This is a genomic window from Rothia sp. HMSC061E04 (genome assembly GCF_001813685.1).
Classification (GTDB): Bacteria; Actinomycetota; Actinomycetes; order Actinomycetales; family Micrococcaceae; genus Rothia; species Rothia mucilaginosa.
Window position 1 is genome coordinate 39034 of sequence record NZ_KV813691.1, and the last position, 55236, is coordinate 94269.

A 55236-nucleotide genomic window follows, 5' to 3' on the forward strand; every position below is an offset into this window, starting at 1 on the left:
CTACGCAGGGGCACCCGTCACCCGGACGCTCCGCTTTCTCCTTGCTTCGCTACGGAGAGCGGCCGGGCTGACACCCTGAGGGCGCTTGGCGGAAAACACGGCGCGCCACCTCATCTATCCCAGATTCATCTATCCCAGACAAACCCCACCCAAGCCAGCAGCCCCTCCGGAAAGCGGGGGAGGGCGCCTTCACAGGCTAAGCGAGTATCCTAGAAGCTTCGTATCCCCGAACCGAAACGAGAAAAAGCGTGGAAATCCTGCTGTACGCTGTGGGCATTATCCTCATGGCAATCGCTATTGCCGTCTCGATTGCCCTGCACGAGGTGGGGCATCTGGTGCCCGCGAAGCTGTTCAATGTGCGCGTCCCACAGTACATGATTGGCTTCGGTAAGACCGTGTTCTCTTTCCGCCGCGGCGAGACTGAGTACGGTTTCAAGGCGATCCCGTTGGGCGGTTACATCTCGATGATTGGCATGTACCCGCCGAGCCCTGCTGAGGTGAAGGAACACCATGAGGAGGGCCATTCGGGCAGTACCAGCCCGTTTGCCTCCATGGCTGAGGAGGCGCGTGCGGCGGATGCTGAGCGCCTGAAGCCCGGTGATGAGGACCGCCTGTTCTATAAGTTGCCGGTGCTCAAGCGCATGGTGATTATGCTGGGTGGCCCGACCATGAACCTGCTGATTGGTGTGGTCTGCACGGCTATTTTGGTGTGCGGTTTCGGTACGGCGCAGGTGACGAATAAGGTGTCAGCGGTGTCTGAATGCGTGCCGAGCGTGAACGTCACTCATGATTCGATTAGCTATGGCGAGTGTACGGATAAGTCCACCCCGTCGCCTGCGAAGGCTGCTGGTGTGCAGGTGGGTGACCGTGTGGTTGCTGTGAATGGTGCGTCGACGGGTTCGTGGGAGGCTGTGTCTTCGGCGATTCGTGCGGCGGGTTCTCACCCGAGCACTTTGACGGTGGAGCGTAATGGTCAGCGTCTGGATTTGTCGGTGACTCCGGTTGAGATGATTCGCCCGGTTTCTGATGGTAAGGGCCAGTATGCGCGTGCTGCGGATGGTTCGATTGCGACGACTCGCGGCGGTTTTGTGGGTGTTTCGCCGTCGAGTGAGTTGGTGCCGGGTTCTATTACTGAGGTGCCTGCGATGGTGGGCGATACGCTCTCTCGTGTGGGTTCGTCGATGCTTTCGTTGCCGCAGCGTGTGTGGGAGTTGACGGTGACTTTGGTGACTGGTGGTGAGCGTAGCGCCGAGTCGCCGGTGTCTGTGGTTGGTGTGAGTCGTATTGCCGGTGAGGTGACGGCTACTGACCGTATTGATATGAAGGCGAAGGCTGCGATGTTGGTCTCGCTGGTGGCGAATATGAATTTGATGCTTTTTGCGTTTAATCTGATTCCGCTTCTGCCTCTGGATGGCGGCCACGTGTTGGGTGCGCTCTGGGAGGGTGTGCGTCGTTTCTGTGCACGTTTGACTGGGCGTAAGGATCCGGGTCCGTTTGATCCGGTGAAGTTGTTGCCGTTGACGTATGTGGTGGCGGGCGCGTTCATTGTGATGTCTGTCATTCTGATTGTGGCGGATATTGTTAAGCCCATCACCCTGTTTTAATGTGTTGTTGCGCGCGGTAAGGGTACCCGTATTAGTGCTTTCTTTCGCGTCAGTGGCACAATAAAAAGTTGAACGAAGGATGCGTCGTACGTCCTTCATAACCCATGTATGGAGGAAAACCTTGTCGGTCAGCCTTGGTATGCCGAAGCCCGCTCCCGCGGTTCTGTCCCCGCGTCGTAAGACTCGCCAGTTTAAGGTGGGGTCTGTCGGTGTTGGTTCTGAATCTCCGATTTCGGTGCAGTCGATGACGACCACTAAGACCCACGACATTGGTGCGACTCTGCAGCAGATTGCTGAGTTGACCGCTGCCGGTTGCGATATTGTGCGTGTGGCGTGCCCGACCGATAAGGATGCGGAGGCTCTGCCCATTATTGCGAAGCAGTCCCGTATTCCGGTGATCGCTGATATTCACTTCCAGCCGAAGTACGTGTATGCGGCTATTCAGGCTGGTTGCGGTGCTGTGCGTGTGAACCCGGGTAATATCCGTAAGTTCGACGACCAGGTGAAGGAAATCGCTCAGATGGCTTCGGACCACGGCGTTTCTCTGCGTATTGGTGTGAACGCTGGTTCGCTGGATAAGCGTCTGTTGGAGAAGTACGGTAAGGCTACTCCGGAGGCTCTGGTTGAGTCTGCTGTGTGGGAGGCTTCGCTCTTTGAGGAGCACGGTTTCCGCGATTTCAAGATTTCTGTGAAGCATAATGACCCTGTGGTGATGGTGGAGGGGTACCGTCAGCTGGCTGAGCGCGGTGACTGGCCCCTGCACTTGGGTGTGACTGAGGCTGGTCCGGCGTTCCAGGGCACTATTAAGAGCTCGGTGGCGTTCGGTACTCTGCTGTCTCAGGGTATTGGCGATACTATTCGCGTGTCGCTGTCTGCTCCTCCGGTTGAGGAGGTGAAGGTGGGAACTAAGATCCTGGAGTCGCTGAACCTTCGCCCCCGTAAGCTGGATATTGTGTCTTGCCCGTCGTGTGGTCGTGCGCAGGTGAATGTGTGGGAGCTTGCTGAGAACGTGACTAAGGGCCTGGAGCACATGAAGGTTCCGCTGCGTGTTGCCGTGATGGGTTGCGTGGTGAACGGTCCGGGTGAGGCTCGTGAGGCTGACCTGGGTGTGGCGTCCGGTAACGGTAAGGGCCAGATTTTTGTGAAGGGTGAGGTCATTAAGACTGTGCCTGAGGATCAGATTGTTGAGACTCTGATTGAAGAGGCGACCCGTATTGCTGCTGAGATGGAGGCTTCGGGCGAGTATGTTCCCGAGGGTTCCCCGGCTGTTTCGGTGAGCTAGTTAGCTTTTGTGTGCGGAGGCGTCCTGGTGAGGGGCGCCTCCGCGCTTTTCCGGTTATGTCCGGTTATGGTGGTGGCAGGCTTGGTGCTTGCCGCTGCCGGTTGTGGCCACATGATCCGGCTACCTTTTCGGGGTTACATGTCCCCGTGTTTTCACTCAATTTTTATCGCTCATTCTCTATCACTCAACACGTCATGTTCACTCTTTTTTCTCGCCGCTGTAAGGCTAATCGTGCCCGGTGTGCTGCTATTTCGTCGATGGATTCTTCCCCTATGCCTAATCGCGTGAAGGAACACGTTTTTGCTTTGGATACTCGGTGGTGTGATGAATTGGAGGAGGTCCTGTTCAGTGACCCGGTCCCGAATCTGTACTCCATTGAGCATTATTTGGCGTGCCCTCTTCCGGTGAGGGCCCCGCGTATTCCGATGCACTACTATCAGGGTTTTGTGGGGTGTGAGCGCGATGGGCAGTTGTGCTGTGTGTTGCTGTTGGGTTCGAATGTGGTGCCGGTGCGATTGTGTGGTGCCGCAGTTGAACATGCTGAACACGATGCGGATTCTCATGGCGCTGAATCGCCGGATGCCTCCTCCCTGGATGCGACGGCGCTCGCGCATCGTGACGCGCTGGCTCAGCTGCTGCTGCAGGTGGGTTCTCGCCTGGATTCTATGTTCGGTGAGAGCGCCTTCGTGATGCCCCTGTGGACGCGTATGCAGGAGCTGTGCGAGCAGAGCCGAGGCGGTAAGAGCCCGCTACTGCAGATGCAGCAGCCGAGCCTGCGTGACGGTTGCGATCATCGTGCGCGGGTTCTGTCGGAGCGCCCCAATCAGCCGTTGCTGTATTTGCCGCCGGAGAAGGACCTCGCCCGCTTCTACGCCGTGGAGCTTCCTGAGCTGCCGGCGCACCTGCCCGCGCCCCTCAATCCGGGGGAGAGCCCCGCCGCTGCTTTCCAACTCAGCGGTGAGACTGCCGGGTATGCGCGCCTTGCCACCTCCGCGGACCTGGAGGAGCTTCTGCCCGCCGCAGCCGCCATGTTCACCGAGGAGGTCGGCTTTGACCCGATTGCCCGCTACGGGGAGGGCTACGCGGCGCGCCTGCGCACGCTCATCGCCGGTCAGCGCAGCGCCATTGTCACCGATGTGAATGGGCGCGTCATCTTCAAGGCGGATGCGGGCATCGTGAACCTGGACGCCGCGCAGGTGCAGGGCGTGTGGCTGCACCCGGACTACCGCGGCTACGGTCTGGCTAAGCCGTTCTTCACTGCCGCCGCGCAGATTCTACAGCACCGCTACCCGCACTTGAGCCTGTACGTGAACGACTACAACGCCCGCGCTCTTGCCATGTACCGGGGGACCGGTTGGGAGCAGATCGGGCAGTTCTCGACCATCATTTTTGAGCGCTAAACACGCCGAACCCTAAAACGCTATAAAATTAAAGACGACTGTGCCTTTTTCGCGGCTTACCCGGTGAGCCGTGGGCACCCTATTTAAACCTATCGACCTTTCAAGGAGAATCGTGGTACTTCGCCTTTCCAACCTCTTTGTGCGCACTTTGCGCGAGGACCCCGTAGACGCTGAGGTCGCCAGCCACAAGCTGCTGGTCCGTGCCGGTTACATCCGCCGCGCAGCCCCCGGCGTGTACACCTGGCTGCCCCTGGGCCTGAAGGTACTGCGCAAGGTCGAGAACATCGTCCGCGAAGAGATGGACGCCATTGGCGCGCAGGAAGTCCACTTCCCCGCGCTGCTGCCCCGCGAACCCTACGAGGCAACCAACCGCTGGGATGAGTACGGCGATAACCTCTTCCGCCTCAAAGACCGTAAGGGTGCAGACATGCTGCTGGCACCCACCCACGAGGAAATGTTCACCCTGCTGGTGAAGGACCTGTACTCCTCCTACAAGGACCTGCCGCTGTCCCTGTACCAGATTCAGACCAAGTACCGCGATGAGGCACGCCCCCGCGCGGGTCTGCTACGCGGCCGCGAGTTCGTCATGAAGGACTCCTACTCCTTCAACATTGACGACGAGGGCCTGAACGAGGCGTACATGGCGCACCGTGCCGCCTACCAGCGCATCTTCGAGCGCCTGGGTCTGGAGATTGTCATTGTGACCGCACAGTCCGGCGCGATGGGTGGCTCCCGCAGTGAAGAGTTCCTGCACCCGACCCCCATCGGCGAGGACACCTTCGTGCGTTCCGCGGGCGGCTACGCGGCAAACGTTGAGGCCGTCACCACCGTGGTTCCCGAGGAAATCGAAATCACCGAGGACACCCCGGTAGCAATCGTTGTGGACACCCCCGACTCCGCCACCATTGAGTCCCTGGTGGAGCGCATGAACGAACTGCACTCCGAGGTAACCGGTGGCACCCTGGAAGCTTCGCAGACCCTCAAGTGCTTCCTGGGCACCGTCATCACCCCCTCCGGCGAGCGTAAGGTCTTCGCCGTGGGCGTTCCCGGCGACCGTGCCGTGGACCTGGGCCGCGTTGAGGTCAACATCGGCGCCCTGCTGGGAATCGGCGGCGAGGTTGAGGTTGAGGCAGCCAGCGAAGAGGACCTGAAGGCATACCCGCAGCTGGTCAAGGGCTACATTGGCCCCGGCCTGAGCCTGGACGCGCCCCTGCTCGGCGCGCACACCGAGGCCGAGGATGCGGTGGCTTCCGCAACCGGCATTCCCTTCTTCGTTGACCCCCGCGTGGTGCGCGGTACCCGCTGGGTGACCGGCGCAAACGAAGAGGGCAAGCACGTGGCGAACCTGGTCTTCGGCCGCGACTTCACCGCCGACGGCGTGATTGAGGCGTGCGAGGTGCGCGAAGGCGACCCGGCACCGGACGGCTCCGGCGAGCTGGTGGCAGCCCGCGGCATCGAGATGGGCCACATCTTCGCCCTGGGCCGCAAGTACGCTGAGGCACTGGGCCTGAAGGTCTTGGACCAGAACGGCAAGCTACAGACCGTGACCATGGGCTCCTACGGCGTGGGTGTGACCCGCGCACTGGCTGCTATCGCCGAGGGCAACCACGACGAGAAGGGCCTGATCTGGCCGCGTAACCTGGCACCGGCAGACGTGCACATCGTCATCACCGGCAAGGACGCAGCATCCCACGAGTACGCTGAAGAGCTCAGCGCATCCCTGGAATCCGCCGGCCTGCAGGTCATGCTGGACGACCGCCCGAAGACCAGCCCCGGCGTGAAGTTCGGCGACGCCGAGCTGCTGGGTGTGCCCACCATCCTGGTGATTGGTCGCGGCTTCAAGGACGGCGTGCTGGAACTGAAGGACCGCCGCAGCGGTGAGGCTCGCGAGGTGTCCGTCGAGAACGCGGTGGCTGAGGTCATCGCTGAGGTGCGCGGCGCCTAAGGCACGCCACTAGCCCGCAGAGACGTAAAACCGTCGCCACCTGCCCTGCCTCCCAAGAGGTGGGGCGGGGTAGCGGCGGAAGAATGAAAGAAGAGAACTATGGCATATAAGCCGAAGCGTTCTGGCTCTAAGAAGAGCGCCCCGAATGCGCGCGCTCGCCGTGCCGCATCCCGCGTGGCGAATGGTGTGAACGCTCCCCACACTCGCGCTGAGAGCGAGCCCGTGGTGGAGGCACCGGTGCGCGTGGGTACCCGCGCGATTCGTGAGGAAGAGGTTGCCGAGGCGATTGCCCCGGTTATCTCCGAGTTCTCGCTGGTGCTGGAGGGTCTGAAGATTTCGGGCCCGGCGGCGAACCGCACCGTGAAGATTACGGTGGACTACACCGCTGAGCGTACCGATTCGCTGTCGCTGGATTCCCTCGCGGAGATTTCCGGTGCGATTTCGAGCGCCCTGGACCGTGCGGATGAAAACGACGAGTTCTTCCCCTACGAGCTGGAGGTGTCCTCGCCCGGCGCTACCCGCGCCCTGACCGAGCGCCGCCACTGGGAACGTGCCCGTACCCGCCTGATCGCGGTCACCGCACCCGACGGTACCGAGTACCTGGCGCGTCTGCACGAGGTGCAGGATGAAGGTCCGGTGCTGGCTCGTAAGAAGAACACGAAGAAGGGTCAGAAGGAGTCGTACCACGAGCCGAGCTTGCTCCCGTGGGAAAATATTGCTTCTGCTCACGTCGAGATTGACTTCAATTCGCCCGCTGAGCCGGTAGAATAGAGTTATTAAAGCTTCAGGCACGGGGTGTTCCGTGCCAGGTATATACCGTTCGGGAGCCGGGGCGCATTGAGCGTCCCGGCGCCGTGCTAACTGGGAAAGGCTGAAAAGCGTGGAGGATATTAAAACTATTGACCTGGGCGCACTGCGCGCATTGGCGAAGCAGCGCTCTCTCGTCATGGAGGAGCTCTTCACCCTGGTTGAGAACGCCCTGCTGCTTGCGTACATGAAGCAGCCCGGCGCTATTAAGGGCTCTCGTGCCGTCATCGACCACACCACCGGCGAGTTCGTCATTCTGGCTCCTGAGCTTGATGAGGACAACCAGAAGATTGACGAGTTCGACGATACCCCGAACAACTTTGGCCGTATCGCTGCCGCAACCGTCCGTCAGGTGCTTTCGCAGCGTCTGCGTGACGCTGAGGACGCATCCGTTCTGGGCGAGTTCAAGGACCGTGAGGGCACCCTGGTGTCCGGCGTGATTCAGCAGGGCAACAACCCGCGTATGGTTCAGGTTGACCTGGGCACCGTTGAAGCCGTTCTGCCCAGCAATGAGCAGGTTCCGGGCGAGAAGTACCCGCACGGCTCCCGCCTGCGCGCCTACCTGGTTGAGGCTCGCCGCGGCCCCAAGGGTCCCTCGATTGTGGTTTCTCGTTCGCACCCGAACCTGGTTCTGCGCCTGTTCGAGCACGAGGTTCCCGAAATCTCTGAGGGCCTGGTTTCCATTAACTCCATCGCACGTGAAGCTGGTCACCGCTCCAAGATTGCTGTGTCCGCGAAGAACCCGACCATTAACGCTAAGGGTGCGTGTATCGGCGATATGGGTGCCCGCGTGCGTGCGGTTGCTGCCGAGCTGAACGACGAGAAGATTGACATTGTCGACTACTCGACCGATCCGGCAACCTTCATCGCTGCGGCGCTGTCCCCGGCGAAGGTCACCGAGGTCATTATCGCGAACCCGCGTGAGTACTCCGCTCGTGCTGTGGTCCCGGATGATCAGCTGTCCCTGGCTATCGGCCGTGAGGGCCAGAATGCACGTCTGGCAGCGAAGCTGACCGGCTGGCGTATCGATATTCTCTCCGAGTCCAAGTACGCTCAGGTTCGTGCCGAGGAAGAGGTAGCAGCACGCGTGGCTCGTAGCCTGGCTGAAGAAGCAGCAGAAGAGTCCGCACAGGACGCTGAATAAGCATTAGCCCCGGTGAGGGGCGTATCCCTTTGATGCAGGCGCAGGATATTGGGCAGTAACGTGCCCGGTATTCTTGCGCCTGCGTCACAGTTTTGCCCATGATTCTTAAAAACGGGATACACTATTAAGATGTGCCGGTGTGTAACCGGGCGCTTTATCGTGCCCTCACACGCACCGGATAGAGCATCACGAATGTACTGCGAACGCGGTTCTACACACGCTAGAGAGGGGAGAGGACCATGAACGATCACGACCTCACCGCAACCTCCGAAGCATTTGAAGGACCGGTCCGCACCTGCATCGGATGCCGTGCCCGCGATGAACAGCGCAACCTGCTGCGCATCGCCCGCACACCCGTCACGTCTGCTACCGAGCAGGCGGACACCCCGCCCTATCAGCCCGATATGGCGGGAACTATGCCCGGACGAGGCGCTTGGATCCATCCGAGCGAAAAGTGCGTAGACGCTCTGCAGAAAAAGAACGGTCTGGCGCGCGCCTTCAAAAAAGCGATCCCTGTAGCCCAGCTGCAGGCGTGCTGTGAGCAGATTCGAGCCGTTATTGCGGACTCGACCCCCTCATAGACGCTTTTCGGGTATATGCCCTCTGTAAGTCAACGAGTTTGACGACTTCTTATCTGAAAGCGAGTCAGAAAACTGATGGATATCTAATGAGTGCCGCGAAATGAGTACCCTTTCGTGCTCACCCACCGGCAATTTCACGAATTGGCGCGCCTTCGGGCGTGCACCCCGTAAACATTAGTGTTCGCACCATTCCCGGTGCGGACCGGGAATGGAGAAAATTTGGCTCAGCCTCGAGTACACGAGTTTGCTAAAGAAGTAGGCGTACCTTCTAAGGAAGTTATCGCTAAGCTCAAGGATATGGGCGAGTTCGTTAAGAGCTCCTCTTCCACCCTGAACCCCATGGTTCTGAAGAAGCTGCGCGCGGAATTCCCCGCCGCAGCCGCTAAGCCTGCCGCAAAGGCAGCACCCGCGGAGTCGGCAGCTAAGTCGGCACCCAAGCCCGCAGCGGCTAAGCCCGCCGCTAAGCCTGCGGCAGCTCCCAAACCGGCAACGGCAAAGCCTGCCGCTAAGCCGGCACCCAAGCCTGCAGCTAAGCCCGCAGTAGCTGAGAGCGCAGCTCCCAAGCCTGCAGCTAAGCCCGCCGCAAAGCCTGCAGCAGCAGCACCCAAGCCCGGCGGTCCCCGCCCGGGTAACAACCCCTTCGCAACCCAGCAGGGCATGGCACGCCCCGAGGCTGCACCGAAGTCGGCAGCGCCCAAGCCTGCCGCTCCGAAGCCCGGCCCCAAGCCCGGTCCTCGCCCCGGTAATAACCCCTTCGCATCCCAGCAGGGTATGAAGCGTGGCGGCGGCGACTCCCAGCGTTCCGGCGGTCCCCGTCCGGCACGTAACGGTCGTCCCGGTGGCAACGGCGGCAACGGTGGCGCACGCCCCGGCGGTAACGGCGGTCCCCGCCCCGCAGGTGGCGCACGCCCCGGCGGTAACGGCGGTCCCCGCCCCGCAGGTGGCGCACGTCCCGCAGGTAACGGTGGCCCCCGTCCGGCAGCTGGCGCACGTCCCGGTGCACCCCGTCCGGCTGGTGGCGGCGGTGCACGCCCGAACCCCTCGATGATGCCCAAGGTTTCCAACGTTGGTGGCGGCGCGTCCGGCTCCAACAACGGCGGCGGTAACGGTGGCGGCGGCGCACGTCGCGGCGGCGGTTCCGGCGGCGGCTTCAACCGCGGTCCGGGTCGTCCCGGCCCCGGCGGTCGCGGCAACGCACAGGGCGCATTCGGTCGCGGTGGCTCCAAGCGTAAGGGCCGCAAGTCCAAGGCAGCTCGCCGCCATGAGCAGGAGCAGCTGAACGCACCGGCACCCGGTGGCGTGGTTGTTCCTCGCGGCGACGGCTCGACCGAGATTCGTCTGCGCCGCGGCGCGTCCATCATGGACTTCGCTGAGAAGATTGGCGCAAACCCGGCATCGCTGATTACGGTTCTCTTCCACCTGGGTGAGATGGCTACCCAGACTCAGTCCCTGGACGAGGAGACCTTCGAGCTGCTGGGTGCCGAACTGGGTTACTCGATCAAGATTGTTTCCCCGGAGGATGAGGAGCGCGAGCTGCTCGAGTCCTTCGACATCGACCTCGAAGCCGAAGCAGAAGCTGAGGGCGAGGATGTCCTGGAGGTTCGTCCCCCGGTCGTCACCGTCATGGGTCACGTTGACCACGGTAAGACCCGCCTGCTGGACGCTATCCGTAACACCAACGTCATTGAGGGTGAGGCCGGCGGCATTACCCAGCACATTGGTGCATACCAGGTCCACACCACCGTTGAGGGTGAAGACCGCGCGATTACCTTCATCGATACCCCCGGTCACGAGGCGTTCACCGCTATGCGTGCCCGTGGTGCGAAGGTCACCGACGTGGCAATCCTCGTGGTCGCGGCGGATGACGGCGTTATGCCCCAGACCGTTGAGGCACTGAACCACGCACAGGCCGCTAACGTGCCGATCGTGGTTGCTGTGAACAAGATCGATAAGGAAGGCGCGTCCCCGGAGAAGATCCGTGGCCAGCTCACCGAGTACGGTCTGATCCCCGAAGAGTACGGTGGCGACACCATGTTCGTGGACGTCTCCGCTCGCAACGGCACCAACATCGACGAGCTGCTTGAGGCTGTCACCCTGACCGCTGACGTGCTCGAACTGACCGCTAACCCGAACAAGGAAGCACGCGGCGTTGCTATTGAAGCAAACCTGGACAAGGGCCGCGGTGCGGTTTCCACCGTCCTGGTTCAGTCCGGTACCCTGCACGTCGGTGACGCTATCGTTGCCGGTGTTGCTCACGGTCGCGTTCGTGCAATGTTCGATGAGAACGGTCAGGCTGTGAAGGAAGCTGGCCCGTCCCGCCCCGTTCAGGTGCTGGGTCTGTCCACCGTTCCTCGTGCAGGCGATACCTTCCTCTCCACCGAGGAAGAGCGTACCGCTCGTCAGATTGCTGAGAAGCGTGAGGCTGCTGATCGTAACGCTCAGCTGGCTAAGCGTCGTAAGCGCGTGACCCTCGAGTCCTTCGATGCCGCTGTGGCTGAGGGCAAGATGGACACCCTGAACCTGATCATTAAGGGTGACGTCTCCGGTGCTGTTGAAGCACTGGAAGAGTCCCTGATGAAGATCGACGCCGGTGGCGACGAGGTTCAGCTGCGCGTCATCCACCGCGGTGTGGGTGCTATTACCCAGAACGACGTGAACCTGGCAACCGTGGACAACGCGGTCATCATCGGCTTCAACGTCCGCCCGGCAGAGCGCGTGGCAGAACTTGCCGACCGCGAAGGCGTCGAGATGAAGTTCTACTCGGTCATCTACCGTGCGATTGAGGAAATTGAGCAGGCCGTCAAGGGTATGCTCAAGCCCGAGTACGAGGAAGTGGAGCTCGGCTCCGCAGAGATCCGCGAGGTCTTCCGCTCCTCCAAGTGGGGCAACATCGCAGGTTCGATCGTCAAGAACGGCATCATCAAGCGCAACGCCAAGGCACGCCTGGTGCGCGACGGTTCCGTGGTGGCTGACAACCTCACCATCGAGTCGCTGCGTCGTTTCAAGGACGACGCTACCGAGGTTCGCGAAGGTTTCGAGTGTGGTATTGGCCTCGGCTCCTTCAACGACATCAAGGAAGGCGACATTATCGAGACTTGGGAGATGCGCGAAAAGCCGCGTGTCTAAGACTCACACGCTGATGCGCCCGTCACCCGCTAGTGTTCTCGCACCCGCAGGCTTCTAAAACTGGAGCCTGCGGGGCGGGTGCTGGCGGGGCGGGCGCTTCCGCATTACCTGGAACGCCTCCAAAGCACCCCGAGTGTTCGCGGAAGGCGCCACGATATTTCACCACGACATTTCAAGGAGAAACACATGGCTGATGCAGCCCGCGCGGCACGACTTGCCGACCGCATCAAGGTAATTGTGGCGAAGGCGCTGGAGCGTCGTGTTAAGGATCCCCGCCTCGGTTTTGTGACCATTACCGATGCCCGCGTGACCAACGACCTGCAGCACGCAACCCTGTACTACACCGTGTTCGGCTCCGAAGAGGACGCCGCAAACACCAAGAAGGCGCTGGAATCTGCTAAGGGTATTCTGCGCGCCGAGGTGGGTAAGAACATCACTGCCCGCCTGACCCCCACCCTGACTTTCGTCGCTGACGAGGTTCCCGAGAACGCCTTCCACATTGAGGCGCTTCTGCGTGAGACTCGCGAGCGCGACGCCGCCCTGGCTGCTGCAGCTGAGGGTGCCGAGTACGCTGGTGAGGCTGACCCCTACAAGAAGGACGAGCCTGCCGAGGGTGAGGACGCCTAAGTGGCGAAGAAACAACCTCAGGGCCCGTCCGGCCTGATGGTCATTGATAAGCCCGCCGGGATGAGCAGCCACGACGCAGTCTCTCAGATGCGTCGTATTGCTGGCACCCGGCGGGTTGGTCACGCCGGTACGCTGGATCCTGCCGCGACCGGCGTGCTGATTTTGGGCATCAATAAGGCGACGAAGCTGCTGACCTACCTGGTCGGTCAGGATAAAACCTATGATGCGACGATTCGCCTGGGCATTGAGACTCTGACTGAGGACGCCGAGGGTGAGCACACTGCCGCGCATCCGGATGCCGTTGAGGCGCTGACCGGTATGGACACTGAGCAGATACGTGCGCGCATCCTGGAGGCTGTGGCGCAGCTGAGCGGCGACATTCTGCAGGTTCCTTCTGCGGTGTCTGCTATCAAGATCAACGGTGTTCGCTCGTACGCGCGTGTGCGTAGCGGCGAGCAGGTTGAGTTGGCGGCGCGTCCGGTGACGATTAGCGAGTTCACGGTGCATTCTGTGGCTGCCGGTTTTGCCGAGTACGTGATTGAGGACCCCGAGAACGAGGGCGAGCACACGGCAACCTCGGTTCCCGTGATTGACTGTGACGTGACGGTTTCGTGCTCTTCGGGCACCTACATTCGTGCTCTGGCGCGTGATCTGGGCAAGATTCTGGGCACCGGTGGCCATCTGACGGCTCTTCGTCGTACCCGTGTGGGTGCTGTGGTGCTTGAGGACGCCGCCGATTTGGCGCAGTTGAAGCAGCGCCGTGAAGAATCGGAAGCACCGCTGGAAGATTTGCCGCTGCTTCCCCTGGAGGAAGCGGCACGCCGCATCTTTGGTGCGCGTGAGCTCTCTGCCGTGGAGGCGAGCGATATTTCTTACGGTCGTCGTATTAGCCCCAGCGGTGATGGTTCCGTAGTGAAGCGTTCCGTGCACGCGAGCGCGGATGAGTCCGGCGCGGTGCAGCATGCCAGCGTTGAGGGTATTGTGGCGGGCTTCGCCCCGGACGGTACCTTGGTTGCCCTCCTGGAGAATAAGAAGCAGCGCGGGAAGGTGCAGGCCGCCCCGGTGCTGGTTTTTGAGGCGAATCGTTCCTTCAACTAGGCGTTGAAGGCTTATGATGGGCGAAGAGGGTTCGGTGTTTGCGCCTACCCAAAGCTGATTCCTCAAGCCTGATTGATTCAGCACCTGTTGAACGTGCGCCCTATTCATTCAACACGCTAACGTAAACATCCCTGAACACACATGACTACTCGTGCGGGTGCCGCCCGGCCCTGCTGAAGGAGAGAATATGAGCGAGAACCAGAGCTCCGCTAAGAAGGCGAGTGAGCCTCGTACCGCGCCGGTACCCCGCGTGGAGTCTGCACAGGCTGAAGCTACCGTAACCGGGGCTGCTGCGACCGGAGCTGCTACTCAGGGCGGTGCCGCGAAGGCTGCCGGTGCTAAGAGCGCTGAGCCTATTTCAGCGGCGAAGGCACCCGAGGGTGTTCGTGTAGCCGCACCGGCGTCCGGCGATAAGGCGTCGCAGAAGGCCGATAAGAAGGCTGAGAAGAAGGCAACCCGCGAGGCGTTTGCCCGCCCCAAGAGCATTGAGGAGGCGGCTAAGCCTCAGAACCGTGCGGCGTTCCGCGCGGCGGTGGCGCTGTACGGTCTGTTCATGATTGCGTACGGTGTGTGGCAGGTTCTGGGCGGTATCCGCGTCATTCCGGATGCGCCTGCAGATTTTGCGAACCCCTCGGTGCAGTCGAACTACGTGTTCTTCGCGGCAACCTATGTGGGTGTGGGCCTATCCTTCGTGTTCATTGCCGTGAAGTTCAAGTGGGTGAACATGCTCGCGTTCTCCTGCCTGGTGGTTTTCCTGGGCGGCGTGGGTCGTATCCTGTCGTGGGCGTTCTTCGGCACCCCGCACTGGTCGCTGATCGTGCTGATGGTGACTGAGCTTGTGATTCCTCCGTGCCTGCTGGTGTGGTACAGCTGGATTAACAAGTCCAATAAGATTCGCGAGGAGATGCTGAAGGCTTCTCGTAACCAGGCTCGTAAGTAGTCGTAACGCCCGGGAAGGTTCCTGCCGCACGGTGGGGTGCCTGCCCGGGCTTTCTTATGGGTGGGTTTTCTGCGGGCGGGGCTTGGCTTGTGGGTGGGGTTCTGCCGCTGCCAGTCAGATACCCGCCACCTCCGCCGCATCCACAAAGCTAGGGGAGAGGGCACCGCCTGCGAGGGGCGCCGTTCCATTCCCTGTTGATTCCCGTTTTGAATTCTGCATCCTGCCGCCTGTGGTCTAGGATGGTTAGGTACATTTATCTTTTTCAGGAGAGCCCGTGACCCTCTACACCGCTTTGAGCGAGGTCCCCGCCGGCTACGGCCCCTCGGTCGTGACCATCGGCAATTTTGACGGCGTGCACCGTGGACATGCCCGCGTGATTTCGCGCGTGGTCTCCCTTGCTGAAGAGCACGGTTTGAGCTCTATCGCGGTCTCTTTTGACCCGCACCCGATGCAGGTGCACCGTCCCGAGGTCGCCCACCACGACATTATGGGTCAGGGCTCGCGACGCTACTTCATGTGCCTGCTGGGTCTGAACGACTACCTGCTGCTGAACTACAACCTGGAGTTCGCTGCGCAGACCCCCGAGGAGTTCGTGAAGTCCACCTTTGTGGATGCGCTGAATGCGCGTTTCGTGGTCATCGGTGACGACGTGCGCTTTGGTAAGAACAACTCCGGCGACCTGAACACCATGCGTGAGCTGGGGGAGAAGTACGGCTTTGAGGTGGTTGTCGTTGAGGATCTGATGGTGGATGAGAACACCCGTTGCTCCTCGACCCGCATCCGCCAGCTGCTGCTGGAGGGCGATATGCCCGCCGCAACCGAGCTGCTGGGCCGCCACCACATGATGGCTGGTGAGGTCGTACACGGTCTGGCGCGCGGCCGCGAGTTGGGCTTCCCGACCGCGAATCTTGAGCTTGAGGCGCGCGGCCTGATTCCCGCCGACGGTGTGTACGCCGGCTGGCTCGTGGACGAGTCCGGTAACCGTCACCCCTCCGCTATTTCGGTGGGTACGAACCCGACCTTTGACGGTATTGAGCACCGCCAGGTTGAGGCGCACGTGATTGACCGCCCGGAAGAGCGCGTGGAGGATTTCAACCTGTACGGTCAGCGTGTGCTGATTGAGTTCGTGAAGCGTCTGCGCCCCATGGTGGCGTACACCGGTGTTGAGGCGCTGATTGAGCAGATTAACGATGACGTGGTGCAGACACGCGCGGTGCTGGCTGAAGACGCGAAGAACTACTGCCCGCCGGAGTGCCCGGTGCAGGCGGAAGTGAAGTAGCCCCACTTCTCATCTATGAGCGGCGTCCTGCGCTCATGCCCCTGCGATAACTGCTTGTAGCCCGGGCGGTAGATTTTCGGATCTGCACCCGGGGCTTTTACGTACCCGACCGGATGTGCCGTAGCTGCCACCTTCTTCGCGCCTGACCTGCTGCGCCGCTCATGAAACATCCTGCGTTGTCAGCCTTTACATCCTGCGTCGCCCGCGAGGTGCCCCTGTTTTAGTCGCCCCGGTTTTAAGAGAAGATAGAGTCATGGAAAAATTGAACGTCGAATCCTTCAACCTCGACCACCGCGCCGTAGCAGCACCCTACGTGCGTATCGCAGACCGCAAGGTCCTGCCCGGTGGCGACACCCTCATCAAGTACGATATCCGATTCACCCAGCCGAACACCGCGCACCTGGAAATGCCGACCGTGCACTCCATCGAGCACCTGAGCGCTGAGCACATGCGCAACCACACCGACCGTCTGATTGACTTCTCCCCGATGGGCTGCCAGACCGGTTTCTACGCGCTGACCCTGGGCCTGGAGCCCGAGGATTTCTTCCCCATCCTGGAAGCAACCCTAAACGACATCCTCAACGCGACCGAGGTTCCGGCAGCGAACGAGGTGCAGTGCGGTTGGGGCGCCAACCACACCCTCGAAGGTGCGCAGGCTGCGGCTCGTGAGTTCCTCGCGGCACGCGATGAGTGGGCGCAGGTGATGGCGTAATGAGCGCACAGATTCCTGACGCTTTCGCATCCGCCTTCAACCCGGTGGACTTTGACCCGAACGCTTTCGACCCGGCTGAGGCGTTCAACAGCATGTTTGAGCTGATGGACGGCATGTCCAACGCCATCATCATTCAGGTGGCTATGGATGAAGAGCTTGCACCCTTCCTGAAGGTGACCGAGGAGCTGCAGCCCTCCTTCACCGAGGGTACGGCGGTATTCCACCCGCGTTACCTGCAGGTGGGTGAGGACCAGGTTCCGCTGCTGCTGGTTCGCTCCAAGATCGGTCTGGTGAACGCGGCGAGCGCCGTCACCGAGGCGATCAGCTACTCCTCGAACTGCCTGGGCGTCATCAGCGCAGGTACCGCCGGCGGTTTGGCTCGCGGCATTAACGTGGGCGACGTGCTGATTGGCGCGAACTACACCTACACTGACGCCGACGCGACCGCGTTCGGTTACGCGCGCGGCCAGGTTCCGGGCATGCCCGAAAGCTACGACGGTCAGGCGGACGAGTGGCAGGACGCGCTGGAGCATGCGCTAGCCGCACTGGAGCCTGTGCGTGAGCAGGCTGAGAGCCCGTGGGAGGTGCGCCGCGGCCAGATGCTGGCGGGTAACTCCTTCGTGACCGCCCACAACGTGAAGGACACCCGCGAGGCATTCGAGGGCGCCATCAGCACCGACATGGAGACCACCGCTATTGCGCAGGTCTGCCACAACTACGAGATTCCGTTTATCGGGGTGCGTTGCGTGTCTGATCTGTGCGGCCCGGAGGCTGACCAGGACTTCCACCTCTCCGTGGACGTAGTGGCTCCTCGTTCGGCTCGTTACGCTCTGCAGCTGGCTGCTGAGCTGTGGACCGAAGCACAGCTGGAGGCGCTGGACCTGGCTCTCTAAAGCTCTAGAACTAACGATCTAGAGCATGCGGCACGATGTGAGCTCGCATGCGCCAAGTGCCGGGGCGTGAACCTGACGGGTTTGCGCCCCGCTCTTTGCGCCCCGGTATTTTTATACCGGTCTTTTTGTACTGGTTTTTGTACCCCAGTCTTTTTCTGATCAGGCACTTTGATGTACCCGGTCCGTAAGAAACGCAGAAATATTAACCGCGGTGAATATACATTCTGTGTGTCGTGGAGTACTATGAATGAGGAAACTGTCCGATCTCACAGAGGAGTACGTCGTGAAGTTCTGCCCGACTCTCGCCTCCGTCACCGGTCTGCTCGGTGGCTACAAGGTTGCATCTAGCACCGGCATCCGCCCGCTCGGTGGCGCTATCCTGGCACTGTGCGGTGCCGTGGCTTACAAGAATTGGAAGCGTAAGGCTGGCGCAGGCCGTGCCACCTTCCTCACCGCTGTCTACCTCGGCGCGTTCGGCGCCGCTCATCCGCTCGCCAAGAAGCTTGGCGCGTGGCCTGCAGTCTACACCGTGACTGCTGCAACCGCTCTGTGCTCTATCGTCATTGGACGTAAGCGACAGAAGTAGTCTTTGACGAAAAGACGGCGGAAAGGCAACGTTGCCTTCCCGCCGTCTTTTGCGTTCCCTCCCACCGTACCGGTTGGGTGGGGATGCGATGGGGCGACGCGCGAAGGCAACACCTTCCGCGCAACGCCCCATCACTCGATGGGGAGTGAATCAACCGGTACCGCTCTCAGCCGCCTGCTGAGCTGCGGCACCACCCGATAAGTTTCCCCGCCACCGGCGGGTACACCCCACGAGGTAAAGGAAAAGAAGAAGATGAATACCACTCCGGACTCATCCCCGGTACAGCAGGGAGCAGTAGCCTCCGAGAGCCCGCAGCTAGCGCGTGGACTCTCCCTGCGCCACATCATGTTCATCGCCCTCGGCTCCGCCATCGGCACCGGCCTGTTCTACGGTTCGGCATCCGCCATTCAGCTGGCGGGCCCCTCCGTGCTGCTTGCCTACGTTATTGGCGGCGCGGCTGTGTTCATGGTGATGCGCGCAATGGGCGAACTCGCCCTGGCGCACCCGGTCTCCGGAGCGTTCTCCGAATACGCCACCCGCTACCTCGGACGCTGGGCTGGTTTTGTGACCGGCTGGACCTACGCCCTGGAGATGGCGCTGGTCGCCATTGCGGACGTCACCGCCTTTGCCGTGTACATGAAGTTCTGGTTCCCGAACAGCCCCTCCTGGATTTGGATTGTCTCGGTCCTGCTGATTCTGCTCGCTATTAACCTGGCGAAGGTCAATGCGTTTGGTGAGACCGAATTCTGGTTCACGCTCGTGAAGGTCAGCGCCATTATCGCCATGATTGTTGGCGGTATCGCCCTGCTCTTCGTGGGTGTGCAGGCACACGACTCCGTGGCGCCCTCCGTCACGAACCTCTGGGCTCTTGAGGGTGGCTTCTTCGCGAACGGTTTTACCGGCTTCCTCGCCTGCTTTACCGTGGTGATGTTTGCGTTCGGCGGTATTGAGAACATCGGTATTGCCGCCGGTGAGGCGAAGGACCCGCGCACCTCGATTCCCAAGGCGATTCGCACGGTGCCGTTCCGCATCCTCATCTTCTACATTCTGACCCTGTCGGTCATCATGTCCCTGTACCCCTGGTACTCGGTGACCAAGGCGAACTCGCCGTTCGTGCAGATCTTTGAAGGTCTGGGCATTCCGGCTGCTGCTTCAATTCTGAACGTGGTCATCATTACCGCCGCCATCTCTGCGCTGAACGCGGACGTGTACGGTGCCGGCCGCATGATGTACGGCCTGGCGAAGCAGAACCTGGCGCCGGCTTCCTTTGCGAAGGTTACCAAGAACGGTGCGCCCTGGATGACCACCCTCATCATGGTGCTGGTCATGGCGGTCGGCGTGATCGTGAACGTGCTCTTCGAGAACGCGTTCGAGGTGGTCGCCTCCCTGGCAACCTTCGCGACCGTATTCGTGTGGGTCATGATTCTGCTGGCGCACATCGCGTTCAAGCGCAGTGGCGCCGATACCGAGGCGCAGCCGGTACGCCAGCCCCTGTGGCTGAGCTACCTGGCGTTGGCGTTCATGATCTTTATCGTGGTGCTCTTCGGCTGCTTCGCCGACACCCAGCTGGCGCTGGTGATGGGCGCAATCTGGTGCCTGTTCCTGCTGGGCTACTACCGCCTCGTGGTGGTGCGCGCTCGTACTGAAGTAGCAGAAGCATAGGGAGCAGAAGCACAGACACCGAATAAACGTAGAGCCCGGTGCGAGGACTCGGCGTGAGAACCCTGCGTGAGAACCCGGCTGTGAAGCCCGGCGACCGGTAGTGTGATGAGCTACCTGTCGTCGGGGTTCTGCTCACCCTTCCACGAAAGCGCCCCGGTAGCGTAGAATGGGAAGAACGCGTCTGCAGTCCGCAGTAGACGACGTGTATTACAGGGCGTAAGCCCACCACCCGGCGGCAACCGTCCGTACGGGACGTATGCGGTACTAACTCTAGGAGTTAAAAGTGGCACTGGATCCCGCTGTCAAGCAGGCAATCATCAAGGAATACGCAACCCACGAGGGCGACACCGGTTCGCCCGAGGTTCAGATTGCAGTTCTGTCTCGTCGTATCGCCGACCTGACCGAGCACCTGAAGTTCCACAAGCACGATCACCACTCCCGTCGTGGCCTGATGATCCTCGTTGGTCGTCGCCGCAACATGCTCGGCTACCTGAAGAGCGTCGACATCGAGCGTTACCGTTCGCTGATCGAGCGCCTGGGTCTGCGCCGATAAAACAGGAGCGTCTTGACGCTTTTGTGGTGATTAATCGCCTTTAGGCGGTGTGTGCGGACGTGCTGTCAGCACTACCAACCCTCCAACACGGAGGCGGGTAGCGCCAGCGCGTCCGTACTGCCGCGTTGAGGGGCGCATCTTCCGCTCGCTAGATTCCAACGCGAGATTCACAGCGAGAAATCGGTAGAAGACGCCGCCCCACCTGAAAGAAAGAACAGAAGGCCGTGCCGGCACACACGCCGCGGTCCTCGGTAGCGAATTACGGAACAACACCACCCCCACAACCGTGCCGACACACGTCGAGCACACGAAAAGGCGGGGGAGAGGTGCCGTGGTTTCCTATCGAAGGCCGACTCGTGCGCCGTACGGCCTGCCAAGAAGAAAGAAGGAACCGTGGAAGGTCCCGAAATCAAGTTTGCTGAAGTCGAAATCGACAACGGCATTCACGGTAAGCGCCACGTGCGCTTTGAAACCGGCCGCCTCGCAAAGCAGGCTGCTGGCTCCGTCCTCGTCACCATCGATGACGAGACCACCCTGCTCTCCGCAACCGCAATCGGCAAGTCTCCCCGTGAGGGCTTCGACTTCTTCCCGCTGACCGTGGACGTGGAAGAGCGCATGTACGCAGGCGGCAAGATCCCCGCATCGTACTTCCGCCGCGAAGGCCGCCCCAGCACCGAAGCAATCCTGGCTGCACGCCTGATTGACCGCCCGCTGCGCCCCGCCTTCACCAAGGGCATCCGCAACGAGGTGCAGGTCGTTGTGACCGTCCTGACCTACGAGCCGGACGAAATCTACAACACCTTCGCAATCAACGCTGCATCCGCATCGACTTCCCTGTCCGGTGCGCCGTTCAACGGCCCCATCGGTGGCGTGCGCATGGCACTGATTGACGGCCAGTGGGTTTGCTTCCCCAAGTACTCCCAGCTGGAAAATGCTGTGTTCGACATGGCTGTTGCAGGTCGTATCGTCACTAAGGCTGACGGTACCGAAGACGTCGCCATCATGATGGTTGAGGCAGAAGCAACCGACAACTCCTGGAAGCTCATCAAGGAAGACGGCCAGACCGCCCCCACCGAAGAGATCGTCGCAGAGGGCCTGGAAGCAGCTAAGCCCTTCATCGCAGCACTGTGCAAGGCGCAGGCTGACCTGGTGGCTCGCGCAGGCAAGCCCGCCCTGGAACTGCCCTTCTTCGGCGGCCACGGCGAAGACGTCGACGCAGCAGTTGAAGCATTCGCAGCAGACCGCCTGGCAGAGGTGTACTCCATCGCTGGCAAGCAGGAACGCGAAGCAGCAGCAGCCGAGCTGCAGGAAGAGCTCATGGAAGCTCTCACCGGCGAAGGTAAGGAATTCGAAGAGCGCTCCAACGAGGTTTCCGTAGCATTCGCTGCCCTGACCAAGCACGTGGTGCGCCAGCGCATCCTCACCGATCAGGTCCGTATCGACGGCCGCGGCCTGACCGACATCCGCCAGCTCACCGCTGAGGTCGAAATCCTGCCCCGCGTTCACGGCTCCTCGCTCTTCGAGCGCGGCGAAACCCAGATCATGGGTATCACCACCCTGAACATGCTCAAGATGGAGCAGCAGCTGGACTCCCTGCACCCGGTCAAGTCCAAGCGCTACATCCACCACTACAACTTCCCGCCGTACTCCACCGGTGAGACCGGCCGCGTGGGTTCGCCCAAGCGCCGCGAAATCGGCCACGGTGCACTCGCAGAGCGTGCAATCACCCCGGTGCTGCCCTCCCGCGAAGAGTTCCCCTACGCAATCCGTCAGGTCTCTGAGGCTCTGGGCTCCAACGGCTCGACCTCCATGGGTTCGGTCTGCGCATCGACCCTGTCCCTGCTGAACGCCGGTGTGCCGCTGCGCGCACCCGTTGCAGGTATCGCAATGGGCCTGGTCTCTGACGAGGTTGACGGCGAGACCCGCTACGCAGCCCTGACCGACATCCTCGGCGCGGAAGACGCACTGGGCGATATGGACTTCAAGGTTGCAGGTACCTCCGAGTTCGTGACCGCTATCCAGCTGGACACCAAGCTCGACGGTATCCCCGCATCCGTGCTCGCTGGCGCGCTGACCCAGGCACGTGAGGCTCGCCTGCACATCCTCGAGGTGCTCGTCAGCGCGATTGACGCACCGGATGAGATGAGCGAGTTCGCACCGCGCATTATTTCCGTGAAGATCCCGGTTGCCAAGATCGGTGAGGTCATCGGCCCCAAGGGTAAGATGATCAACCAGATCCAGGAAGACACCGGCGCAGACATCTCGATTGAGGACGACGGCACCGTGTACATCGGCGCAGCTGACGGCCCCTCCGCCGAGGCTGCACGTTCGGCAGTGAACGCTATCGCTAACCCGCAGGTTCCCGAGGTGGGCGAACGCTACCTGGGTACCGTGGTGAAGGTGACCGACTTCGGTGCGTTCATCTCGCTGACCCCCGGTAAGGACGGCCTGCTGCACATCTCCGAGATGCGTAAGCTCAACGGCGGCAAGCGCGTTGTTGACGCTGAGGACGTTGTCTCCGTGGGCCAGAAGGTCCAGGTGGAGATCACCAAGATTGATGACCGCGGCAAGCTCTCGCTGGCACCGGTCGTTGAGGGTGGCGACGACGAGTAGTCGTAACCCCCGCTAAGTGATGAGGGGCGTTCGGCGCACCCGGTGCGGTTCATTCCCCGCCGGATGCACCGGGCGCCCCTCATTTTTTTATGAGGATAGAGAACAACAGAATGCAGACTGCTGTTTTCGCTATGAAAGGAATATCGGAATTGTCGACTCGACGAGATACGACGATTGACGTTGCCAAGGGCCTCGCGATTATCGCGATCGTCTTTGGTCATATTCATCGAGGAATGTGGGCGTCAGGGTTGGGCACCGAGGCCCTGCGTCCCTACAAGTTCATGCTGGATTACGGGGTTTACTTCTGGCACCTGGTAGTTTTTGCCTTCCTGAGCGGCCTGTTCGTGTCGCGAGGAGCGTTGAAGACTACTCCCTCCTCGTACCTGACGAAACGTCTGGTTCTCTTCGGATACCTGTATGTCATTTGGCAGGTTCTACAGGTGGGTATGAAGCTTGTACTTCCGTCTAATTCTTCCGATAAGACGACTGTGATGAGCCTGCTGGAGCTGTGGAAGCCTGAGGGGCAGCTTTGGTTCTTCCCCTGGCTCATGATTGTCACCGTCATCGCTGTGCTGGGGCGCGTCTGGCAGAAGGACGTCAAGGCCTACGTTATTGTGGCGGTATGCGCAATCCTTGCCGTTGCGTTCTGGGGCTACAGCGGTGACTACGTGGGAACGCAGGGTATCTCCCTGGCGGTCTTCTTCATGCTTGGCGTGGCTCTTGGCCACGAGAAGTTCCAGGCTATGATGGAGTCTGTATCGCTGGCGATTCATGCCGTTATCGCGGTCGTTGGTCTGGTTGTCTACACCGTCATCCTGGTGAATGTGCAGGCCGCTCCGCCGACCGTCGTGCCGTACTTTGCGAACAACCCGGCAGCTATTGCTGTCGGTATTGTCGCCTCCCTGCTGTCGTCGCTGGCGGTGCTCTCGATCTCCTACCTGCTGGCACGGATTCCGTGGAGCGGCTGGCTCGCCTACCTGGGACGCCACTCCCTGGAAATCTTTATCGCGCACATCGTGTGCGGTGCCGCTTTCCGTTTCGTACTGACGAAGTCTGGTCTTTTCTCGGTACCTCTGTTCCTGGTGGGCGGTACGATCTTTGCGATCCTCGCCTCGCTGCTGCTGGGGTACTGCGCACGAAAGCTCCGGATTCCGCTCTTTACCCTGCCGCGTCCCATCGAACAAAAGATTAGCTAACCGAACTCACATCGAAGGACACTGAATGTCTATTTCCCTGCCCGTCGAGCTTGACGCCATTGCCGAGGAGCTCGACTACGAGCGTGGCCGCCTCATCTACGAGGGCGCGGGCGGCAACGAGGTGCGCCGCTCCATCCTGCCCGGTGGCGTGCGCGTCATTACCGAAAAGATGCCCGGTACCCGCGGCGTGTCTATCGGTTTCTGGGTGGGCGTGGGCTCGCGTGACGAGGCCCCCGGCATGCTCGGCTCCACCCACTTCCTGGAGCACCTGCTGTTCAAGGGCACCGGCACCCGCACCGCCCTGGACATCGCATCCTCCTTCGACGCGGTAGGCGGCGAATCCAACGCCCTGACCGCTAAGGAGCACACCTGCTACTACGCGCGTGTGCTCGACGATGACGCGCCCATGGCGGTGGACGTCATCACCGACATGGTCACCAACGCCCTGCTGGACCCGGCTCACCTGGAACAGGAACGCGGCGTGATCCTCGAAGAGATCGCCATGGACCAGGACGACCCGACCGACGTCGCTTTCGAAAACTTCGTGGAGCAGCTCATGGGTGAGAACCCGCTGGGCCGACCCATCGGCGGTACCCCGCAGGAGATTACTGAGGTGCCGCGTGACGCCGTGTGGGAGCACTACAAGCGCTACTACACCCCGGACCGCCTGGTCATCTCTGCCGCCGGTTCGCTGGAGCACAGCACCATGGTCCGCCTCGTGCTGGAGGCGCTGACCCGCTACGGCTGGAACCTGCAGGAGGGCGTGGCACCGGCACCGCGTCGCGTACGCACCGACAGCGGCATTGTTCCGCTGAGTGAGCTGCGTGAGGTGGAGAAGGGCTTCGAACAGACCAACATTGTGATGGGCTGCCCGAGCATTATCGCCGGTGACGACCGCCGCTACGCGATGAGCGTGCTGACCAGCGCGTTCGGTGCGGGCATGTCCTCGCGCCTGTTCCAGGAGATTCGTGAGAAGCGCGGTCTCGCCTACAGCACGTTCGCGTTCTCCGGCGCGTACTCGGATGCCGGCTACTTCGGCATGTACGCGGGCTGCCTGCCCGCTAAGACCGAGCAAGTGCGCGAGGTTATGGGCTACGAGTTCGATAAGCTCGCCACCGCCGGTATTACCGAGGAGGAGCTGACGAAGGTCCGCGGCCAGCTGGCTGGCTCCACCGTGCTCGGTAGCGAGGATTCGGGCTCGCGCATGTCCCGCCTGGGCCGCGCCGAGCTGGACTCTGGACTGTTCACCAGCACCGATGAGCTGCTGGAGAAGATCCGCGCGGTCTCCCTGGAGGAGGTTCGTGACCTGGCGGCGTACCTGGGGCAGCAGCAGATGATTACCACCATCGTGCGCTAACCCTCAACGCGAATAAGGTACAGAATGCCCGTTCCCACACCCCACTAAATCGGGGGAGGGAACGGGCATTTTGTATGTATCGGCACCTATCAAAGAGATGCCTCCAAGAAGTGCTTCCGGGCGCTCTGCCGCCCATGCTCTTGACGCTCAGCATGAGCGGCAGAACCGAAAAAGCTACCTCTGAGAGCTACTGCTCAGGGCTACTTCTGTGCCTTGGCAATAGCTTCCATCAGCACCTGGGCATAGAGCTCCTGACCGGCAGCCTCCGGGTGAACACCGTCAGAGGCCAGCAGACCGCTCTGAGTCTGCAGAGCCTGGCGGATCGTAGAGTTCCAATCCGCAATAATCACACGATCAGAATGCTGAGCCGCAAACTCACGAATCTTACCGTTCGAGTAGTCAATCCAGGTCAGGTTGCGCGGGCCGTAACCGGTGACCAGCACCAGCTTAGAATCGGCAGGCATAGCCGCCAGAACCTCGTCGAGCTGACCGTCCAGAATGGTCGAGTTCGCGGTCACCGACAGCACGAAGGTTTTACGAATTTGGCCGTTGGCACCCATGGACTTAATAATCGGCAGGGCCTTGGCGATGGTGCGTGCCTCAGCCGCATCGATGGACGCTTCGGGCATCTTGTCGTACAGCTCGGGGGATACCGCCACCACAATGGAGTCACCCACAATGGTCACCTGCGAAGAGTTTACGGAACCGGTTGCAGCCTTCGACGCCGAGGGGCTTGCCGAAGCCTTCGCGTCCTTACCCGCAGCGCTCGGGCTTGCCGATGCGCTCGCAGCCTGCGCCTCCTGACGAGCCTTCAGGCGTTCAGCGGCGGCACGCTTGCCGTCCTCAACGGACTGCTGGGCGGTAGTCATCGCCGGAGCGGTGTGCACCGCCAGGCCGGTCGAAGCAGCAGCCACAACAACGGCAAGAGCCACCGAAACCGGCAGGAGCCTAGTGCGTGAAGACTGGAAAGCCGCCACCACACGGTTAGCGCTACCGCGGAAACCGTAGCGGCGAATCGGGGTCTCAACCCAGCGGTACGACATCTCCGCAATCGCGAAGGTCGCCACCAAAACGCCCACATTTACCAGCGGGGAGCGGTCCGCACCCATCAGGTAGTGCATGACCACGGCGAGCGGCCAGTGCCACAGGTACAGGCCGTAGGAACGTTCGCCCACCCAGCGCAGGGGCGCGAAGTTCAGCAGGCGGCGCAGCATCTCGGAGGCACCAGCGAGCATGTCGGGCAGCATACCCTGAATCACGCCCAGCGCCAGCAGGGAGGCGCCGAACAGACCCCAGGGAATCGCACCGGGTGCCGACTCGGGAACCAGAATTGCGTAGGGAATCAGCGCGAACAGGGACAGCCAGCTAATCATGACGCGGGCGAACGCGACCAGGCCGAAGGGCTGAGCCACACGGTACAGCACGGACTGCTGCAGCGGCGGGTACAGCGACCAGGGGCGCGCGAACGCCAGCAGGGCGCCGAGCAGCAGGCCGTACAGGTGCGTGTCGGTACCGTAGTAGACGCGGCTAATGGGTGCGCCAGACATCAGAAGAGCGGTGGCGGTGCTCAGCGACGCAATAATACCCAGCACCATGACCACGCTAAAACGACGCCAGCGGCGGCGCAGCAACAGACCAGCCGCAACAATCAGCAGCGGCCACACCACGTAGAACTGTTCTTCCACCGCCAGGGACCAGAAGTTCGTGAAGAGCTCCGGGGAGGTCTGCGCGAAGTAGTCATTACCGGCAAAAATGGAAATCCAGTTGGACGAGAAGGTCGCCGCACCGGCGAGCTGTCGGCCGAGGTTCACCTGAATATCGCCGCCAATGAGCAGGCTGACCGGTCCCATGACCAGAATCAGCAGGGTAATGGCGGGAAGCAATCGGCGGGCACGGCGAATCCAGAAGTTGCCCAGGGCAATTTTGCCGGTGAGAGCACCTTCACGCAGAAGCAGGGAGGTAATCAGGAAACCGGAGATGACGAAGAAAATATCCACGCCGATCATGCCGCCGGGTAGTACGGTGGGCCAGAAATGGTACACCATCACGAGGAGCACAGCGATTGCTCGCAGACCGTCCAGACCCGGCAGAATATAACGCCGGTTAGCCTCATCTGGACGCACGGAGGAGGTAAAGAGGGACTTCATACTGTCAAGGCACTCCGTAGGATGGAAATTATAGAAATACTTCCTAATTATATGGTTGCTAACTTTAGATAACGTATTAAACGGCTTGTATGACGGTTAGATTACTTCGCTTTTTATGCCGCTGAGGTTCCGCAGGGCATCTCACCCAGCGTGTGCGATGGCGTGCACCGCGCTCACACGGGGATAATAGAGGCTGTACGTCACAGCGTCTGCCCCATCGTCGGGGTGCTCATAAGTTACGGAGGAGAGAAGATGGCCCGCGAGGGTAACGAAAAAATCTGGAAGGTTGCGGTACTCGGTGCCGCAGGCCGTATGGGTTCTGAGGCGGTGCGCGCCGTCAACACCTCCGCAGACATGGACCTGGTGGCGGCACTGGGCCGCGGCGACGACCTGCAGGAGCTGGTCGATGCCGGTGCAGAGATTGTTATTGACCTGACCGTTCCCGATTCCAGCGAGGCGAATGTGCGCTTCGCGGTGGAGCACGGTATGCACGCGGTGGTTGGTACGACCGGTTGGACCCCCGAGCGTCTGAACTCCCTGCGCGAACTGCTGGCTGAGCACCCCGAGGTGGGTGTGCTCATCGCCCCGAACTTTGCGATTGGTTCGATTCTCGCCACCGAGTTCGCGGCGAAGGCGGCACGCTACTTCGAGTCTGTAGAGATTATCGAGATTCACCACCCAAATAAGGTGGACGCCCCCTCCGGTACCGCTGTGCACACCGCCCGTAAGGTGGCTGCCGCCCGCGCGGAGGCTGGCGTGGGTGCAAGCCCGGACGCCACCACCTCCGATCCTTTGGGTTCGCGCGGTGCCGTGGTCGACGATATTCACGTACATGCGGTACGTCTGCGTGGTATGGTGGCGCATCAGGAGATTCTGCTGGGCGATCCCGGTCAGCAGCTGGTGATTCGTCATGATTCTTTTGACCGTACCTCCTTTATGCCTGGCGTGCTGTTGGGTGTGCGTGAGGTGGCGGCGCATCCCGGTTTGAGCGTGGGCTTGGACGCCTACATGGATTTGTCCTAGGAGAGAGTATTGTCTGAACAGACTTCGCGTGAGGTTTCATCGAGCCCGTCGGAGGCACAAGCCCGCGGTCCCTGGTGGACTTCGCTACGCCTGTGGAGCATCTGTGCCTGCGTGCTGATGGTGCTGACCGTGCTGATTCTGCCGCTGCCGCTGACGGTGCGTGCCTCTATTATGGGCGTGCTGATTTTTAGCGCCGTCTTCGTAGCGGTGGATGCCGGCGGTTGGGGTAAGACCTTCGCGGCGCTGACTTGCGCGCTGCTGACCCTATACCTGGTGCATATTGCCCAGCAGGGGTTCGTGATGCTCACCTCCGGTTCGGTGGCTGGCATTGTTCTTGGCGCGGGTATGATTTTGCTGCCGATTCTGGGTGCGTGGGCGCTGGTGCGTGAGGTGCTTTTCGGTGCTCGTATTCAGCGTATGGCTCAGGAGCTGGCTGCTTCGGGTGAGCTGGCGGAAGATACCCTGCCGCGCACCCCCTCCGGTCGTGTAGACCGTGAGGCTGCGGCGGTGGAGTTTGAGAGCTTTGCTGCGGCGGTGGAGCAGGAGCCGAATAACTGGAAGGCATGGTTCAACCTGGCGTGTATGTACGATGCCGGTGGTGAACGCAAGCGTGCCCGTGCGGCGATGCGTAACGCGTGGGCGTTGCGTTCGGGCGGTCAGGCCAAGGGTATGCGTTAGGCGGTAGCCCCGATTACGTATGGTCGATGCCGCATGTATTTTCGGCATGAGGTTGATAACGCCGAGGCTGTGTGCCCGGTTTCATAGGCTCTCGCGGAAGTACCGCGGGTTTGAAAGAGTCCGAATAGTAGAACACGTATGAAAACTTATGCGTCCTGTAGCAAAAATCTGCATTTCGGGCGTACTCTGGACATATGTCTGAGAACCTTTCGAACCCCGGTACTTTTGTTGAGCCTGTCTTCGGTCGCCTCCTGACCGCAATGGTGACCCCCTTCGCGAAGGACGGCTCCGTCGATGAAAAGCAGGTTGCAGACCTGGCGAACTACCTTGTGGAGAACGGCCACGACGGCCTGGTGGTCTGCGGTACCACCGGCGAATACTCCACCATGACCGATGACGAGAACGAGCGCGTCTTCCAGATTGTGAAGGACACCGTTGGCTCTCGCGCGAAGATTATTGCCGGTGTTGGTTCAAACGATACGGCGCATACTATTGAGCTGGCGCACCGTGCCGAAAAGATTGGTGTGGACGGCCTGCTGGTTGTGACCCCGTACTACAACAAGCCGACTCAGCCGGGTGTCTACGCCCATTTTGCGACCGTTGCTCAAGCAACTGAGACCCCCGTCATGCTTTACGATATTCCGGGTCGTGCGGGCATCCCCATCGCACCCGAAACCTACCGTCGCCTTGCAGAAATTGATAGTATTGTAGCGGTGAAAGACGCCAAGGCAGACTTCGGTGCCGCAACCGAAGTCATGACAACCACCGACCTGCACTACTACAGCGGTGACGACGGACTGACCCTTCCCTGGATGGCAATGGGCGCTGTCGGCCTCGTTTCGGTGACCGCACACGTGGCACCTGCACTCTTCCGTGCCCTGATTGATGCTGTCGTCGCACAGGATTTGGTGGAGGCGCAGCGTCTTCACCTGGAACTGACTCCGATTGTCCGAGCAACTATGGGTCGCGCCCCAGGTTGCGTTGCTGCCAAGGAAATTCTTTCCTGGCAGGGTGTGCTGGATGAGCCCGTCGTCCGCCTGCCGCACGTACTCTCCGAACCGGAGGTTGCCCAGGCTATGCGAGCTGACCTGCTCTCCTCGAGCATCGCTCACACCCTGAAGAACTCCTAAACTTTGACGCCTACCCGACGCACGCAATAGTGCAGGGAGCGTATATATAGAGGATTTCGGCTACCGTCACACCCCGACTTCGGGGCACATGATGTAGCCAACGGACGCGGACTCCACACCTAACACTAGGTGAGGGGTCCGCTCTGGCGTATTGCCGCGGTTTACCGTCGATGATTCGGCCCACCCACTCAGACAGGGACCCAGCTTAGGTAGAGGCATCCGAGCAATACGCCCCCAATACTTTTGAATACTTTCGGTGATTTGGACGCACCGGTAGCACCTCCGCAGCCTCGGCACGTGAGAGCCGAACCGGCGGGAGCGCTTGCGGTACGAAGCGTCGCCTACGAATCACAGACATCACAAGAAAACATAGAAGAAAGAGGAGACACACGATGAGCGTCTTTGAAGCGAATCTTCCCCTCCCTCCCCGCCTGAAGAAGGACACCCTGCGCGTGGTGCCCCTGGGCGGCCTGGGCGAAGTCGGTCGTAACATGACCGTGTACGAAATCAACGGCAAGCTGCTGATTGTTGACTGCGGCGTGCTCTTCCCCGAAGAGTCCCAGCCCGGCGTGGACCTGATCCTGCCCGACTTCAGCTACATTGTCGACCGTCTGGACGACGTGGTTGCCATGGTGCTGACCCACGGTCATGAAGACCACATCGGCGCGGTTCCCTACCTGCTGCGCCGCCGTCCCGACATCCCCCTGGTCGGTTCCGAACTGACCCTGGCACTGGTCGAGGCGAAGCTCGCCGAGCACCGCATCAAGCCCTACACCCTCGCGGTGAAGGAGCACCAGGTGGAGCGTTTCGGTCCGTTCGAGTGTGAGTTCGTTGCTGTGAACCACTCGATTCCGGATGCGCTGGCTGTCTACATCCGCACCAAGGCAGGCAAGGTTCTGCACACCGGTGACTTCAAGATGGATCAGCTGCCGCTGGATGGCCGTATCACCGACCTGCGCCACTTCGCTCGCCTGGGCGAGGAGGGCGTGGACCTGTTCCTGCCGGACTCCACCAACGCTGAGGTTCCCGGCTTCACCCCGACCGAGAAGCACATCGGTCCGGTGCTGTCGAACGTTTTCCGTGACGCAAGCGGCCGCATCATTGTGGCGTCCTTCTCCTCGCACGTTCACCGTGTGCAGCAGGTGCTGGACGCAGCCGCTGAGCGTGGCCGCAAGGTAGTGCTCGTGGGCCGCTCCATGGTGCGTAACATGACCATTGCCGAGAAGCTGGGCTACCTGAAGGTCCCCGCCAACGTGCTGGTGGACCTGAAGAAGGTTGACGACTACCGCCCCGACCAGATTGTGATGATGTGCACCGGTTCGCAGGGCGAGCCGATGGCGGCACTGTCGCGCATGGCGAACGGTGACCACAAGATTCAGATTGAGCCCGGCGACACCGTGGTGCTCGCCTCCTCGCTGATTCCCGGTAACGAGACCAGCGTCTTCCGCATCATTAACGCCCTCATGAAGCTGGGCGCTAACGTGGTGCACAAGGGCAACGCGAAGGTTCACGTTTCCGGTCACGCTGCCGCGGGCGAGCTGCTGTACTGCTACAACATTCTCAAGCCGAAGAACGTTATGCCGGTTCACGGCGAGGTTCGCCATCTGATTGCTAGCGGTGACCTGGCGATGGAGACCGGCGTTCCGAAGAAGAACGTGCTGCTCTGCGAGTCCGGCACCGTTGTGGATCTGCGCGATGGTGTGGCGTCCGTGGTGGGCGAGGTTCCCTGCGAGTACCTGTACGTTGACGGCCGATCCGTCGGTGAGGTCACCGAGAGCGACCTGAAGGACCGCCGCATCCTGGGTGAAGAGGGCTTCGTGTCCATCGTGACCGTCATTGACCGCGCAACTAAGCGCGTGGTGACCGGCCCGGATATTCACGCTCGCGGTATCGCTGAGGACGACTCGGTCTTTGACGAGATTGTTCCGAAGATTACCGCCGCTCTGGAGGATGCTCTGCACCGCGCACCCGAGAAGGTACACACCGTGCAGCAGCTGCAGCAGATTGTGCGCCGCACCATCGGTGCCTGGATTTCTCGCCGTCTGCGCCGCAAGCCCATGATTGTTCCCGTGGTTGTTGAGAACACCTCGAAGGCTGCGAAGAACTAACACTCTGCTCGAGGCTAGATGCTTCTCATAGCGAAAAGGCGGGGTCGATACGTTGTGTCGGCCCCGCCTGCTGTGTATCTGCAGAACGTATGCGCGAAAGCTGCGCGAAAGCGAACGCAATGGGGGAGAAGCACCTCATCAGTGCCCTATCAATGCCCGCGTAGGCACCGGGCGGGGCACACTTTTTAGCTCACTGATAACGAAAGAATCGGTACATTAACGGGAAGGTTGATACCCTAAAAGGTATGGCTCCACGGACCACGAAGGGTCGTAACACGACCTCTACTAAAGCAAACACTAAGAAGACCACCCGCAAGCGCACCACCTCCCGAGGCGGTGCCCAGCGCGGTGCCAACGCGGCGAACCCTGTAGCGGGCGCTATCTCCTCCGTTTGGCTGAGCATCGCTCACGCTATCGGTGGGCTATTCCGCTCCATTGGCGCGGTGCGCACCGACCTTGCGCCCGAAGACCGTCGTGACGGCGGCGCGCTCACCATCCTGCTGTTCGGCCTGATTAGCGCCGGAGTGGAGTGGTACAACTGGCGTGCTCACACCTCCCTCGGTTTGTTGCGAGCGCCCCTGGACGCCTGGCACACCATGCTGGGCGGTATTTTCGGTCAGGGCGCCCTGCTGATTCCGGTGTTCTGCCTCATTATGGCGTGGTGTGTTTTCCGTGGGCCCGACCTGATTAAACGTAATAACCGCGTGGCGTTGGGATCCTTCATCATCCTGGTGGCGACCTCCCTGTTCTTTGCTCGCCATGCGGGTCACCCGACCTTCGCGGATGGTTTTGACGCCGTCTGGGCTGGTGGTGGTGTGGCTGGCGTGCTGCTGGGCACTCCCATTGTGCGTGTGAGCGGCGGTATTGCGTTCGTTGAGATTCTGATTCACCTGCTGCTGGGTATTGCCGGTCTGATGGTTCTGACGAACACTCCGATTCGTCAGGTGGTGCCGCGTACTTTGCACCTGGTCGGTCTGGCGTTGGGCGAGAAGCCGAACGGCACGACTCGAACCTCCGCGAAGGACAGCCCTTCGGATGCGACTCAGACCGTGGACCTGAACGCTGAGGAGCACGACCGCAGCTACCTGTACGGTGACGATGAGAAGCCGGCGCGCTCGGCTCAGAAGTCTGGTGGCCTGTTCGCTCGTCTGCGCGGCTGGTTGGGTATTGCTCCCGCTGCGTCGACCGATTCTTCCCTGGACGAGTACGCCGGTGATGAAGCATTCGTGAGCGCCGTGGTGGATGAGACCCACCCGGAGACCACGCAGATGCCGGTACAGCCGGAGGACTCTGCACAGGATTCTGCGCAGGGATCCGCTCAGCAGAAGCGCCCGGCGGCTAAGCCGAACCGCCTGTCCCGTCTGCCCGGTCGCCTCAACCAGGCACCGGCCGCACAGGGTACGTCCGCCCAGGGAACTTCTGCGCAGAACAGCGCTTATTCGAGCAGCCCTGACCTCTTCGACGTTGAGGCATCGGATGCGCCCGCAGCCCGCCTGGATCAGGTGCAGCGCGCCGCCGTGGCGAACGGCCGTGTGAACCGTATTCCTGGCGAGGAGCCTCTCTTTGACGTTGAGGCATACGACGGATTCGGCGCTTCTGAGGAAGCTGCACCGCAGACCAAGCCGCACCAGGTGGTGAACCCTGCGCAGTCTGCTACCTCGGCTTCTGCATCCCAGGCTCCTGCCGCACCCGCGGCTCAGCCTCCGATTCCGACCCGCATGCACTCGCCGGGTGCGCACCCGAAGAACGCGGCTCCCGCGGCTTCGCGAGCGCCCGAGGCTGGCGCATCCCGCCCGCTGCAGAACAATACTCAGGTGGCAACCACCGAGCGGGCGCGCGGCGAGCAGGTTGTTCAGTCGTCCCGCGGTACCTATGTGCTGCCCTCGGAGGAGATGCTGGTTGCTGGTCCTCCCGCCAAGGAGTCTTCCGAGGTGAACCAGCACATGGTTGAGGCTCTGACGAATGTGCTGGAGCAGTTCAAGGTGGATGCGCAGGTCACCGGCTTCTCGCGCGGCCCGACCGTGACCCGTTATGAGATTGAGCTGGGTCCCGCCACGAAGGTGGAGCGTGTGACGGCGCTGAGCAAGAACATTGCGTACGCTGTGGCGAGCCCGGATGTTCGTATTCTGTCCCCGATTCCGGGTAAGTCCGCGATTGGTATTGAGATTCCGAATACGGACCGTGAGACCGTTGCCCTGGGTGATGTGCTGCGTTCCCCGCAGGCTCACGCGAACCAGCACCCGATGGTCATGGGTGTGGGCAAGGACGTTGAGGGCGGCTTCGTGCTGGCGAACCTTGCGAAGATGCCGCATATGCTGGTCGCTGGTGCGACCGGTGCCGGTAAGTCTTCGTTCGTGAACTCGATGATTACCTCGATTCTGATGCGTGCAACCCCGGACCAGGTGCGCCTGGTAATGGTTGACCCGAAGCGTGTGGAGCTGACCGCCTATGAGGGTATTCCGCACCTGATTACGCCCATCATTACGAACCCGAAGAAGGCCGCCGAGGCCCTGCAGTGGGTGGTTCGTGAGATGGACGCCCGCTATGACGACCTCGCCCACTACGGCTACAAGCACGTGGACGACTTCAACAAGGCGGTGCGTGAGGGTAAGGTTCAGCCCGATCCCGGTAGTAAGCGCACGGTGCACGAGTACCCGTACCTGCTGGTGATTGTTGACGAGCTCGCCGACCTGATGATGGTCGCTCCGCGTGACGTGGAAGAAGCGATTGTTCGTATTACCCAGCTGGCGCGTGCTGCGGGTATTCACCTGGTGCTGGCGACCCAGCGTCCGTCGGTGGATGTGGTGACCGGTCTGATTAAGGCGAACGTTCCGTCACGTATGGCGTTTGCGACCTCCTCGGTCACTGACTCTCGCGTGGTGCTGGATCAGCCCGGCGCGGAGAAGCTGATCGGTCAGGGTGATGCGCTCTTCCTGCCGATGGGTGCTTCGAAGCCGATGCGTGTTCAGGGCGCGTGGGTGTCTGAGTCTGAGATTCACGCCGTGGTTGAGCACGTGAAGAAGCAGGCGCCGACCATCTACCGTGAGGACGTGATGGTCTCTGCCGCGAAGAAGCAGATTGATGAGGAAATCGGCGATGACCTCGATGATCTGCTGCAGGCGGCGGAGATTGTGATTACGACCCAGTTCGGTTCGACCTCGATGCTGCAGCGTAAGCTGCGCATGGGCTTCGCGAAGGCTGGCCGCATCATGGACCTACTGGAGTCACAAGGCGTGGTGGGCCCCTCGGAGGGCTCGAAGGCACGTGAGGTGCTCATCCGCCCGGATGACCTGCAGGCGACCCTGGCGCGTATTCGCGGTGAGGAGCCTCCGGCCGCCGACCCGTACGCGAATGCGGTGGACCAGGGCGAGGCGGTCACCGACTATTTCGATGAGCCCGATGATGAGGGCTCGGAGGACGCCTGGCAACTGACCGGCCGCTAGTCCTTCAGCGCCCTATCCCTTCGGCTGAGTCCACTCAGCTGAGTGAACTCGCGACATGCACCCCGTATAGCCCCTGTGATGTCTGCTACGGCACACGTATAATGGACGGTACGGGGTGTTTGCGTATCCCCGATACGATTAGGTGTCGGTGCGTACGCGGTCTCTCACCGTCGAAAGCCATCTACCCGTAAGGAGCCGTTATGAGTGAAGCTCGCAATTCCGCATCCACCGGTGCGGTCAGCACAGCGAAGCCTTCGAACTGGAATGTGCCGAATGTGTTGACGGTTCTGCGTATTATTGCGGTTCCTTTCTTCATTGTTGCCCTGGTTGCGGGCGGTACTTTTGGTGCCGCTGATCCGACGCACCGCTGGCTGGCGTGGATTATTTTCATCCTTGCCATGCTCACGGACTGGGCGGACGGCTACCTGGCGCGCTCGCGTAACCTGATTACGAGCTTCGGTAAGATTGCTGACCCGATTGCCGATAAGTTCCTCACTGGCGCGGCGTTCATTGTGCTGTCGGCGCTGGGTGAGCTGTGGTGGTGGGTCACGATTGTGATTCTGCTGCGCGAGTGGGGCATTACGATCATGCGTCTGTTCGTCATTAAGTACGGTGTGATGGCTGCTAGTAAGGGCGGCAAGATTAAGACCGTGCTGCAGACGGTGGCGCTGGTGCTGATGCTTCTGCCGCTGGGTCAGCTGGGCCTTGGTTGGCTGATTCCTGGTTGGGTTCTGATGGGCGCGGTCACCGCGATTACCGTGTGGACCGGCCTGGTGTATGTGCGTGATGCGTATATTTTGCGTCGTAACTGGTTGCAGGCTCAGGCCTCCCAGGGCGGCGGTAAGTAGAGGGAGGGGAGTGGCGTGTGCTGCTCCCCTTCGCTGTACCTGCGGCGCGTTGTGTGCCGCGTGAGGTTTTGAGCGGCGGTTCGCCGCTGAAAGGAGAGAATGATGGTTGTTCCCCTCATACTTGAAGATGCTCTGTCCTCTGAGCTTTCCTCCGCTGAGGTTTTCTCCGGTACCCCGGAGGCGGCGGCGCTGTTACTGCGTGATGCGGTGCAGTTGCGTGCCTCTCGGGAGGGGCCGGTGCAGGTGGCGACGGCTGAGTCGCTGACCGGCGGGGATGTGGGCGGCGCGATTTGTACGGTGCCGGGCGCATCCGCGTATTACCGCGGCGGCGTGATTTCGTACGCCTACGAGGTGAAGGCTCAGGTGCTGGGCGTGGACGCTCAGCTGCTGGCGCGTGAGGGTGCGGTGCATCCTGCGGTGGCGGTGCAGATGGCGGTCGGTGCGGCGCGTGTGTGCGGTGCCGATTATGCGGTGTCGACCACGGGTGTTGCCGGTCCTGATCCTGCGGATGGCCAGCCGGTGGGTACGGTCTATATCGGTGTGTGTTCCCCGGGTGGTTCTGAAGTGTTTGAACGCCACTATTCGGGGGACCGCGCGCAGATTCGTGCGGCGGCGAGCGCGGATGCGATTGCCCTGCTGGCGCGTGCGGTGCGCGGCGGCGCCGGTGGGGTTCTGAAGGACGAGCTGGCGTAGCGTGCTAAGGGCTGGAGTGGGCTGGGCTGTGCGGTGCCTGGAACGGCTGTGTAGTCGTCTGTGCGGCGCCTACCTAAAAAAATTTACGGTTCAAATATATTCACAGGGTTCTTTCAGCTCCGCAGGAATAAAGGCATAGGTTCGCCTGTTTGAATAGATACAAGCCGTAAGAAGAAGACGAAAATGGCGGGGCTCCTAGCTCACGCTCCAAAAATCAGTTAGGCTTAACTCTGTACAGTCCCGCAGGTCGGGAATACCTACTCAGGAAAGTGATATAGAAGCTCATGGCTAAGCAGCGCGTATCGATTAATGGTATTACTAAGTGGAAGGAAATCGAGGAGACCCCCCGACAGGTCGCCCCGGTCGTTGAGGAAGCTAAGGTTGTTCCCCTGCGACAGGCAATCGGTGAGGTTCTTCGCGATGTTCGCCAGCGTCAGGGTCGCACCCTGCGCGAGGTTTCCCAGCGTGCCCGTGTTTCCCTCGGTTACCTGAGCGAAGTTGAGCGCGGTCAGAAGGAAGCTTCCTCCGAACTGCTGGCGTGGATTTGCCAGGCTCTGGACATCCCGATGTCCCAGATGCTGCGTGAGGTTGCCGACCGTATGGCGGTTCTCGAGGGCGTTCAGATTCCGGATACTGTTCCGGCTGAGATGTCTGAGCAGTACAAGAGCGATTACTACATTCTCTCGAAGTAACGCGAGGCGGCACATGCCGCACTAAACGTGAAGCGATGCCGTGCATCCCCGTAAGGTGGGTGTGCGGCATCGCTTATTCTCGGGTTTGTTCTGGGTTTATTCTCGGGCGAGATGCGGGCGATGTGACGAATTATGAAGCGAACTAGCGGCGAAATGGAGGAGTGCTTGTGAAGCTGAGCGAATTTTGGGCGTGCATGGAGTATGAGTTCGGTGCCGGGTATGCGCCGGTGCTGGCGCGTGATTTGGTGCTGGGCTCGTTGGGCCATGTGACCGCTGCGGAGGCGCTGGACCAGGGCGTTAACCCGAAGGATGTGTGGCTTGCAATCTGTGAGGAGCAGGAGATTCCGCAGGAGCGCCGCCTGGGTCCCGATAAGGAGCCGTTGCACTAGTCGGTGAGTCTGGCGCTTTCTCGAGTAGGGGCGGGCGGGGCCTGCCGTTTGTTCGAGTGCTAGCGCCTGCGCGGGAGGTATTTTCGAATAATTAGCCGATAATCCGGGGTTTTTCGAAAATATATGCCGAAACCCTGTCCGATTTATTCGAAACTGGGTCGTAATTTTGTTCGACTCGTGCTAGACTTTTCCACATCAGGAATTTTTCGGAAAATCTTCAAAGTTTTCCACAGATTTTAAAAAATGGCCTTATCCTGTCAGGCTGTGACCCTAGAGTAGTCTCAGAAGGAACCGGTAGGCCAAAACCTTCAAGGTCTCGATTACGAGTCCCACCGATTCCGAAGAAACATTACTCCCGTCAACCACTGACAACACAAAGAACGAGGTACTACCGTGGCTAAGAACACCAAGTCTCAGAGCGTAGCTCGCGTTCCCGAAGAGGGTCGCGCCAAGGCACTTGAAGCCGTGATGGCACAGATCGACAAGAACTACGGCAAGGGTGCAGTCATGCGCCTGGGCGATAAGGAAATCACCAAGACCGAGGTTATCTCCACCGGCGCTATCGCCCTGGATGCCGCTCTGGGTATTGGCGGTCTGCCCCGCGGCCGCGTCATCGAGATTTACGGTCCCGAGTCCTCCGGTAAGACCACCGTTGCGCTGCACGCTGTAGCGAACGTTCAGAAGGCAGGCGGCGTGGCAGCGTTCATCGACGCCGAGCATGCGCTGGACCCGATTTACGCGGCTAAGCTGGGCGTGGACATTGACCAGCTGCTGGTCTCTCAGCCCGACACCGGTGAGCAGGCGCTGGAAATCATGGACATGCTGGTTGGTTCCGGCGCCGTTGATATCGTGGTCGTCGACTCCGTCGCCGCGCTGGTACCCCGCGCCGAAATTGAAGGCGACATGGGTGACTCCCACGTGGGTCTGCAGGCTCGCCTCATGAGCCAGGCGCTGCGTAAGATTACCGGCCGCCTCTCCGCAACCGGCACCACCGCAATTTTCATCAACCAGCTGCGTGAGAAGATTGGTGTCTTCTTCGGTTCTCCCGAAACCACCACCGGTGGTAAGGCGCTGAAGTTCTATGCTTCGGTCCGTATCGACATCCGCCGCATTGAGACCCTCAAGGACGGCGCTAACCCGATCGGTAACCGCACCCGCGCCAAGATCGTGAAGAACAAGATGGCTCCGCCCTTCAAGCAGGCTGAGTTCGACATCCTCTACGGTGAGGGCATCTCCGTTGAGGGCGGCATCCTGGACCTGGCGGTGGAGAACGACATCGTTAAGAAGTCCGGCGCATGGTTCACCTACGATGGTGAGCAGCTGGGCCAGGGCCGCGAGAACGTTCGTAAGCTGCTCAAGGACAACCCCGAGCTCACCGAGGAACTGCAGTACAAGGTTCTGGTGAAGCTGGGCATTATTGAGGAAGAAGCTGACGAGCAGGCAACTGCTGAGTCCGAGGGTAACGACCCGCTGGACGAGCTGGCTGAGGAGTTCTAAACCCGCCCGCGTAGCTTCTTGCTAACGCCACGACTGATTGCCGTGTGCTGTGCATTCCGCACGGTGCACGGCAATCTATCGTTAACGGGAGCCCGTTAACGGGCGCGCATTAAGGGGAGTATCGGGGGTGCGGAGACAACGCCTCGTTACAATGGGGGAGCGCCGTATAGCCGGGCGCACGGGCCATCAAGCGAGCCAATACAGGGGAGAGGAGGAACTGAACATGACGGAACAGCGCATGACGGAACAGAACGGCCATGAAGAGCGCGAGCGAAACAGCGCGCGTGACGGCGACGCCGGTTTTGCGGCGCTGGATGCGACCGAACCGCACTTCGGTTCCTCAGCTCTGCAGGGGTCAGCCTTCCAGGGCCCTGCTTTCGAGGATTCTGCATTCCAGGACTCTGCATTCTCTGCGCCTGTTTCCTTTGAACCCGTTACTTCTTTTGAGCCCGCTATTTCCTTTGAAGCTACTGGTTCGTTTGAATCTACCGCCCCACCGATTGAGGTAGGTGGCTTCGAGGCGCTCAATTTTGAGGAGCCCGCGTCCCTGGCGGAGCCCACCCTCAGCTGGGAGGCGCCTCCTCCTGTTGCGCCTCCTGCTGTTGAAGAACCCCCGTATGAGGACGAGCCCCCATACCCTGACGAACCCTCATACCCTGACGAGCCTACCTACGAGGACGAACCTGTGTATCCGGCAGAGCCTTTGTACCCTGAAACAGAGTACGCGGGGGAATACTGGGTATCCTCGGACGAAGCAGCACCCGCAGAAGCGGTAGCGGAGAAGCTTGGGGGTCAAGAACCCTCACCCCAAAAAACCAAGCCGAAAGCGCGGCAGGCTGAAAAGCCCGCGCCCAAGAAGAAGTTAGCGGCTAAGAAGAAACCAGCGGCCACAGAAAACGCATCCAAAAAGTGGGTGCGGAACAGGGGCGCGGATTCGGTAGCCGCTGAGGAGTTCCCGGACTGGCACCCAGCCGCGCACGGCTTTGTTGAAGAAAGCATCGCCCGCGATAACGGCGGCGACTACGCCGGTGAGTTCCGCGTACCCGAGCTGCCCCTGCAGGCTGTGCCCGCCAACTTTGAAGATGGCAGTTCTGGGGAAGATGGCGAATCGCCGCGCCGCAGCCTGCTCGTTGACCCGAACCTGCCCGCCGTCTCCATTGACGAAGCGCCCGCTCGTGCCTTCACCCCCGGCGGTGCCGAGCCGCGCCCTATGGCGGCGGGGCGCATGAGTCGAGCGGGTGCCGCCTCCATCGGATCGGGGCTCACCGCCGAAGAAAAAGAAGAGATTGAGAGGCAAGCCGCTCAGCGGGATAAGCAGAAGAAACGCAAGTCTTCGCGTGCCTCCAAGAACACCGACTATAAGCGTGGATTCCGCCGCATGAGCGCGGCGCAGCAAGAGAAAATGCGGAGCCGTTCGCCCTACGCACCCGCCTTCGGGGCTCGAAGTGACGACGACGAAACCCGTAAGAGTTCTGCGGGCCGCGGCTCGGGGAGCAACCTATTTAGGGAGGGAAGTAGCTTGAACGAAGAACTCACCCCCGCCGAAGAAGCACTCATCCGCGGTATTGCCGAGGAGGAGGCGCATGGAGTCGGTACCGGAAAGCGCCGTGCCGCTTCGGCTGGATCCCCAAAGGGTGGTTCTCGAGCACGCGGCTCCCAACCGGGCGGCTCTCAGATGGGACATGCTTCCTCGCCGTCGGAAAGCAAAGTGCCTTCCTGGAAGCAGAAGGTGCGTGCCGCCCGCGCCACCGAGGAGACCGACCCCTACACTCGCGCTAAAACCATCGTGTACAACCAACTGGCGTACTCGGCAAAAACCCGAGGTCAGCTGCGTAAGAAGCTGCAGGCAGAAGGCTTTGACACGGAGCTCATTGAGCCGCTGCTCGATAAGTTCGAGGCGGCAAAACTCATTGACGACGCCGAATACGCCCAAAGCTTTGTGGCGCAGAAGAGCCGCACCAAGAAGCTCTCCCGCACCGCGTTGCGCCGTGAGCTCGCTGAACGCGGGGTGTGCGGTGAAGAGGCGGAGAACGCACTGGCGCAGCGCACCGACGAGCAGGAACGTGATGACGCCGCCGAGCTGGTGCGTAAGAAGCTGCGCCCCGGTATGGACCTGAGCGACCGCGCTGAAAAGGATAGGGTGACCCGCCGACTGCTGGGGATGCTGGCTCGCCGCGGGTACTCTTCCTCGGTGTCGATGTCGGTGATTCGTGAGGAACTCGCCGCCTACGGTGCGGAGGACGAGCTCTGGTAGTTCACGGCACTGGCAGGGGACAAGCAGGTACGCACTGTCAACGAGCCACTGTTAAAAAGCCTCCTCCAAAGAGCCTCCGTCAATGACTCTCTGCCAATGACTTCTCGCCAATGAGCTAAAAGGGCGAGCCCGCTACAGACATACTCTGTGGCGGGCTCACCCATTACGTTTTGAGTTTTATAAAACACCTTGTCGAAGGCTATATCCGCTGTTTACTCTGCTGCTTATTCAACGGCCCCCAGACGGTCCGCGAATTCGGCGAGGGCTGCATCCTGAGAACCGGCGATCTCAAGCAGCAGACGCATCAGCTGCGCACCTTCACGGCGAATACGAGGCAACAAATCGGCACGTGCCGAAGAAGAGTACAGCTCCAACAGGGCGCATACGGTCACCGCCGTGCACACCGCCAAATCCTCCGCCAGGTGCTCATCCAGCGGGGCGTCCTCAAAGAGGGCAGAGTACAGCGCCGGCAGCGCCTTCTTGCGGTCCACCCGGTAGCGCGGGTACTCCGGCGAGGAGGGGAAGCCCAGCATCGCCTCAACGAAGGGGAAGCCGCGGTGGTGCAGGCAGGTGCCCTCCGCATCGACCATGCGCACCTGCGCGCCGTCCGCCGAACCGATCAGCACGTTCTGCGGCGAAAAATCGCCCGAAGAGAGCATATATACCCTGCCGCGGTTGAGCTTGAACTGCTCGGGTACCGGCGGGCGTTTGGTAAAGAAAGGCTGCAGAACGCGGCGGAAACGGAAGGACAGCTCCTCAACGGCGGCGGGAAGAACGGGTGCGTCCTCATGCGCGGCAGAACTGGAAGCAGGGCTGTCAGCACCGTGCTCGGGGGTGCGCGCCTCGTCAGCCACACCGTACAGCTTCTTCAAACCGCGCTCGGCCAACCCCGGCGAGGCAATAGCGCCCGGGAACTGCGCCTTGCGGTCGGCACGCGCCAGGTTCAGGCGGTAATCCTCCACCGCCTCACCCATAATGCCGCTGGCGGCAAGGGAACGGTACGCCTCAATGTAGTAGTTCAGCGCATCCAGCGCCTGCTGTTCGGTGCCCTCCAGCAGGGCGTGGGCGACCGAAGACTGCTCGCCCTCAACAGTTCCGGCGCTTACATCTTCCAGCGCCAGCACGCGCAGCTCAGGATCCGCGCCGTAGAGCTGCGGGAACAGACCCGGAACCTGCCGGTTCAGCGCCTCCAAACCGTAGCGCTCACGCAGGTACCCGAAACCGCCCGCGTTCACCGTCGAATCCTTACGGCGGTAACGCTTCACAATAATCGAGGTCGGCAAAGACTGTGTAGACTCGAAAGACTGCGCAGACTCGGCTGCAGGCTCATACGCCACACGCACCACAACGGAACGCATACCGGTGCCCAGAATCTGCACACGCTCAACCGTGCGGGTAGCCACCTGTTCCAAAGAATGCGCCCAGCTGAGCAGCTGCATCAGGGTCTGACGCATCGAGGCAGAATCAGCGCTCGCCTGAGGCGGCACGGGGGAGTAGGCGGCAATCGCCTCCTCAATGAGGGCGCTCAGAAGCTCCCTGTCAGGGGCGGGGACGGAAGAATCGTTCGGTGACAGAGCCGGAAAGTTGCTACTAAGGGAAACCTGCATAGAGCCATTATCCCCCATCGGATACCCTATAGGGCATGACTTCGACCCTCAGCGATTCCGCCCAGACCCCCGAAACCAGCCCCCGCACCTACGAAGTGCGCACTTTCGGCTGCCAGATGAACGTGCACGACTCCGAACGAATGTCCGGCCTGCTGGAGGCTAACGGCTACGTTCGCGCTGAGGAAGGCACCCAGCCCGACCTGGTGGTTTTCAACACCTGCGCGGTCCGCGAAAACGCTTCCAACCGCCTGTACGGCAACCTCGGTCAGCTGGCACCGGTCAAGCGCGCCCACAAGGGCATGCAGATTGCTGTGGGCGGCTGCCTGGCGCAGAAGGACCAGGACGCCATCATTGAGAAGGCACCCTGGGTTGACGTCGTGTTCGGTACCCACAACATTGGCTCCCTGCCGGCGTTGCTGGAGCGTGCCCGCCACAACCACGAGGCGCAGGCAGAACTACTCGAATCCCTCGAAGTTTTCCCCTCCACCCTGCCCACGAAGCGCGATCACGTGTACTCCGGTTGGGTGTCCATCTCGGTTGGCTGTAACAACACCTGCACCTTCTGCATCGTGCCGTCCCTGCGCGGTAAGGAGAAGGACCGCCGCCCCGGCGACATTCTCGCTGAGGTTCAGGCGCTGGTCGATGACGGCGCTATTGAGGTGACCCTGCTCGGTCAGAACGTGAACTCCTACGGCGTGGAGTTCGGTGACCGCGAGGCATTCTCCAAGCTGCTGCGTGCCTGCGGCGAGATTGAGGGCCTGGAGCGTGTGCGCTTCACCTCCCCGCACCCTGCAATGTTCACCGACGACGTGATTGACGCGATGGCGGAGACTCCGAACGTCATGCCCGTGCTGCACATGCCGCTGCAGTCCGGTTCCGACAAGGTGCTCAAGGATATGCGCCGCTCCTACCGTTCCAAGAAGTTCCTGAACATTCTGGACAAGGTACGCGAGCGCATCCCGAACGCTGTGATTACCACCGACATCATTGTGGGCTTCCCCGGCGAGACCGAAGAGGACTTCCAGGACACCCTGAAGGTTGTGGAGCAGGCTCGTTTCTCCTCCGCATTCACCTTCCAGTACTCGATCCGCCCCGGCACCCCGGCGGCGACCATGGAGAACCAGATTCCGAAGGAGGTCGTGCAGGAACGCTACGAGCGTCTGATTGCCCTGCAGGACCGTATCGCTGGTGAAGAGAACCGCAAGCAGCTCGGTAAGACCGTTGAGCTGATGGTCGTTGCGGAGGCCGGTCGTAAGGCTGACCAGACTCACCGCCTCTCCGGTCGTGGCCCGGACCAGCGCCTCGTGCACTTCTCGGTGCCCGAGGGTTGCGAGACTCCCCGCCCCGGCGACATGGTCACCGTTCCCATTACCGAGGCTGGTTCCTTCCACCTGATTTCTGACCCGACCGCTGAGCAGTACCAGCTACGCCGCACCCGCGCCGGTGACGCGTGGGACCGCTCCCAGGCTGACTCTTGCGGTACCGGCACCACCCAGGTGCCCGGTGCGCCGGTGGGTCTGGGCATGCCGACCATCGGTCTGCGCCCCTAAAACCTATAACGAATCATGCGCCCTGTTCTTCGGGCTCTTGTCGCCACCGCAAGTGGGGGTGAGGGAACCGGTAGAATGGGGCGCATGACTATCTCCGAAACTCTGCCCGTTATCGCTATTGTGGGCCCGACCGGCACCGGTAAGAGCGCGCTCGCCATTGAGCTGGCTCTGCGCCTGAACGGCGAGTGCATTAACGCTGATTCTATGCAGTTCTACCGGGGTATGGATATTGGTACCGCGAAGGTCACTGCGGAGGAGATGCGCGGGGTTCCGCACCACCTGTTGGACATTATGGATGTGCGGGATGAGGCATCCGTGGCGGAGTTTCAGGAGCGTAGCCGTGAGCTGATTGAGCAGATTCGCGGCCGTGGCCGCTACCCGATTCTGGTGGGTGGTTCCGGCCTGTATGTGCGTGCCGCCCTGGATAAGTTGGAGTTCCCCGGCACGGATGCGCGGGTGCGTGAGCGTCTGGAGGAGCGGGCGCGTACCGAGGGTATTGGTGTTCTGCACGCCCGCCTGGCGGAGGTAGACCCGGAGTCGGCTGCGCGGGTGAAGGATGAGCGCCGCATTATTCGAGCCCTGGAGGTGTTCGAGGTGACGGGCCGCCCATTCTCGGCGTTCATGCCGGTGCGCGAGTACATGACGGAGAGTATTCAGATTGGTCTGGATATGGATCGTGCCCTGCTGCACGAACGTCTGCACCGCCGCGTGGAGCTGATGCACGAGCAGGGTCTGCTCGATGAGATTCGTATCCTGAATACGCAGGGGCTGCAGGAGGGGAAGACCGCTTCCCGCGCGATTGGTTACGCACAGTTCGCTCGCGCCCTTGAGGACGCGGACTACAGCGTGGAGCAGGCGATTGAGGATACGACGATCGCTACCCGCCAGTTTGCGCGCCGCCAGCTGACCTGGTTCCGTGCGGACCCGCGCGTGCACTGGCTGGATGCGCTCTCACCCACCCTTGCAGATGAGGCGTTGGCTACAATTTTGCAAAAATAAGCAAATGGACGTACTAAGGTTGGGAAATTGAGGTTACTCTAGGGGCATATTGAACTCAACTATAGAGGAAATATGTAACTCACATCACATACGAAAAATTCTGCCACTCTGTCCGCGGCAAAATCCACTCCGCGTTCCCTCTACGATGCCATTCTGGGCGAAACGAATTCGCTGAACTTTCTTCGCCTCTCATTGGCCTCGTTAGTTATCGTGGCCCATGCTGCCCCTCTTGTCGGTTTTAACGCTGGAATTCTCGGAGTTCCTGTTCCCGAACGTATCGGTACTTTGGGTGAATGGGCTGTGAACATGTTCTTTTGTATCTCAGGATTCCTGATTGCTCATAGCGCGCAACGGGGTACTATCTCCGGCTATGTTAAGCGTCGCGCCCTAAGAATTTTCCCCGGCTACTGGGCATCCATTCTATTTGTTGTCTTCCTGTGTGCACCGATTGCTGTAGCCACCGGACACACGGCAGAGCCCTATTCACTGAAGGGCGCAGGCGGATACATAGCGCACAATTTTGACCTTTTCAATCTGCAATACCCCCTTTTTGGTGGTCCCATTGGCATCCCTTTCACCCACGCATGGAATGGGTCAGCCTGGACCCTGGGTTTTGAATTCCTTGCTTATCTAGCGCTTATCCCGATTTTCTACATTGGGTTTATTCGTAAGAACGCAAAATGGCTGGTTCCTGTTATCTATGCTGGGCTATTTTTCGGGCACCAGATTTTTGAACTGATGGGGCGTGAACCTAATCGTTTTGTAGAGCATATTCTTCGTCTGCATCCTTACTTTTTCGCAGGTGTCATTCTCTACATGTGGGGTAAGCGTATTCGATATAACGCTACTGTGGCTATTGTGGTCACGATTCTAGGATTTGCTCTGCAATGGTTTGCACCTGGTATTGCCCAGTACATGCACCTGCCTGTGGCTTACGGAATCCTGGCTCTCAGCGCTGCGATTAAGACCGACCTGTGCCGACATAACGATATTTCGTATGGCGTGTACATCTACGCGTTCCCGGTGCAGATTATGTTGACAATTTTCGGTAGTGCATCGCTGGGCTGGGTTCTGAACTCCATCATCACTTTTGCTATCACCGTTGGTTTGGCGTGGCTGTCTTGGCTGTATGTTGAGAAACCTACGTTGGCTTTGAAGGACCGAAAGCTTCTGCGCATTCGCCATAATCGTCCCGCAGGCACCGTAGCGGCATCTTCATAAACCAGTAAAGTATCCCACCTATTTCTGCGGCTTTCGGTGATCTTGATGAACTCGTCAAGTAAACCGGGAGCCGCAGAAGTATTTCCGAGGAAGAACGCCAGGTTCACCATCTGGCGCGGTAAAATCATAAACGGACCGGTCACCAACCTTAAGGACAGCATATGAGCGAGAACCCTTCCATCTGGGGCGAGCTGGCAGGCCTGACCCTCACCAAGGGTCACGGCACCGGCAACGACTTCATCTTTCTGACGGACGAGAACGCAGAAATTGCTCTCACCCCCGAGCTGGTAGCCCGCGCCTGCGACCGACACTTCGGCATTGGTGCGGACGGCTTCATTCGTGCTGCCCGCAGCACCGCCTCCCGCGCGGGTCAGAAGCTGCTCGAGGAGCACCCGGACGCTGTCTGGTTCATGGACTACCGCAATGGTGACGGCTCTATCGCTGAAATGTGCGGCAACGGTGTGCGCGCGTTCGTGGAGTACCTGCGCACTGAGGGCCTGATTGAGCTTGAGGTGGGCGAGACCGTCAAGATTGGTACCCGTGCCGGCGTGAAGACTGTGGCGCGCACCGAAGAGGGCTACGCGATTGATATGGGTCCGTGGAGCTTCATTCACGGTGAGGCTGCCCGCGAGGGTGGCGAGGACTGCCTGGTGTCTGCTCGCGGCCTGAAGACTCCGCGTGCTGGCCTGTCCATTTCGATGGGTAACCCGCACACCGTGGTGATGCTCGGCTCCGACGGTAAGCTGGACGGCCTGGATCTGCACAGCCTGCCTCAGGTGAACCCCGCCCCGGTCAACGGTACGAACGTTGAGTTTGTGGTGCCGGTCGACCTGGACGTCGAGAGCGGCGCGCAGGTGGGCGCTATCCGTATGCGCGTGCACGAACGCGGCGTGGGCGAGACTCTGTCGTGCGGTACCGGCGCGTGTGCGGCGGCTGCGGCGACCCGTTTCTGGGGCGGCGAGGAAGCACCGGATGAGTGGCTGGTGCATGTGCCCGGCGGTACCCTCGCGGTGACTTTCGTGCTGGGCCCGGACGACCTGGAGCATGTTGTTCTGGCTGGCCCGGCGCAGATGGTTGCAACCGTAGTGCTGCGATAGCCGGCTGCAATAGCGAGCAGTCCTAGACCAGAGATTTTATAGACAAAAGCGCGGGTGTTTTCTGAGAACACATTCAGAAAACACCCGCCGCTTTTATATTTTTAAGCAATGAGCGCTAGAGGATTTAGCGCCAGAGGTTTTAGTCCTCGTAGCGGTGTACCTGCAGAATACGGAAGCCCTTCGAGGTCGCATAGCGCGACACCTCAAACTCGCCGGGGTGCAGCTGTCCAAGCTGCGCGTCCATCCACTTCTGCAAAGAATCGGAGCCCAGGTTCTTCTGAACCACCAAGTAGGCGTCACCACCGGGCGCCAGGCGCGGCAGCCAGGTCAGCAGGATCTCGTGCAGAACCTCCTTGCCCACGCGAATCGGCGGGTTCGACCAGATGATGTCAAAACGCAGTTCGGGGTCAACCGATTCGGGGGTTCCCACGGTGACGTTCGACAGGCCGAGAGCGGCGGCGTTGCGTTCAGTCAGGCTAATGGAGCGGGAGTTCACATCCACCGCATGCACCTGCGCCTGCGGGGCGAGCATCGCCAGAGTCAGGGTAATGGGGCCCCAACCACAGCCGATGTCGAGCACGCGTTCGCCCTGCGGATCGGGTGCTTCCTGCAGCAAAATAGCGGTGCCCTTATCAATACCAGAGGGGCTGAAAATGCCGTTAGCTGTGGTGACGGTGACCTTGCGGCCGGCAAGCTCCACCTGCATGGGGCGGGGCTTAAATTCGGTCTCGGGGGTTTCAGAGAAATAATGCTGCTCGCTCATGCTATCCAGTGTACCGGTAGGGCAAGAACCCGCCGCACACGGGCAGAGAATGCACGGGGCGGGTCAGCAGCTTGCACGCCCTGAGCGCACAAGCGACCAAACCCCCTACCTGATGCGGGCAACGGCGGTAGAATTAGAGTCGTATGAATTCTAAGAACACCCCCGCATCTGATACCGAAAAGCTGCCCAGCGATGAGCAGCTGCGCCGCACCGTAGACCGCGTTCTGGGCCGCTCCCAGGCCGCCGCCTCCGTCACTACTTATGACGCCGCCGGTACCGCACATTACAGCGATAACTCTTCCAGCACCCACGGCAGCCACACTAGCCGCCGTGTGCTGGATACTCGCGCGCGTGAAATTTCTGACGTTCAGCGTGAGCACTCCGAATATGACGGTGACCAGGAAGATCTCGCTGAGCGCCGCGCCCTGCGCCGTATCGCGAACCTCTCCACCGAACTTGAAGACGTCACCGAGGTCGAGTACCGCCAGCTGCGCCTCGAGCGCGTGGTGCTGGCTGGACTGTGGACTGAAGGCACCGTAGAGGACGCAGAGAACTCCCTACGTGAGCTCGCGGCACTGGCTGAAACCGCAGGTTCCGAGGTTCTGGACGGCCTGGTTCAGCGCCGCCTCAAGCCGGACCCCGGCACCTTCCTCGGCTCCGGTAAGGCACTGGAGCTCAAGGACATTGTGGAGGCGACTGGCGCCGACACCGTCATTGTCGACTCCGAACTGGCTCCCTCGCAGCGTCGTGCCCTCGAAGACATCGTGAAGGTCAAGGTCATTGACCGCACCGCCCTGATTCTCGACATTTTCGCTCAGCACGCTAAATCCCGCGAAGGTAAGGCGCAGGTTGAGCTGGCTCAGCTGGAGTACATGCTGCCGCGTCTGCGTGGTTGGGGTGCGTCCCTGTCCCGTCAGGCGGGTGGCCGTGCCGCAGCCGGTGAAGGTATCGGTTCGCGTGGTCCCGGTGAAACCAAGATTGAGATGGACCGCCGCCGCCTGCGCGCTCGCATGGCGAAGCTTAAGCGTGAGATCGCTGCGATGGCGCCGGCGCGTGAGACGAAGCGCCTGAACCGTCGCCGTAACCGCGTGCCTTCGGTGGCTATTGCCGGGTACACGAATGCGGGTAAGTCCTCCCTGCTGAACCGTCTGACCGACGCCGGCGTGCTCGTGGAGAACGCCCTGTTTGCGACCCTGGACCCGACCGTCCGTAAGGCTCAGACCCCGGACGGTATCGGCTACACCCTCTCTGACACGGTGGGTTTCGTGCGTTCGCTACCGACCCAGCTGGTGGAGGCGTTCCGCTCCACCCTGGAAGAGGTCGCTGACGCTGACGTCATCCTGCACGTGGTGGATGCTTCGCACCCGGACCCGGAGGGGCAGATTCGTGCTGTCCGCGAGGTCATCGCGGAGGTCAACGCCCGCCATATCCCCGAGATTATTGTGCTGAATAAGGCGGATGCCGCCGACCCGTTCGTGCTGGAGCGTCTGCGCCAGCGCGAGCCGGAGCACGTAATCGTTTCGGCGCGTACCGGTGAGGGCATTGATGAGCTGAAGCAGAAGATTGCGGACACCATTCCGCGCCCCTCCATTGAGGTGAAGCTGCTGATTCCGTACTCGCACGGTGAGATTATTTCGCGCCTGCACGAGTGGGATGCCGAAATTAAGAGCACCGATTTCGTATCGGACGGCACTTTCGTGGTGGCTCTGGTCCGTGAAGATGTCGCCTCCGAACTGTCCGAGTATGTGCTGGAGAGCGACCTGCTGGAGGTTCTGGAAGAGGAACTTGCGGAGGCACAGGCCCTGGCTGAAGCGACCGCATCTGTTTCCGACCAGTCCTCTACCCCGAGGCTCTCTAGGGGCGTATGAGCGTGACCGAGAGCATCAACGCGCCCAAAAACGCCCCGGGAACCGTACCCGGATCTGCGACCGGCGGCACCCGATTCACCGGGCAGGAGCTTGAGACCCTGCCCGGAGCGAAGGATGCCCTGACCCTGCTGGACGAGGCGGTTGCCGCCACCGGCGGTCAGAACCGTGCCGGTCAGCGCATCATGGCGGCGCATGTGGCGCAGGCTCTTGAACTGCAGCGTCACCTGTTGGTCCAGGCGGGTACCGGTACCGGTAAGTCCCTGGGCTACCTGGTTCCTGCCCTGGCGCGGGTGGGGGAGTCGGACCAGCCGATTGTGGTTGCGACGGCGACTCTTGCCCTGCAGGCGCAGATCGTGAACCGCGATATTCCGCGTCTTCTACAAGCGCTGGAGCCGCGCCCGGAGTCGCAGGCGCAGGTTGCTCTGCTCAAGGGCCGCAATAACTACCTCTGCCTGCACAAGCTGGAGGGCGGCTACCCGGAAGACGAGCCGGATGCTCTCTTTGACATGCCTTCTTCGACCTCCCGCGTGGGTGAGGAAGTGGTGCGCCTGCGCGAGTGGGCTGACCGTACGGAGACCGGCGACCGTGATGAGTTGAAGCCCGGCGTCTCTGACCGTGCCTGGGCTCAGGTGTCGGTCAGTGCCGCCGAGTGTCTGGGCCGCCGCTGCCCGCTGGTGGAAGAGTGCTTTAGCGAGATGGCGCGTGGCCGTGCCGCTGAGGCTGACATTGTCATCACGAACCACGCCCTGCTGGCAATTAACGCTTTTGAAGGCATGAAGGTTCTGCCCGAACATGAGACGGTCATTATTGATGAGGCTCATGAGCTGGTGGACCGCGTGACCGGTGCCGTGTCTGGTTCTTTGACGGTTGCGATGGTTCGCCGTGCGGCACGTAGCGTGAAGAAGCATTCGAAGGCTGATTCCGGCGCACTGGAAATGGCAGCCGGCACCCTGGAGACCGCGTTCGAGGGTCTTGCCGAGGGCCTGCTGAAGGGCCTGGACGGTCGCCTTTTAACCGCTATTTCTGCGGTCAATGATGCCGCCCGCACCGCCCTGTCCGATACGAAGCCGGATGGTCAGGATGTTGACGCCGGCCTGCAGATGGCACGCTCGCGTGTCTCTGAGGTGCACGATATGAGTAGCCGCATTCTGGAGGCTTCGGGCGAGCAGGACGTGCTGTGGATTTCTCGTCAGGGTGGCTGGGAGAATGGCCGCTACGTTGCTGCTTCCGATACCGACCCGGCGACCCTGAACATCGCCCCGTTGAGCGTCGGTTTGCAGCTGCGTGACGGTCTATTTGCTGACCGCACCGTGATTCTGACGAGCGCAACCCTGACGGTGGGTGACTCTTTTGACGTTGCAGCCGCCGCCCTGGGACTGCAGGGCGAGGGCGCGCCGCGCTGGACGAGCATCGACGTGGGTTCGCCTTTCGACTACCGCAAGCAGGGCATCATGTATGTTGCCGGGGATTTGAAACCTCCGGGATTTGGTGTGCATGAGGGTCAGCTGGAGCGTCTGCGTGAGCTGTGCGAGGCGTCGGAGGGCGGTGCCCTGGGCCTGTTCTCCTCGAAGCGTGCCGCCGAGCGTGCCGCCGAGTACATGCGTGAGCATAGCGACCTGAACGTTCTTCTGCAGGGTGAGTCTTCACTCAAGGCCCTGGTGGAGGAGTTCAGCGAGGACGTTGACTCATGCCTGTTCGGAACGATGAGCCTGTGGCAGGGCGTGGACGTTCCCGGTGACTCTTGCCGCCTGGTGGTGATGGACCGCATTCCGTTCCCGCGCCCGGATGACCCGATTGCGCAGGCTCGTACGGAGGCGGTGAACCGTCACCGCGGTAACGGCTTTATGGCGGTTTCTGCTCACCACGCGGCGATTCGCATGGCGCAGGGCGCCGGTCGCCTAATCCGTTCGGTGTCTGACCGCGGCGTGGTGGCTGTGCTGGATTCTCGCGTGGCGACTAAACGCTACGGCGGTTTCTTAATGAAGGCGATGCCGCCGATGTGGTCGACGCAGAATAAGGCCGCGGTGACCGGTGCGCTGGCTCGGCTTTCGGCGAGTATTGAGCGTTAGATCGGGTAAGAAGATCTATCCTGGCAGCGCCGCGCTCTGATTTAGGAATATCCGCTGTGGAAAAAGCCGCTTTGGAAATATCCGCTTTGGACATATAGAAATCACCCCGGTGATACGTGAACGTTCACGTATCACCGGGGTGATTTCTATATAGAGCTAAAAGCCTCGCGGCTATGTCTTTTAGAAGCTGTGTTGTTTATAGTAACGTTGTTTAAAGCAGCTTCTTTGAGAAGCTGTGCTGTTTAGAACCCGCGTCTTCTAGAGACTGCATCTTCTAGAGGCTGTGGTTTTCTAGAGACTGCGCAGCACGGAGACAACCTTACCCATGACGGTTGCACGGTCGCCCATAATCGGCTCGTAGTTGGAGTTGCGCGGCATGAGCCAGGTATGGCCGTCGACCTGACGGAACACCTTCACGGTTGCTTCATCGTCAAGTAGAGCGGCAACGATATCGCCATTGTCAGCGGTGTGCTGCTCGCGGACGACCACCCAGTCGCCATCGCAAATCGCGGCGTCAATCATGGAATCACCCTTGACCTTGAGCATGAACAGCTTGCCGCTACCGACCAGCTGGCGGGGCAGGGCGAGCACATCCTCCACGGACTGCTCGGCGGTGATGGGGCCGCCCGCTGCAATTCGTCCAACCAGGGGAACGGGTACGAGGTCTTCATCGCCGACTTCGAAGTTCGGCAGCTCGGGCAGGGAAGAGGAAGCGCTACCGTGGATGCCGACGCCGTTCTCATCCAGCACCTCAATGGCGCGGGGGAGCTTGGGATCGCGGCGAATGTAGCCCATGGTCTCGAGGCGACCGAGCTGGTGAGTGACCGAGGACAGGGACGCAAGACCCACCATGTCACCAATCTGGCGCATGGACGGCGGGTAACCCTTTTGTTCAATCTCGGTGCGGATCGCGTCAAGAATCTTCTGCTGGCGCGCGGTCAGCGCCGGACGGGGTGCTGTTGCCATTTCTTTTCCTTCGGTCTGTACTCCGGCCTTTGTAATCGGGTCGGGGCACGGATGGGTGCTTCACACGTTTTCTGGTGGTGTCCTAAAAATTTTTTTGGTTCTGCCGAAATGGGTCTTATCTCGTCAGGGGGTGGAGGAATTCTATCTGTGCCGGAGCGATACGCAGGCAACGAGTATGCGCCTCCGCCCTATAAAACTCAGCCAGCAGCACCTGCATTCGATACAGAACCAAGCTGTAACGGGTACAGAAACCTGCTGTGAGTAGGACTCATCAGGAGCGTGTGGAACGTCTCTTGACACCAGTGTAGAACACTACACCGAAAAACTCAAACAAATATTCTAGATTTTTTCTTCGAAACTCGAAGAAATTTTTAGTACATCTCTGCTAGACTTTAGAACAAGAGTTCGTATATACTCTTGAATCTCTCCTGAAATCCAGGATTTACGGGTGAATGTTCGAAAAATATTCGAAGATTCAACCCGGAGTCTTCCAGGAGGGGAGAGTGAATGAGTGTTCGAATGTATTCGAATCCTCTGCCTCTCTTCGCATGTTCTACCCCGGATGCTATAGGGAGCATCTGGCGAAGAGAGCGCAGGGGATGGGGCTCCGGGGTAACCCAGCGCAGCCCGGTGCACCCGACGCTCTGACCTAACTAGAGAATAGCTACCCAATAGTTATCGCCTAACAATCACCACTCCATAGTTATCACTCAACTAGGACCTCTGAGCGGGTATCGCTCGGCATTGCTAGACCCGCGGGGTGGCGTTCTCAGAGACAACGCGCTGAAT

At 60.7% G+C, this 55236-nt stretch carries 41 protein-coding genes; 37 read left to right on the forward strand and 4 right to left on the reverse strand.

All coding sequences use genetic code 11. The features are described 5' to 3' along the window. Positions 1-248 precede the first annotated feature (248 nt). From HMPREF2927_RS01300 to HMPREF2927_RS01395, 20 genes are all read left to right on the forward strand, one after another. Positions 249-1604, forward strand: coding sequence for a M50 family metallopeptidase (locus HMPREF2927_RS01300; protein ID WP_070684869.1), 1356 nt, complete (start codon positions 249-251; stop codon positions 1602-1604). Positions 1605-1683: 79 nt separating this feature from the next. After that, a complete protein-coding gene (gene ispG, locus HMPREF2927_RS01305) occupies positions 1684-2886 on the forward strand; it encodes a flavodoxin-dependent (E)-4-hydroxy-3-methylbut-2-enyl-diphosphate synthase (RefSeq protein ID WP_210399816.1) in 1203 nt (400 codons plus the stop codon). Positions 2887-3158: 272 nt separating this feature from the next. Beyond that, positions 3159-4286 carry a GNAT family N-acetyltransferase gene (locus HMPREF2927_RS01310; protein ID WP_070684873.1) on the forward strand — a complete coding sequence of 376 codons (1128 nt, stop codon included), beginning with the start codon at positions 3159-3161 and terminating at the stop codon, positions 4284-4286. 112 nt (positions 4287-4398) lie between these two features. Then, positions 4399-6231, forward strand: a complete 1833-nt coding sequence (locus HMPREF2927_RS01315; protein WP_070684875.1) for a proline--tRNA ligase — start codon at positions 4399-4401, stop codon at positions 6229-6231. Between the two features lie 99 nt (positions 6232-6330). Further along, complete coding sequence (gene rimP, locus HMPREF2927_RS01320) at positions 6331-7002, forward strand: ribosome maturation factor RimP (protein WP_070684877.1); 672 nt, start codon at positions 6331-6333, stop codon at positions 7000-7002. 109 nt (positions 7003-7111) lie between these two features. Then, positions 7112-8182 carry a transcription termination factor NusA gene (gene nusA / locus HMPREF2927_RS01325; protein ID WP_070684879.1) on the forward strand — a complete coding sequence of 357 codons (1071 nt, stop codon included), beginning with the start codon at positions 7112-7114 and terminating at the stop codon, positions 8180-8182. A gap of 239 nt (positions 8183-8421) precedes the next feature. Beyond that, entirely contained in the window at positions 8422-8763 is a 342-nt protein-coding gene (locus HMPREF2927_RS01330) for a YlxR family protein (protein ID WP_070684881.1), read from the forward strand. A gap of 219 nt (positions 8764-8982) precedes the next feature. Continuing rightward, positions 8983-11889, forward strand: a complete 2907-nt coding sequence (gene infB, locus HMPREF2927_RS01335) for a translation initiation factor IF-2 (RefSeq protein WP_070684883.1) — start codon at positions 8983-8985, stop codon at positions 11887-11889. A 186-nt stretch (positions 11890-12075) separates the two neighbouring features. Beyond that, positions 12076-12516 (forward strand): 30S ribosome-binding factor RbfA, encoded by a 441-nt coding sequence (rbfA, locus tag HMPREF2927_RS01340; RefSeq protein WP_005507090.1) that lies wholly within the window; start codon positions 12076-12078, stop codon positions 12514-12516. Next, a complete protein-coding gene (gene truB, locus HMPREF2927_RS01345) occupies positions 12517-13614 on the forward strand; it encodes a tRNA pseudouridine(55) synthase TruB (RefSeq protein ID WP_070684885.1) in 1098 nt (365 codons plus the stop codon). It begins immediately after the preceding gene. Between the two features lie 187 nt (positions 13615-13801). After that, a complete protein-coding gene (locus tag HMPREF2927_RS01350) occupies positions 13802-14554 on the forward strand; it encodes a DUF4345 domain-containing protein (RefSeq protein ID WP_070684888.1) in 753 nt (250 codons plus the stop codon). Between the two features lie 274 nt (positions 14555-14828). Next, positions 14829-15833 (forward strand): bifunctional riboflavin kinase/FAD synthetase, encoded by a 1005-nt coding sequence (locus HMPREF2927_RS01355; protein WP_070684890.1) that lies wholly within the window; start codon positions 14829-14831, stop codon positions 15831-15833. 253 nt (positions 15834-16086) lie between these two features. Further along, complete coding sequence (locus HMPREF2927_RS01360; RefSeq protein ID WP_070684892.1) at positions 16087-16545, forward strand: S-ribosylhomocysteine lyase; 459 nt, start codon at positions 16087-16089, stop codon at positions 16543-16545. After that, the gene (gene mtnN / locus HMPREF2927_RS01365) at positions 16545-17438 is read left to right on the forward strand and encodes a 5'-methylthioadenosine/S-adenosylhomocysteine nucleosidase (RefSeq protein WP_070684894.1); all 894 of its coding nucleotides are present in this window, start codon (positions 16545-16547) and stop codon (positions 17436-17438) included. The genes HMPREF2927_RS01360 and mtnN overlap by 1 nt, the downstream gene beginning before the upstream one ends. Before the next feature lie 247 nt (positions 17439-17685). Beyond that, positions 17686-18024, forward strand: a complete 339-nt coding sequence (locus HMPREF2927_RS01370) for a hypothetical protein (RefSeq protein ID WP_049344379.1) — start codon at positions 17686-17688, stop codon at positions 18022-18024. A 252-nt stretch (positions 18025-18276) separates the two neighbouring features. Further along, positions 18277-19686, forward strand: coding sequence for an amino acid permease (locus tag HMPREF2927_RS01375; protein WP_070616852.1), 1410 nt, complete (start codon positions 18277-18279; stop codon positions 19684-19686). 283 nt (positions 19687-19969) lie between these two features. Further along, positions 19970-20239 (forward strand): 30S ribosomal protein S15, encoded by a 270-nt coding sequence (rpsO, locus tag HMPREF2927_RS01380; RefSeq protein WP_005507098.1) that lies wholly within the window; start codon positions 19970-19972, stop codon positions 20237-20239. 393 nt (positions 20240-20632) lie between these two features. Continuing rightward, positions 20633-22852: a polyribonucleotide nucleotidyltransferase gene (locus HMPREF2927_RS01385; protein ID WP_070616854.1), complete on the forward strand. Its 2220-nt coding sequence runs from the start codon at positions 20633-20635 to the stop codon at positions 22850-22852. A gap of 149 nt (positions 22853-23001) precedes the next feature. Then, complete coding sequence (locus HMPREF2927_RS01390) at positions 23002-24048, forward strand: acyltransferase family protein (RefSeq protein WP_168165216.1); 1047 nt, start codon at positions 23002-23004, stop codon at positions 24046-24048. A gap of 25 nt (positions 24049-24073) precedes the next feature. After that, entirely contained in the window at positions 24074-25405 is a 1332-nt protein-coding gene (locus tag HMPREF2927_RS01395) for a M16 family metallopeptidase (RefSeq protein WP_005507899.1), read from the forward strand. Positions 25406-25605: 200 nt separating this feature from the next. Here HMPREF2927_RS01395 and HMPREF2927_RS01400 read toward each other — a convergent pair whose 3' ends face one another. Next, positions 25606-27552 (reverse strand): acyltransferase family protein, encoded by a 1947-nt coding sequence (locus tag HMPREF2927_RS01400; RefSeq protein ID WP_070616861.1) that lies wholly within the window; start codon positions 27550-27552, stop codon positions 25606-25608. Between the two features lie 252 nt (positions 27553-27804). Here HMPREF2927_RS01400 and dapB point away from each other — a divergent pair, with 252 nt between their 5' ends. The 11 genes from dapB to HMPREF2927_RS08865 all read left to right on the forward strand — a co-directional run bounded on the left by dapB (position 27805) and on the right by HMPREF2927_RS08865 (position 42307). Further along, positions 27805-28575 (forward strand): 4-hydroxy-tetrahydrodipicolinate reductase, encoded by a 771-nt coding sequence (dapB, locus tag HMPREF2927_RS01405; protein WP_070684896.1) that lies wholly within the window; start codon positions 27805-27807, stop codon positions 28573-28575. Positions 28576-28584: 9 nt separating this feature from the next. Next, a complete protein-coding gene (locus HMPREF2927_RS01410) occupies positions 28585-29253 on the forward strand; it encodes a tetratricopeptide repeat protein (RefSeq protein WP_070684898.1) in 669 nt (222 codons plus the stop codon). Between the two features lie 194 nt (positions 29254-29447). Continuing rightward, positions 29448-30383 carry a 4-hydroxy-tetrahydrodipicolinate synthase gene (gene dapA / locus HMPREF2927_RS01415; protein WP_070684900.1) on the forward strand — a complete coding sequence of 312 codons (936 nt, stop codon included), beginning with the start codon at positions 29448-29450 and terminating at the stop codon, positions 30381-30383. Positions 30384-30775: 392 nt separating this feature from the next. Beyond that, on the forward strand, positions 30776-32491 hold the full coding sequence (locus tag HMPREF2927_RS01420) for a ribonuclease J (RefSeq protein ID WP_070633924.1): 1716 nt from the start codon (positions 30776-30778) through the stop codon (positions 32489-32491). Positions 32492-32736: 245 nt separating this feature from the next. Continuing rightward, positions 32737-35934: an FtsK/SpoIIIE family DNA translocase gene (locus HMPREF2927_RS01425; protein WP_070684902.1), complete on the forward strand. Its 3198-nt coding sequence runs from the start codon at positions 32737-32739 to the stop codon at positions 35932-35934. A gap of 200 nt (positions 35935-36134) precedes the next feature. Continuing rightward, positions 36135-36782, forward strand: a complete 648-nt coding sequence (gene pgsA / locus HMPREF2927_RS01430; protein ID WP_070684904.1) for a CDP-diacylglycerol--glycerol-3-phosphate 3-phosphatidyltransferase — start codon at positions 36135-36137, stop codon at positions 36780-36782. Between the two features lie 102 nt (positions 36783-36884). Further along, complete coding sequence (locus HMPREF2927_RS01435) at positions 36885-37475, forward strand: CinA family protein (protein WP_070684906.1); 591 nt, start codon at positions 36885-36887, stop codon at positions 37473-37475. 284 nt (positions 37476-37759) lie between these two features. Then, positions 37760-38167 (forward strand): helix-turn-helix domain-containing protein, encoded by a 408-nt coding sequence (locus tag HMPREF2927_RS01440; protein ID WP_005507109.1) that lies wholly within the window; start codon positions 37760-37762, stop codon positions 38165-38167. A gap of 167 nt (positions 38168-38334) precedes the next feature. Further along, on the forward strand, positions 38335-38556 hold the full coding sequence (locus HMPREF2927_RS01445) for a DUF3046 domain-containing protein (protein WP_070684909.1): 222 nt from the start codon (positions 38335-38337) through the stop codon (positions 38554-38556). A 393-nt stretch (positions 38557-38949) separates the two neighbouring features. Beyond that, positions 38950-40053: a recombinase RecA gene (gene recA, locus HMPREF2927_RS01450; protein ID WP_070684911.1), complete on the forward strand. Its 1104-nt coding sequence runs from the start codon at positions 38950-38952 to the stop codon at positions 40051-40053. A gap of 223 nt (positions 40054-40276) precedes the next feature. After that, positions 40277-42307, forward strand: a complete 2031-nt coding sequence (locus tag HMPREF2927_RS08865; protein ID WP_246827316.1) for a regulatory protein RecX — start codon at positions 40277-40279, stop codon at positions 42305-42307. A gap of 224 nt (positions 42308-42531) precedes the next feature. Here the strand turns inward: HMPREF2927_RS08865 and HMPREF2927_RS01460 are convergent, their stop codons facing one another. After that, entirely contained in the window at positions 42532-43914 is a 1383-nt protein-coding gene (locus tag HMPREF2927_RS01460; protein ID WP_070684954.1) for a hemin ABC transporter substrate-binding protein, read from the reverse strand. Positions 43915-43949: 35 nt separating this feature from the next. Here HMPREF2927_RS01460 and miaB point away from each other — a divergent pair, with 35 nt between their 5' ends. From miaB to dapF, 4 genes are all read left to right on the forward strand, one after another. Further along, complete coding sequence (gene miaB, locus HMPREF2927_RS01465; RefSeq protein WP_070684913.1) at positions 43950-45464, forward strand: tRNA (N6-isopentenyl adenosine(37)-C2)-methylthiotransferase MiaB; 1515 nt, start codon at positions 43950-43952, stop codon at positions 45462-45464. Positions 45465-45548: 84 nt separating this feature from the next. Then, the gene (gene miaA / locus HMPREF2927_RS01470) at positions 45549-46463 is read left to right on the forward strand and encodes a tRNA (adenosine(37)-N6)-dimethylallyltransferase MiaA (protein ID WP_070684915.1); all 915 of its coding nucleotides are present in this window, start codon (positions 45549-45551) and stop codon (positions 46461-46463) included. A gap of 171 nt (positions 46464-46634) precedes the next feature. After that, the gene (locus HMPREF2927_RS01475; protein WP_256370571.1) at positions 46635-47684 is read left to right on the forward strand and encodes an acyltransferase family protein; all 1050 of its coding nucleotides are present in this window, start codon (positions 46635-46637) and stop codon (positions 47682-47684) included. A 161-nt stretch (positions 47685-47845) separates the two neighbouring features. Continuing rightward, positions 47846-48781 (forward strand): diaminopimelate epimerase, encoded by a 936-nt coding sequence (dapF, locus tag HMPREF2927_RS01480; protein ID WP_070684919.1) that lies wholly within the window; start codon positions 47846-47848, stop codon positions 48779-48781. Positions 48782-48920: 139 nt separating this feature from the next. Here the strand turns inward: dapF and HMPREF2927_RS01485 are convergent, their stop codons facing one another. Beyond that, positions 48921-49544, reverse strand: coding sequence for a class I SAM-dependent methyltransferase (locus HMPREF2927_RS01485; RefSeq protein ID WP_070684921.1), 624 nt, complete (start codon positions 49542-49544; stop codon positions 48921-48923). A gap of 143 nt (positions 49545-49687) precedes the next feature. On the opposite strand from HMPREF2927_RS01485, the gene hflX reads away from it, so the two are divergent. Continuing rightward, positions 49688-51412, forward strand: a complete 1725-nt coding sequence (gene hflX, locus HMPREF2927_RS01490; RefSeq protein ID WP_070684925.1) for a GTPase HflX — start codon at positions 49688-49690, stop codon at positions 51410-51412. Continuing rightward, entirely contained in the window at positions 51409-53481 is a 2073-nt protein-coding gene (locus tag HMPREF2927_RS01495; RefSeq protein ID WP_070684927.1) for an ATP-dependent DNA helicase, read from the forward strand. The genes hflX and HMPREF2927_RS01495 overlap by 4 nt, the downstream gene beginning before the upstream one ends. A gap of 291 nt (positions 53482-53772) precedes the next feature. Here the strand turns inward: HMPREF2927_RS01495 and lexA are convergent, their stop codons facing one another. Continuing rightward, a complete protein-coding gene (lexA, locus tag HMPREF2927_RS01500) occupies positions 53773-54447 on the reverse strand; it encodes a transcriptional repressor LexA (protein ID WP_005507880.1) in 675 nt (224 codons plus the stop codon). Between the last annotated feature and the right edge of the window lie 789 nt (positions 54448-55236).

Coding starts and splice junctions, on each gene's coding strand:
- pgsA (WP_070684904.1), top strand. CDS start 36,135: ATGAGTGAAGCTCGCAATTCCGCATCCACCGGTGCGGTCAGCACAGCG.
- ispG (WP_210399816.1), top strand. CDS start 1,684: ATGCGTCGTACGTCCTTCATAACCCATGTATGGAGGAAAACCTTGTCG.
- HMPREF2927_RS01350 (WP_070684888.1), top strand. CDS start 13,802: ATGAGCGAGAACCAGAGCTCCGCTAAGAAGGCGAGTGAGCCTCGTACC.
- HMPREF2927_RS01425 (WP_070684902.1), top strand. CDS start 32,737: ATGGCTCCACGGACCACGAAGGGTCGTAACACGACCTCTACTAAAGCA.
- HMPREF2927_RS01440 (WP_005507109.1), top strand. CDS start 37,760: ATGGCTAAGCAGCGCGTATCGATTAATGGTATTACTAAGTGGAAGGAA.
- dapA (WP_070684900.1), top strand. CDS start 29,448: ATGTCTGAGAACCTTTCGAACCCCGGTACTTTTGTTGAGCCTGTCTTC.
- lexA (WP_005507880.1), bottom strand. CDS start 54,447: ATGGCAACAGCACCCCGTCCGGCGCTGACCGCGCGCCAGCAGAAGATT.
- dapB (WP_070684896.1), top strand. CDS start 27,805: ATGGCCCGCGAGGGTAACGAAAAAATCTGGAAGGTTGCGGTACTCGGT.
- miaB (WP_070684913.1), top strand. CDS start 43,950: ATGACTTCGACCCTCAGCGATTCCGCCCAGACCCCCGAAACCAGCCCC.
- HMPREF2927_RS01375 (WP_070616852.1), top strand. CDS start 18,277: ATGAATACCACTCCGGACTCATCCCCGGTACAGCAGGGAGCAGTAGCC.
- HMPREF2927_RS01400 (WP_070616861.1), bottom strand. CDS start 27,552: ATGAAGTCCCTCTTTACCTCCTCCGTGCGTCCAGATGAGGCTAACCGG.
- HMPREF2927_RS01395 (WP_005507899.1), top strand. CDS start 24,074: ATGTCTATTTCCCTGCCCGTCGAGCTTGACGCCATTGCCGAGGAGCTC.
- HMPREF2927_RS01485 (WP_070684921.1), bottom strand. CDS start 49,544: ATGAGCGAGCAGCATTATTTCTCTGAAACCCCCGAGACCGAATTTAAG.
- dapF (WP_070684919.1), top strand. CDS start 47,846: ATGAGCGAGAACCCTTCCATCTGGGGCGAGCTGGCAGGCCTGACCCTC.
- rimP (WP_070684877.1), top strand. CDS start 6,331: ATGGCATATAAGCCGAAGCGTTCTGGCTCTAAGAAGAGCGCCCCGAAT.
- HMPREF2927_RS01310 (WP_070684873.1), top strand. CDS start 3,159: ATGCCTAATCGCGTGAAGGAACACGTTTTTGCTTTGGATACTCGGTGG.
- HMPREF2927_RS08865 (WP_246827316.1), top strand. CDS start 40,277: ATGACGGAACAGCGCATGACGGAACAGAACGGCCATGAAGAGCGCGAG.
- mtnN (WP_070684894.1), top strand. CDS start 16,545: ATGAGCGCACAGATTCCTGACGCTTTCGCATCCGCCTTCAACCCGGTG.
- rbfA (WP_005507090.1), top strand. CDS start 12,076: ATGGCTGATGCAGCCCGCGCGGCACGACTTGCCGACCGCATCAAGGTA.
- miaA (WP_070684915.1), top strand. CDS start 45,549: ATGACTATCTCCGAAACTCTGCCCGTTATCGCTATTGTGGGCCCGACC.
- HMPREF2927_RS01435 (WP_070684906.1), top strand. CDS start 36,885: ATGGTTGTTCCCCTCATACTTGAAGATGCTCTGTCCTCTGAGCTTTCC.
- HMPREF2927_RS01370 (WP_049344379.1), top strand. CDS start 17,686: ATGAGGAAACTGTCCGATCTCACAGAGGAGTACGTCGTGAAGTTCTGC.
- hflX (WP_070684925.1), top strand. CDS start 49,688: ATGAATTCTAAGAACACCCCCGCATCTGATACCGAAAAGCTGCCCAGC.
- HMPREF2927_RS01460 (WP_070684954.1), bottom strand. CDS start 43,914: ATGCAGGTTTCCCTTAGTAGCAACTTTCCGGCTCTGTCACCGAACGAT.
- HMPREF2927_RS01330 (WP_070684881.1), top strand. CDS start 8,422: ATGAACGATCACGACCTCACCGCAACCTCCGAAGCATTTGAAGGACCG.
- HMPREF2927_RS01495 (WP_070684927.1), top strand. CDS start 51,409: ATGAGCGTGACCGAGAGCATCAACGCGCCCAAAAACGCCCCGGGAACC.
- HMPREF2927_RS01360 (WP_070684892.1), top strand. CDS start 16,087: ATGGAAAAATTGAACGTCGAATCCTTCAACCTCGACCACCGCGCCGTA.
- HMPREF2927_RS01420 (WP_070633924.1), top strand. CDS start 30,776: ATGAGCGTCTTTGAAGCGAATCTTCCCCTCCCTCCCCGCCTGAAGAAG.